The following is a 57,671-nucleotide window of genomic DNA, read 5'->3' as shown; positions in this document are numbered from 1 at the left end:
TTCGATTTTCGAATCCTGCTTTTGCCCGGGTGCTGGAACTGGTAGACAGGCATGGTTGAGGGCCATGTGTCCATTAGGGCGTGCGGGTTCGACTCCCGCCTCGGGCACTTTTTTATTCCGGTTTTTTTTACATTTCCTTTTTTTTCGCTCCTATTTCGGAGTCTTTTTTTTACTGAATTTTATTTTGTTTGATATTTAACTATACTCATTAAACATTTTAACATTTCGGTAATGCGGGTCAATGAGTTTATTCTGTAGTTTTGACTATATTGTTCAAAATATATGGAATTAATCAAACAAAGCTTCAGCATAAAAGACCTTGAGAATTTAAGCGGAATCAAGGCACACACCATACGAATTTGGGAAAAACGCTATAATATTCTCAACCCCGATCGTACCATTACCAATATTCGAAGCTATAACAGCGAGAATCTTCAAAAGCTACTGAACATAGCCTTTCTCAATGAACACGGCTACAAAATTTCCCGTATTTCTAAATTGAATGATGAGGAAATTCGAAAAATGGTGCGAAATATTACCGCCAGTGCAAGTTCTGAAAATCGGGCCCTGAACAACATGAAACTGGCGATGATCAATTTCAATGAAGAGCTCTTCAACAAAACCTATAATGAACTTCGTGAAAAGCTTAGTTTCAGGCAGGTTTTTCACCAGGTCTTTTTACCCTTTTTAGAAGAAATTGGATTGCTCTGGCAAACCGACACCATTAAACCCATACATGAACATTTCATTGTAGATCTCATTAAACAAAAAATTTACCTGAATCTTGCAGAAATAAAAAAGCAGAATTCGCCCCAACAGGGGAAACTTTTTGTGCTGTTCTTACCAGAAAATGAAATTCACGACATAGGGATTATTTACCTCTATTATGAATTGATCTATAATAAAAAGAATGCGATCTATCTGGGGCCAAGTCTTCCGCTTACCGATTTGGGCTATCTTTTAGAAAGACACGACGACATCTCATTTATCAGCTATTTTACTACTTCCCCTGCCAGCGTTTCAGAATTCGTTGAAGAATTTCAAAAACAGGTATGCGAAAAGAAAAATTATGAATTACAGCTGTTAGGTCATAAGATAAAGACTTTAGAGAATCCAGATTTCCCCGATTTTGTAAAGCTATACCAGGACCTTAACCAATTTATAAAAGAGCTTTAGCATGCAGAAGAAAATATCGATAATAGGTTCGGGCTTTGCTTCATTGGCATCGGCCTGTTATCTGGCTAAAGCGGGCTACGAGGTAGACATTTACGAGAAAAATGGAGAAATTGGCGGTAGGGCAAGACAATTAAAAAAAGAAGGCTTCACCTTCGATATTGGCCCCACCTGGTATTGGATGCCCGATGTCTTTGAACGCTTTTTTGGAGATTTCGGTAAAACTCCTTCAGATTATTACCATCTTGAAAAATTAAATCCGGCCTACAAGGTTTTCTTCGGAAAAGACGAAAGCATACGCATTGCCGATAACCTACAGGAAATCTACGCCGCCTTTGAGGCTGAAGAACCCGGGAGTTCAGCAAAACTTCAAAAATTTATAGCTGAAGCCAAAGACAATTACGACATAGCCATTAAAGATTTGGTATATAGACCCGGTCTCTCCCCTCTTGAACTGGTGACTCCGGCAACCATCAAGAAACTTGGAAGTTTTTTCAGCAGTATAGCTAAAGATGTGCGAAAGGAATTTAGCAATCCGAAATTGATTCAAATTCTGGAATTTCCGGTGCTTTTTCTGGGAGCAAAACCCTCAAAGACTCCGGCCTTTTATAATTTTATGAATTATGCCGATTTTGGTCTGGGAACCTGGCACCCCAAAGGAGGAATGCATAAAGTAGTAGTTGGGATGGAAAGCCTGGCGCTGTCTCTTGGCGTTAATATACACACCAGCACCCCGGTTGAACAAATTTATGTTGAAGATAATACGGCCATAGCTCTACAGATACACGGAAAAAAAATCTACAGCGATTATATTCTTAGCGGTGCCGACTATCACCATACCGAAAGCCTGCTACCCGAACGAAACCGGCAGTATTCTGAAGCTTATTGGGAAAGAAAGACCTTCGCGCCCTCCTCGCTTCTGTTTTACGTTGGTTTTGATAAAAAAATCGAAAACGTAAACCATCATACCCTATTTTTTGACACCGATTTCGAGGCCCACGCAAAAGCGATCTATGACGAAGCCGGCTGGCCTGAAGATCCTTTGTTTTATGCCAGTTTTCCTTCTATAACAGATGCTTCAGCCGCACCAGCAGGAAAAGAAGCCGGGATATTTCTTATTCCGCTGGCCCCGGGAGTAGAAGATTCCGAAGAAATTAGGGAAGAATATTTTCAAAAAATTATCACCCGCTTTGAAAGTCTCACAGGTCAGGAGGTGCAGCACGATATTCTTTTTAAAGAATCCTTCTGCGTGAATGATTTCATCAGGGATTATAATTCTTATAAAGGGAATGCCTATGGGCTGGCAAACACCCTTTTTCAGACCGCTTTTTTAAGGCCGGGTTTAAAAAGCAAAAAAGTTCATAAATTATATTTCACCGGGCAGCTTAGCGTGCCGGGACCCGGGGTACCCCCATCCCTGATTTCAGGTAAACTTGCCGCCGGTCTAATTCAGAAATCAAAAAATTAATATACCTATGAAATCTATTTTTGATCTTGTCTCGCATACCTGCAGCAAAGGAGTCACCCAGGCTTACAGTACCTCCTTTTCTACCGCGACTAAAATGCTGGCACCTTCTATTAGACAGGATATCTATAATATTTACGGCTTTGTGCGCCTGGCCGATGAAATTGTAGACAGTTTTCACGATTATGACAAAGAAAGTCTCTTTGATGACTTTGAAAAAGACATGTATAAGGCCATCGAGCAGCGAATAAGCCTTAACCCTATTCTTAATGCTTTCCAGGAAACCGTGCATAAGTATCAAATCGAGGCTGAGTTATACGAAGCCTTTATGAAAAGTATGCGACAGGACCTAAGCAAATCTGATTACCTGAGCATCGAGGAGTATAAAGAATATATTTACGGCAGTGCCGATGTTGTAGGATTAATGTGTTTAAAAGTCTTTGTAAAGGGTGATCAAAAAGCATATTTGAAATTAAAAAATTCGGCAATGAGTTTGGGCTCAGCTTTTCAGAAGGTAAACTTTTTGAGAGATCTGAAGGCCGATTTTGAAGATTTAAACCGAAGCTATTTTCCCAACACCAACCTGGCGAAACTTGACGAATCGGGAAAAACCAGAATAATTCAGGAGATTGAAGAAGATTTCAGAAAAGGCTTTGAAGGCATAAGCCAACTACCAATTGAAGCAAAATTTGGAGTGTATACGGCCTATGTGTATTACAAAAAGTTGCTGCATAAACTTAAACGCACCCCATCGATGGAAATACGTCACCGGCGCATTAGAGTTTCCGATTATCAAAAGGCCGGATTGCTGGCAAAATCGTATCTTTCGTGTAGATTAAATTTAATTTAATACCTTGGCTTTTATGGAGATTTTACGATGGATTCTGGTATTTCTGGGCACCTTTATCGCTATGGAAGGAATGGCCTGGTTTACTCATAAATACATAATGCACGGGCTTTTGTGGAAATTACACAAAGACCATCACCATAAAGATCACAGCAGCTGGTGGGAACGAAACGACCTGTTTTTTGTATTCTATGCCCTGGTAAGCATTGGGTTTTTCTTGTTGTGGCAATATGAAGGAGTATGGTTTGGGCTGCCGGTAGGACTTGGAATTCTGGCCTACGGAATCACCTACTTTACCGTTCACGATATTTTTATACACCAACGCTTTAAAATGTTTAGAAACGCGAACAATCGCTATGCTAAAGGAATTCGAAGAGCACATAAAATGCACCATAAACACCTGGGAAAAGATGATGGAGAATGCTTCGGAATGCTTTGGGTGCCGATGAAGTATTTTAAAAAATAATCCTGAAAAATCTGCGTTGAACTCCTATGCTTGGACCGAAATATTTTTATGTGATCATTGGCGGCGGACTTGCAGGTTTGCAACTGGCCCGGCAACTTAGCCGGGATATTTTTTTTAAAGGCAAAAAGATCGCCGTAATCGACAAAGATTTTGAGCCCCCCCGAAAGACCTGGTGTTTTTGGGAAAAAGGAGCCGGCCAATGGGATGAGCTGGTAAGCGCTTCCTGGAAAAAAGCCGAATTCATCACTGCCGAAATCAATCAAAGCCTGGAATTAGACCCCTATATTTATAAGAGAATTGAAGCTGAAAAATTTCAAAAGCAATTAAGAGAAGAAATTAGCCAGTCGGGAGATATTATTTTTATTGAAGATGAAATTGAGGAGATCGACCCCGTCACCATGAAAGCTCACGGTAAGCTGCGAAATTACACAGCCGCGCATTTCTTCGACAGCCGCCTGGACCCAATGTACCTCAACAACGAAAAACACAGCCTGGTTTTTCAGCATTTTAAGGGTTGGGAGATTGAAACCGCAAAACCTGCTTTTAATCCGGAAGTATTCACGATGATGGATTACCGCCTGCCCTATCCGAAGGCTACTGCTTTTACTTATATTTTGCCTTTTTCAGAAACCAGGGCTTTGGTCGAATACACTTTTTTCACCCCATTTTTAACTGAAGAAAAAACCTACGATCAAAAGCTCGGGGAATACTTGAAGGAAATTCTTAAAATAGAAGATTACAAAATAAGCAACACAGAAGCCGGCGTGATTCCGATGACAGATTATCCTTTTGAAAAAGCAAACACCCGCCAGGTCACTAAAATTGGCACCGGTGGCGGTTGGGTAAAAGCTTCTACCGGCTATTCATTTAAGAATACCGAGAAACGGGTTTCAAAGATCATCGAAAATCTAAAAAGCAGTAAAATGCCCGGAGAAGGCCTCATAAATAAAAAATTCAGGAAATACGATTCGATTTTCCTGGATGTTCTGGCCAGAAACAATCAAAAAGGAGAGGAAATTTTTACAAAATTCTACACAAAAAATTCACCCCAGGATATTTTCAGGTATCTTGATGAAGAAACTGAATTTTCAGAAGACTTAAAGATTATGTTTAGTCTCTACAGTTTCGATTTTATAAAATCTTTCTTCCGAAAAGGTTTTTAATTTTCTTCTATAATAAGCTTATCCAGTGTTGTTCTAAAAGAACGGCTATTCCAATCTGCAGCTCCAATTTTCTTGATTACGATTTCGCCATTTCTGTCTATAACATAAGTAGTGGGCAGGCTGTAACCTTCCAGGGGTTTGGGATCCTGGGACAACATTCGGTAGCTGGGAAGGTTAAGTTCTTTTTTATCCATAAATGCGGCAGTAGTTTTGTGGTCTTCTCCTGAAATAAAAAGAAATGTCACCCTATCCTGATAATCGTTATAAAGCTCCTGAAAGCTGGGCATTTCTGCAATACAGGGCGGGCACCAGGTAGCCCAGTAGTTAATGATAACCACTTCCCCTTCTGCTTCATTAAAATTATAGCGTTCACGATTTTTATCTTCAAGCACCCAGTCATAACTGGCTAGCTTTTCCCGGTTTTCCTCCCTGGTTTCTGAAGGACTAAAAGAAAAGGTTTTATTCAAAAATATTTGAATGGGCTTTCTGGTTTGCGGAATGATGAGCACCAGGATCAAAACAACAAAGATGATATTAGACCACTGGTTCTTAAATAGCTTTTTCATAAGTATGGGGTTCAGCAAAACTTGTACTGCAAAGATAAAACTAAGCCGCTAATAAGCAGAAACAGATTATAAAAAGAAAATCCCGCACAGGGCGGGATTTTCAGCAATTTTAAAATGTTTAACCTATGCTGCGTTTTGCTTTTTTATAAGGTTAAGCGCAGAACCATTTTTGTACCACTCAATTTGTGGCTGGTTATAAGTATGGTTTGCTTTGATAGTATCCTTGCTTCCGTCGGCGTGTACTACTTCAATAGTCAGAGGCGTATCGGGAGCAAAGTTTTCAAGATCTATAAAGTTGAAAGTATCATCTTCCTGGATTAGATCATAATCGCTTTCGTTGGCGAAGGTCAACCCAAGCATTCCCTGCTTTTTAAGGTTGGTTTCGTGAATACGGGCGAAAGATTTAACCAGTACTACTTTTACCCCGAGGTGACGCGGCTCCATAGCAGCGTGTTCTCTAGAAGAACCTTCCCCATAGTTATGGTCTCCCACAACAACGGTTGGAATTCCGGCTTTTTTGTATTCACGCTGTACATTTGGTACACCATCATACTCCCCGGTTAACTGATTCTTTACAAAATTTGTCTTTTTATTGAAAGCGTTAATGGCTCCAATAAGCATATTGTTGGAAATATTATCCAGGTGACCGCGGTAACGCAACCAGGGTCCTGCCATAGAAATATGGTCGGTGGTACATTTCCCAAAAGCCTTGATAAGCAATTTAGCTCCCATTAGGTTTTTCCCGTCCCAGGGTTCGAATGGGGTAAGCAACTGAAGTCTTTCGCTGTCTTCGGCAACCTTTACTTCAACATCGCTACCATCTTCCTTAGGCGCGATATATCCGGCATCTTCTACTGCGAAACCTTTGGTTGGAAGTTCAATTCCTGTTGGCTCTTCCAACATTACCTCTTCCCCGTCTTCGTTAAGAAGTTTATCGCGGGTTGGATCGAAATCCAGTCTTCCCGAAATTGCAATGGCGGCAACCATTTCTGGTGAACCTACAAAGGCGTGGGTGTTAGGGTTCCCATCGGCACGTTTGGAGAAGTTTCGGTTAAAGGAATGTACGATAGTGTTTTTCTCATCTCCTTTGCGATCGCTACGATCCCACTGGCCTATACAGGGCCCACAGGCATTGGTAAAGATAGTCGCATCCAAATCTTCAAAGATCTGCAATAAACCGTCTCTCTCGGCAGTATAGCGAATTTGCTCAGACCCGGGGTTAATTCCAAAATCAGATTTTGATTTGATCTTTTTATCTACAGCCTGTTTCGCGATAGAGGCTGCGCGGGTAAGATCTTCGTAAGAAGAGTTGGTACAGGAACCTATAAGTCCCCAGTCCACATTGATTGGCCAGTCATTTTCTTTGGCTTTTACGGCCATTTCAGAAATAGGAGTGGCAAGATCGGGAGTAAAAGGTCCGTTAAGGTGAGGTTTCAATTCAGATAGATTGATCTCGATTAGCTCATCGAAATACTGCTCTGGATTTGCATATACTTCCTCATCACCGGTTAGATGCTCTGCCACCTGTTTGGCAGCATCGGCAACATCGGCGCGGTTGGTAGCACGCAGGTAACGGTCCATAGACTCGTCGTAACCAAAAGTGGAAGTGGTCGCACCAACTTCAGCTCCCATATTACAAATGGTTCCTTTTCCGGTAGCCGACATAGAGCGGGCTCCTTCGCCAAAATATTCTATAATGGCACCGGTTCCTCCCTTTACGGTAAGAATTCCGGCAACCTTTAAGATCACATCTTTAGGAGCTGTCCACCCAGAAAGTTTTCCGGTTAACTTAACTCCAATAAGTTTGGGGAATTTAAGTTCCCAGGCCATTCCGGCCATAACATCTACGGCATCGGCACCGCCAACACCAATGGCGACCATTCCAAGTCCCCCGGCGTTCACAGTGTGGGAGTCGGTACCAATCATCATTCCACCGGGGAATGCATAATTTTCGAGTACCACCTGGTGAATAATCCCGGCACCGGGTTTCCAGAAACCAATTCCGTATTTATTTGACACCGATTCCAGAAAATCAAAAACCTCACTACTGCTTTTGTTAGCGGCCTGTAAATCTATAGCCGCACCCATTTTTGCCTGAATTAGGTGATCACAGTGCACGGTAGTAGGAACAGCCACTTTTTTCTTTCCGGCCTGCATAAACTGAAGCAGAGCCATTTGAGCGGTCGCATCCTGACAGGCAATCCTGTCGGGGGCAAATTCTACATAATCTTTACCGCGCTGAAAGGCAGTTTTTGGTTCCTCATCCCAGAGATGAGAATAAAGAATTTTTTCTGAAAGAGTTAAAGGCTTTCCAACCACTTCCCTGGCTTTTTCAATTCGCCCGGGCATTTGGCTGTACACCTTTTTGATCATATCAATATCGTATGCCATATTTGTGTGTTTAAGTTCTCAAAAAGTCTCACAAATTTACGGATTTCACCCGGAATTTAAAAATAAGAACCGATTATCAAAATTCGCTGCAGATAATTTTGTGATTCTCAATTTTACCGGGTTAAAATTCATTAAAAACTAATTAAAAGCTTAAAATTTACAAATTCAGCAATTTGAAATCTAATTTGCACCAGAAAATTATTTCAGAAGGAGAAATTTATAATTCGTCTTAATAAGAAATCCTGGTGTATAAAGCTATTTAAGACTTAGGGCGAATTAGGATCTAAATCGGTTATTGCGCAATTTGGTAAGTTGTTTTCTTCGGAACAAATAAACAACGGGAGTAAAAATTGGAAGAATAAACATTGAAAGGATCCAAAATGTTTTATTGAAAAGTTTTTGTTTGATCAAATCCGAAAGGATAATCAACCAAAATAAAAAGATAAGAATTCGGCTAATCCAGTTTATAATATCGGCCGGTTCGCCAGTTATTTTTAAAGCATCAAGTATAATTGCACTACCCATAAAAAGGTAAAACAATAAACTCACCAACAGCCGGTATTTTATAAAAAGATTTATCATTAAAAAAGTTTAGTGATAATGTCTTTTTCTGAAATTCCCTCGGCTTCGGCTTTATAGTTTTTAATAATTCTGTGCCTTAAAATTCCCACGGCCACGGCCTGCACGTCCTCGATATCGGGTGAAAATTTACCTTTTACCGCAGCTTTAGATTTGGCAGCCAGGATAAGGTTTTGCGAGGCTCTTGGACCTGCTCCCCAATCCAGGTAATTTTTCACTATTTCTGGAGCTTCAGGGGAATTTGGTCTGGTTTTACCCACCAGTTTTACGGCATATTCTACCACATTATCGGCCACCGGGATGCGGCGAATCAAATGCTGAATTTCGGTGATCTCTTCCGCGGTAAAAAGTGGCTGAATTTCTACCTCATCGTCGCCAGTGGTGCTTTTAACCACATCTACTTCTTCCTGAAAACTGGGATATTCCAGCAGGATGGAAAACATAAAGCGGTCTAACTGAGCTTCGGGTAATGGATAGGTTCCCTCCTGCTCGATGGGGTTTTGGGTCGCCAGTACAAAGTATGGCAAAGCCAGTTTATAATGATGCCCTGAAACCGTCACTGCCCTCTCCTGCATCGCCTCTAAAAGAGCTGCCTGGGTTTTTGGCGGGGTTCGGTTAATCTCATCGGCCAGAACAATATTGGCAAAAACGGGACCTTTAATAAATTTAAAATGCCGGTTTTCATCGAGAATTTCGGCTCCCAGGATGTCGCTGGGCATCAAATCTGGGGTGAATTGAATTCTTTTGAAATCCAGGCCCAGGGCCTGTGCAATGGTATTAACCATTAAAGTTTTTGCCAGTCCCGGCACCCCTATTAACAGAGAATGCCCCCCGGAAAATACGGAGAGCAATATTTGATCTATGACTCTTTCCTGCCCAACTATTAGCTTGGCAATTTCTTTCTTTAATGCCCCGTGCTTTTGCACCAGGTTTTCTACCAGAGCCACATCAGACATACATTCTAATTTTTTAACCAATTACTGCTGTATTCACAGCTTCTGTATTTACCATTTACCTTAACATAGGTTTCCTCAATCTTTTCCTTTTGCCATTTTTCGATGGCTTCCATCTGCTTATCCCTAAGTGCCAATTGCTTTATCTTCATATAATCTATCGCATAATCGGCAGTATGTTCAGGTATGCGTTTACTGGCGTAGATAATCTTATAAAAAGGTCTTCCGGTACGATCGCTATCGGTAATTACACGAGATATCTCACCTTCCTGTAGTTGCCCGATCTGCTGATATAATTTAGGGTCTATATTGGTAAGTTCAAAACGGGTATCACCGGTTTGTGGGTTGATTAACTTCCCGCCATCGGCTTTGGTTTCTTCTTCATCAGAAAATTCGCGGGCAGCTTCAGCAAAATCGAGCACGCCATCGTCTACTCGTTTCTTGATGCTATCAATTTTAGCTTTGGCTTCCTTTACAGAAGCATTGGTAACATCTGGAATAAGTAAGATGTGACGCAGGTCTACGGTATTTCCACGAATTCTGTCTATCTGAATGATATGATAACCAAATTCGGTTTCAAAAGGTTCGCTTATTTCTCCCTGCTGCAGGCTAAAAGCCACATCCTTGAATTCCTTTACAAAATTATCTTTTCTGGAAAGGCTTATTCTTCCACCGTCACTCGCACTCCCGGGATCCTGGGAATATAAAACGGCCTTGGTGGCGAAACTGGCCCCGTTATCTTCAACATCGGCTTTGAATTCACTCAATCTTTCGATTACTTTTTGCTTTTCGCTTTCAGGAATTTCGGGTTTGATTACAATTTGAGAAAGCTCAACTTCATCGCCAAATACGGGAAGTTCATCTTCTGGGATAGCTTCGAAATAGGCCCGAACCTCTTCAGGAGTAACCTCAACACTTTCGATGATTTTTTGCTGCATTCTGCTGGCCAGCTGGCGTTCTTTATTTACCGCGAATAATTCGCTTCTAAATTCTTCTACATTATCGCGGTTATAGAATTTAAGCACTTCTTCAATAGAACCTACCTGGCGCACCATTTCATTGATCTGCTGGTCGATATAATTATTGATTTCACCATCCATCACAATAATACTATCCTGGATAGCGTGGTGTGCATACAACTTGTTCTCCATTAAAGATCCTGCCAGTTGGCAGTCGCTAACATCGGCGGTAGACATACCCTGACTTTGCATATCCTTGTACATCATATCCACATCGCTGTCCAGGATAATAAAATCGCCAATTACAGCAGCAATTCCATCTACTTTTTGTCTTCCTGAAAATTCCTTTTCTCCGGTATTCATCGCCAGTTCTTCCTCTGGTTGAATCGAGGTGCTATCGGTTACGATTACTTCCTGAGCCTGGACTGCAGCAAAGCACATCGCAAAAATTGAAAACGTGAGACTTTTAATTATTGATTTCAAATTGTTTATTTTTAATTGCATCTTTCGTAATATCTTTTTCCAGTTCTTTTATAAGATTCTGTTTTCGCTTATTCAGCAGAATTTGTCTTATCGCAGGTCGCGCATATTCCAGCGGTGCCTGTTCACTTCGTTTTAAAGCGTCCTTTACGTAGACCAAATATACTGCTAATGAATCTTCCAGCTGAAAAAAACTGTTTTTATTCATTAGTTTCTGCCTGTCGTCTACACTAAGGGGGCCTACTTTATCGTAAACGGTTTTGGTCTTTACCCAAACCGAATCATTAAAAGAATAATTCACAAACTGAAAACTGATTTTCTCCAATTCGTTTCGATCTTCGGCATTAAAGCGCGAGAGTTTTCTTTTAATTTCGTCTATATTATTATTCTTTTTGAGCAAATTGATATAGCGCAATTTTACCAAATCTTCGCTAAGCTTAAAATTCTCGAGGTTTTCCTCGTAATATTGCTGCACTTCGCCTTCACCAAAACTCGTATCCAGCCGATCTGAAACCAGGGCTTCGGTATAGGCAGTAGTATATAACTCATTGCGGTAATTTTCTACCAGGTCGTTAAATTCCTTCTGCCGGGATTCGGGTAAATTGAGTTTAGCCTGATCTATAAGCAACTGCTGGGTAGCCCAGCGCGTAATATAATTAGAAACGATGAGCGCAGAATCTTCAGGACTGGTGTTTTCGTTAAGCAGCCCCATAATATCCTCTTCATAAAGGTAAGATTCGTTAACCCTTACCACCACCTTACGCTCTTCAGATTTTTCAAAATACTCACAGGCCGTAAAACTTAAGGCTGTAAGGAACATAAAAAAAATAGAGAGGATTCGTTTCAAATTCATATTTCGATAAGGCTTAACAAATTATATACCAATAGGCCAAGCCCAAAACATTTCAGCAAAAATAAGAATTCATTTAGGTTCTGCAAGCCAATAGGATAACGATTACAGCCCGGGATTCTTATATTTTCTACGGAAATTTTTTCCGTCGTATCTTTAATAAAAACACTCCATATGAGATATACCAGCGAAATTGAGATTATGCTTCCGCGAGAGGAAGTTATCCGCAAGTTTTCTGATCCCGAAAATCAAAAATACTGGCAAAAGGGTTTGCTGCTTCGGGAGCAGCTCACCGGAAGCCCGGGCGAGGAAGGGGCCCAATCCCTGCTTAAATTTAAAATGGGCAAAAGAGAAATTGAAATGATAGAAACCATTTTGACCAATAATCTTCCCCATGAATTTCACGCCAGGTATGAAGCCAAAGGAGTTGATAACCGACAGGAAAATTTCTTTGAAGAAACCCCGGCCAATACCACCAAATGGATTTCGCACAGCGAATTTCATTTCAGCGGATTTATGAAAATAATCGGGAAACTAATGCCGGGAGAATTCAAAAAACAATCCCGGCAATTTATGGAAGATTTTAAAGCCTTTGCTGAAGATGGTAAAAAAGTGACCTAAGTTTTTAGAAGATTAAAACTTGATTAATAAGCAGCTGCGTGTATATTTGCGAAAAATATAATTTTCATGAAAACATACATCAGTTTATTTTGTTTACTATTCATCGGGCTTGCCACACAGGCGCAGAGTAAAATTGGAACCATAGATGCCGATTATATCATCGCTCAAATGCCCGAAATGCAGGAGGTTGATGAAAACCTTAAAGCTTACGACACCCAACTACAGGAAGATTTGAAAGAAAACGTGGCTACTTATGAAACCAAAGTAGAAGATTACCGCGAAAACCGGGAAACCTACACCGAAGAAGAGTTGGCTCAAAAAGAACAGGAAATTATCGGTTTGGAAAATGACCTTAAAAATTTCAGACAAAGAGCCCAGGTGATGATGCAGATGCGCCGAAATGAACTTTCAAAACCACTTTACGAAAAAATTGATGTGGCTATGCAGCAGGTAATTTCTGAAGAAAACTTCACCCACGTATTTCACGCCGGGGGTAATAGCCTTGCCTTCGCCGCCGAATCTCACGATATTACCGTTAAGGTTTTAGCGAAACTTGGAATAGAACCACAAACCGCAGAATAATCTTAATATTGATTTTATAAAAATTAAGGCTGCCAAAATTGGCAGCCTTAATTTTTTACTCTCTAACAGAAAATAACTTACCTGCTATAATTTGGAGATTCTTTGGTAATCGTAACATCGTGCGGGTGACTTTCGTGAATTCCCGAGGCGGTTATTTTTACGAATCTTCCATTTTCCTTCAGGCTCTCTATATCTTTAGCACCACAGTAACCCATACCGGCTCTCAGCCCTCCGATAAACTGGTGAATGCTTTCTTCCAGATCTCCTTTGTACGGCACCCGGCCCACAATACCTTCAGGCACGAGTTTTTTAATATCATCTTCCACATCCTGGAAATAACGGTCTTTAGAACCTTTGTTCATAGCTTCCACGCTTCCCATCCCGCGATAGGATTTAAATTTTCTTCCTTCGTAAATAATGGTTTCTCCTGGAGATTCTTTAGTTCCGGCAAGTAGAGATCCAAGCATTACGGTATCGGCTCCTGCTGCGATGGCTTTAGGAATATCGCCGGTGTAACGAATTCCGCCATCGGCGATCACCGGTACCCCACTGCCTTTTATAGCAGCCGATACTTCCAGCACAGCCGAAAACTGAGGAAAACCAACTCCTGCAACAACTCTGGTAGTACAAATAGAACCAGGCCCAATTCCCACCTTAACGGCATCTGCACCGGCATCTACCAGATATTTGGCGGCTTCAGCAGTGGCTATATTTCCAACCACTACTTCCAGTTCAGGGAATTTTTTCTTTACTTCTTTTAAGATTTGAACCACGCCACGGGTATGCCCGTGAGCAGTATCTATAACCACGGCATCCACGCCTGCGTTTACAAGGGCTTCGGCTCTTTCTACTGCATCGGCAGTTACGCCTAAAGCTGCCGCTACCCGCAATCTTCCATATTTGTCTTTGTTGGCAATAGGTTTTTGAGATAATTTAGTGATATCTCTAAAAGTGATTAGCCCAACTAGTTTTTCATCTTTATTTACAACCGGCAGTTTTTCTATTTTATGGTTCTGAAGAATATCCTCGGCGTCTTCCAGCGAAGTACCTTCAGCAACAGTTACCAGATTTTCGGAAGTCATCACTTCAGAAATTGGTCGCTTTAAATTCTTTTCAAATCTAAGGTCACGGTTGGTTACGATACCCAAAAGTTTACCAGAATCATCCACGATTGGAATCCCGCCAATGCTGTGTTCTTTCATACTTTGCTTGGCATCGCTAACGGTGGCCGAGATGGGGAGCGTAACGGGATCTATGATCATTCCGCTTTCGGCTCGCTTCACTTTTCTAACCTTAAGCGCCTGCTGCTCGGTAGTCATATTTTTGTGTAGAACTCCAATTCCTCCTTCGCGGGCAATGGCAATTGCCATTCGGGATTCGGTAACCGTATCCATCGCAGCCGAAACTACAGGAACATTAATGCGAATATTGCGGGTGAATTGAGTAGAGATATCTACTTCTCGGGGTAATACTTCAGAATAAGCGGGAACAAGGAGTACGTCGTCGTAAGTGAGGCCTTCTCCAAGAATTTTGGATTCGTGTGCGGTCATAGCAATTAAGAATTTAATTGCGTGCAAATATACATTTTTTATACTAAATGACCTTGTAAAAGAAAATACTTATGGAAGAATTCTTTGGCTGAAAATCTGAGTCTTAGCCGGCAAACTCTAATACATCTTTAGAGTTAAAGCCAATCTTGATACGATCGGCTACTTCCCGGTCTTTGGTAAAGACAGAAATCTTATGCCCGTTATCAAGCTTTAATAAAAGTTGTGTACCTGTACCTAAAAAAGTCTTTTTTAGCACCCTGGCGTGAGTTACATACTCGCATTCTTCATTGATGCTCAGGTTTTCATTGCGAATCGCGTGGCTACATTTTGGATTCAACGGACAGGAAAATGCAGTTTGCAATTCGTTGTTTAGCTGAATGGTATTTCCAAAAAGCGATGCGACATAGATGGAGTTTGGCCGGGTATAGAGATTAGAGGCCAAATCTTTCTGAATCACTTTCCCGTGTTGCAGAATTAAAATTTCATCGGCTACAGAAAGGGCATCCTGGGTATCGTGGGTCACGAAAATTGCCGTTACCCCGGTTTTTTTGATGATTTCAAACACCTGGCTGCGAAGCTGTACTCTTAACATAGCGTCCAGATTGCTGAAAGGTTCATCTAAAATCAACAATTCAGGATTTGGAGCCAGGGCTCTTGCCAATGCGACTCTTTGCTGCTGCCCGCCAGACAGCTGATGAGGGTATCGCTCTCCCATTCCCGATAAGCCTACCAATTCCAACATCTCGAGCGCACGCTCCCGTTTATTTCTCATTTTGCTGATGCCGTACATCACATTTTTCAGCAAATTAAAATGAGGAAATAAAGCATATTCCTGAAATACCAAACCGATTTTTCGTTTTTCAGGAGGGACCAGGGTTTTGATGGAGGAGACTACTTTTCCATTTAAGGTGATGCTGCCTTCATCGGGCCGTTCGAGACCGGCAATAAGACGTACCAGGGTGGTTTTTCCGCTTCCGCTTTCGCCAACTATGGCACAAACATCTCCTTTCCCCAAAGTGAATGAAACCTTATGCAGGGCAAAACTTTTCGCCTTATCAAAACTTTTGGAAAGAGCATCAATCTTAAGCATCACTTTTTAATCAATAATCGGTTTAAAAATATCACCGGAATTGTGGCCGTGAAGATAATAAATAAAGAAGGAATTGCCGCCTCCATCACCATCTCATCACTGGCATATTCAAAAGCTTTCACGGCAAGGGTATTTACGTGATAAGGCTTGAGAATCAAGGTTAAGGGCAATTCTTTTAAAACATCGATAAAAACCAGGATTATAGCACTTAGAATTCCGGTTTTAATTAGGGGAAATTCAATCTTAAAAAAGGTCTTTAAATTTCCCACTCCCAGAAGCCGGGAAGAATCAGGAATACTACTACTCACTTTTAGGCTGGTAGATTCTATAGGGTTATAGGCCACGGCCAAAAATCTTACGGCATAAGCGTAGATCAGGGCGATTAAGGTCCCATTAATAAGCAGGCCTGTTTCCAGGTTAAAAAGGCTTTCCAGGATTTCTATCAACCATTTATCAAAAGCCAGGGTGGGAATCATTATCCCGATGGCTACCACTGCCCCGGGAATGGCGTAGCCAAGAATTCCCAGTTTTGAAAAACTCTTAATCCAGTTTATATTGTTCCACTTGGCAAAATAGATGAGCAAAGTGGCTAAAAATACAGTTACCATTGAGGTAACAAAGGCGATCCCAAAACTTTGCAGGGAAAGCAGGATGAAATCCAGGTTAAATACCTTAGATGCGGTAAGCCAGGCCCAGTAGAGCAGTTGAAAAACAGGGATAATAAAACCAACAAAAACCGGCACCAGCACCACCATTAAAATTAAAAAACTTTGAAGGGGACGGGGGGTATGACGATGAATAATTCTTGAACTTTTGGAAGAAGAAACCTGCACTTTTCTTCGTTGCCATTTTTCAAAAAGAATAAGCGCAAAGACAAAAAGGATTAAAATAGCCGAAAGATACACCGCGGTTTCAGGCTCTTCCAAAGCGAACCAGGCTCTGAAAATTCCGGTGGTGAAAGTATTAACTCCAAAGTACTGTGCCGCTCCATAATCATTAAGCACTTCCATAAGCACCAAAATGAGTCCGGCGATTATGGCCGGTCGGGCCAGCGGTAACATTAATTTGAAAAAACTTTTAAACTCCCCTACTCCCAACATTTTTGAGGCTTCGAGCAAGTTCCCTGCCTGATTTAAGAAAAAAGCCCGGGCGCTCACATAAACATAGGGAAAAAGAGAAATGCCCAACACAAAGGTAAGGCCCCATCTGTTCATTATATCGAACCTAAATGATTCCAGGTTAAGGCTCCTGAGGATTAGTTCCAGGCTTCCGCCGTAATCGAAAATACCTGCATAGGCATAAGCTACTATATAGGAAGGGATCGAAAGCGGTAAAATTAATAACCACTCCAATTGCCTGCGAAAAGGAAACTCGAAACGCGCCACCAACCAGGCCGAACTTATGCCGAGCAGCAGCACTAAAATTCCGCAGAAAACAACCAAAAACAGGCTATTTGCGATATAATCGAGCAAAAGGTAATCTACCAGATGCCCCCAGGTTTCTCCCGGGCCCGAAAATAATTTTACGGCAATAGAAATTACAGGAAGAGCAATAAAAAAGAGGATGGCCAATGTAAACATTGACCATCTGTTTGTATCTCTTCTAAGCCTATTAACCCGGGTTCTAAAAGAAGTTATTTTATTATTTCCAGCCTGCTTCATCAAAGCTAATTACCGCCTTCTTGTTGTTCTCACCAAGTTTGGCAAGTTCGAGTTCATCTTCTTTAAATTCTCCCCAGCTTTTCAATAATTCGGCGGGTTCCACTTTTTCATTTACAGGATATTCGTAGTTCGAATTTGCGAAAATCTTTTGCGCTTCTTCAGATAATAAAAACTCAATAAACTTAATCGCATTTTCTTTATTGGGAGCGTGCTTTGCCACGCCGGCACCGCTTACATTAATGTGGGTGCCACGGCCCTCCTGATTGGGAAAAAATAGCGCCACCTGCTCGCCGGCCTTTACCTCTTCTGGATCATCAGAGTTAAGCAATTTCCCGATATAATAAGTGTTCACAATGGCCAGATCGCCTTCTCCTGCAACCACGGCTTTTACCTGGTCACGGTCATTGCCTTTAGGCGCGCGGGCCATATTTCCAACTACTGCCTGAGCCCATTCTTTGGCTTTTTCCTCACCATTATGTACAATGATGGAAGCCATTAAAGATTGATTATAGATATTACCCGAAGATCTTACCAATAGTTTGTTTTTCCATTTGGGATTGGCCAGGTCTTCGTAAGTTGAAAGATCGGTTGAGTCTACCCTATCTTTGGCATACGCGATTACCCGGGCTCTTTTGGTGAGGGCAAACCAGTGATTATCGGCATCTCTTAAATGATCTGGTACAGTTTGCCCGATAAAGTCTGAATTCACCGACTGCAATAAATCCTGGTCTTTTGCCCGGTGCAATCTTCCCGCATCTACCGTGATCAAAACATCGGCAGGAGATTGTTTGCCTTCCATACTCATTTTCTGAATAAGTTCATCGGCGTTGGCATTGATCACATTAACCTTGATCCCGGTTTCCTCTTCAAATTTGCTGAAGAGTTCCTGGTCAGATTCATAATGTCTGTGAGTATATACGTTTACTTCTTTGCTTTGTTCCTGTGATTCCGATTTTTCATCGGAAGTATTCTTACAGGCCACCAATAAAATAGCTAATAATAAAAGGCTTGATAGTTTTTTCATATTTGGTAAAATTTGTCGCAAATATAATTATTTAGAACTGGTATAAATAAAAATTCCATTAATTTTTCCAGCAATTTCGGGGCTTGTGAAAATAAATCTCAAACTTTTTCGCTTTTAATTCACTGAATTTGAAAATGTTCCAAATTTTTATTTAAAATTGATCTAAATAAACTTGCTTGATCGAACAAACCAATATATTTTTGCGCCGCTATTTAAACTTAATCTAAATTAAATGAAAAAGCTTGGATTATTTTCCGCGGCGCTTTGCCTAACGGGTATGTTAACAGCACAGGAAAATACACCCCCCGCCCCAACTACACAAAACGACAGTATTGAGAGTTTAAAAGAGGTTGTAATCTCTGCAAGTGTATTGTTTGGAAGTAAATTTGAAGCCCGAAACCGCACCGGTTCTGCCTATTTTCTTTCCACCGAAGAATTGCAAAAACATAATTATATAGATCCGCTACGGGCCCTAAGCCAGGTGCCGGGAGTGAATTTCTACGAAGAAGATGGGTTTGGTCTACGTCCAAACATAAGTCTTAGGGGAACTTCACCCGAGCGCTCGTCAAAAATAACTTTGATGGAAGACGGAGTGTTGATCGCTCCCGCTCCCTATTCGGCTCCTGCCGCTTATTACTTCCCAAATGTGGCCCGTATGCAGGCCGTTGAAGTATTAAAAGGTAGCAGCCAGGTACAATACGGTCCCTTCACCACAGGGGGAGCCATCAATTTCATTTCTTCTGCCATTCCGCAGGATTTTTCAGCCGATTTAAGAGCTACTTATGGTAGTTTCAATACTTCAAATCTATATGCTAAAGTTGGAAATTCGCACACCAATTTCGGCTATATGGTAGAATATCAGAATCTGGCTTCAGACGGGTTTAAAAACCTGGACAATGGAGGCGATACCGGCTTCAAAAAAGATGACCTGGTGGCAAAATTCAGATTAAACACTGGTCCCGAAGCTAAATTAGACCAGGCGCTGGAATTCAAATTTCAGTATAGCGACGAAACATCAGATGAGACTTATTTGGGGCTAACCCAGGCCGATTTTGATCGCGATCCGTTTAGAAGGTATGCCGCATCTCAGGTAGACGTGATGGATGCCGAGCACCTGCAGCTAATGGCTACTCATACCCTGAGTTTTAACGATTATTCAAGAATTACCACCACTGCCTATCAGAATAATTTTAAAAGAAACTGGTATAAACTCGACAAGGTAAGAGGAGAAGAAGGTAATATTGGAATCGCCGATTTACTGGACAATCCTGCTAATTACCCCAATGCTTTTAGCATAGTAAGAGGCGGAATTTCTGAGGCCGATGCGCTTTCTGTAAAAAACAACAATCGCGAATATACCTCTCGTGGAATTCAAACCAAGTTCGATCACCACTGGGCCGGAGAAAATGTATTTCACGATATTGAAATAGGTTTACGTTATCATTTCGATGAAGAAGATCGTTTTCAATGGGTAGACGCTTACCAGATGAATGATGGCACGATGGCTCTAACCACTGCCGGAACTCCCGGTACCGATGCCAACCGTATTAGTGATGCCAGGGCTTTCGCCGCTCACGCGCTCTATAAATTAAAATACCAAAAATGGACTTTCACCCCGGGGGTTCGTTATGAAAACATCACTTTATCTCGTGCCGATTATGGCAAAGATGATGTAAACCGTACCGGGACCGAATTAAGCGAACGCGAAAACAAAATCGATGTTTTTATCCCCGGAATCGGGTTTAGCTACAAGGCCAATCGTGACTTCCAGGTGTTTGGTGGAGTACACAAAGGATTTTCTCCTCCCGGAAACAGCACCGGCGAACAGCCTGAAGAAAGCCTTAACATAGAAGCCGGATCCCGCTTTAATGTAGGAGGTCTGCACGCCGAAATTACCGGATTCTATAACGACTACAGCAATTTACTGGGAAGTGACCTGGCAGCTACCGGAGGTACCGGTTCCCTAGAGCAGTTCAATGCCGGGGAGGTTTTGGTAAAAGGAATTGAATTTCTTGCCAATTACGACCTGATGTATAACACCGGAAGCAGGCTTAGCCTACCCCTTAGTTTTGCCTATACCTATACCGATACCGAATTTAAAAGCAGCTTCGAAAGCGCTGTAGGAATTTGGGGCGTGGTAAGCGCGGGCGACGAAATGCCGTACATTCCAAATCATCAGTTCCACGCTTCTATTGGAATGGAATTAGGCAAATTTGAAGCCGACCTTAATGGGAGATATATGGGCGAGTTTAGAACTATGGCCGGAAGCGGAAGCATCGCAGCAGGTGAGCGCGTAGATTCTTACTTTGTGATGGACCTCGCCGCCAAATATCACCTCAACCAAAACCTGAGTTTCACTGCAAACGCCATCAATATTTTAGATAACGAATATGTAGTTTCCAGGGTACCCTCAGGGCTTAGACCCGGTCATCCTTTTGGAATTTATGCCGGGCTACAGGCGAGATTCTAAAAAAATTAAGTTCTTAGAAAGTTAAAAGAGGCTATCTAAAAAGGAAATAATTTGTCAAAGCGAGCGGAGTCGAGAATTAATTCTCTTCCAGGTAAAAGATTTCGACTGCGCTCAATCTGACAGAGTTATTTTTTAACCTTTTTAGACAGCCTCTTTTTTATTTAAATATTTCTGAAGTTTTTAATGATAAGCCCCGAATATTTTTGAAGCTTCATTATAAGCCGATTCAAAACTGGTCATTTTTATATTGGTATCGGCCTTTGCAGAATTAAAGTAGGAAAGCATTTTCTCGCTGGGCATATTTCCCGTGAGCTCATCTTTGGCCATCGGGCAGCCGCCAAAGCCCTGTATCGCGCCATCAAATCTTCGGCAACCTGCCTTATAGGCGGCATCGATCTTTTCGTGCCATTTGCTGGGGGTAGTATGTAAATGTGCGCCAAATTCTATATTGGGATACTGCGGAATAAGATTCGAAAAAAGATAATCGATGATTTCGGGCGTAGAACTTCCTATGGTATCTGAAAGCGATAAAATCTTCACTCCCATCGCTGAAAGTTTCTCGGTCCACTCCCCTACGATCTCCACATTCCAGGGATCACCGTAGGGATTTCCAAAACCCATAGAAAGATAAGCGACCACTTCTTTATTGCTGTTATTTGCGATTTCAAGAATTTCCTTTAAAATCTCAACCGATTCGGCGATGGTTTTGTGAGTATTCCGCATCTGGAAGTTTTCAGAAATACTAAAGGGATACCCCAGGTAATCGATGGCTTCAAATTTTGAAGCATCTTCTGCTCCCCGGGTATTCGCCACTATGGCCAGCAGTTTACTTTGGGTTTTACTTAAGTCGAGATTTGCCAACACCTGTGCAGTATCGGCCATTTGCGGGATGGCCTTTGGGGAAACGAAACTTCCGAAATCTATGGTGTCAAATCCGCAGCGCAATAAGGCCTGAATATACTGCGCTTTTTTTTCGGTAGGGATAAACTGGCGTATGCCTTGCATCGCATCCCTGGGACATTCAATAAGTTTCACTTTACCCATATCCCAAAGATAGTATTTTGGGAATTATTTAAAAATAAAGTTCGTTTGATTAGAAATTTTAATAATTCCGCAGTTTTAAGGGGTAAACTTAACCGACTTAAATAAGAATTAAAACAGCTATCCCCAGAAAGACAATAATCTGTAAATACTTTAAAACCACTCCAGAATTATTATGCTTTTTCAAATATTTGGAAATTTGTCCGGCTGCCAGACCCACACTGCCAAAAATCAGGATGGTTTGCAGCATAAATAAGGCGCCCAGAACATAAAATTGAAGAATAGTATTCCCTTCGGGATCCCAGAGAAATCCGGGAAAAAACGCCAGGAAAAAAATACTCACTTTGGGATTGAGCACATTCATTATAAAACCCTGACGATAGAGGGCAAATGGTTTTTTGCGAATCACCCCTTCAGCAGTAATGGCGATTTTGGCATCGCTTTGAAATACTTTCCAGGCCAGGAAAACCAAGTACAATGCTCCAAAAATTTTAATAAACAGAAAGAGATTTGGAGATTGACGAATCACAGCCGAAACCCCGAAGGCAACCAGGCTGGTATGTATGATGATCCCCGTGGCCAGGCCAAGAGTTACCGCCAAAGCCGGTTTTTTCCCATTGGCAATTCCCTGTACCAATACAAATATGATATCGGGACCCGGTGACAGGGTAAGCAAAATCGAAGCGGTTAAAAATGGGAGCAGCTGTTCGGGCATTAGAGGTTTTCTGCCAGGATTTTTTTATTTATTTCCTTTATCAAGCCCGGGCCTTCATAGATAAATCCGGTGTAAAGCTGCACCAGGCTGGCGCCGGCTTTTAATTTCTCCATGGCATCTTCGGCCGAGTGAATCCCGCCTACTCCTATAATTGGAAAAGCATTCCCGCTTTTTTCTGAAAGAAAACGAATCACTTCAGTAGATTTGTTTTTTAGAGGTTTTCCGCTAAGACCTCCCATTTCATCTTTATGATGGGATTGAAGTCCTTCCCGTGAAATCGTGGTATTGGTCGCAATCACTCCGGCGATACCCGTGGTTTGCACAATCTCGATAATATCCAGCAGTTGTGCCTCGGTAAGGTCGGGGGCGATTTTTAGCAAAATGGGCTTCTGTTTTGGTTTGGCTGAATTTAACTGCTGAAGTGAGTTCAACAATTCGGTAAGCGGTGCCTTATCCTGAAGCTCTCTAAGATTGGGCGTATTTGGAGAACTCACATTTACCACGAAATAATCTACATACTCATATAAAGCCTCAAAGCAAATTTTGTAATCCTCACCTGCTTTTTCGTTGGGAGTGACTTTATTTTTTCCAATGTTACCGCCAATCAGAACCCCGGGGTTGCTTTTAAGACGTTCTACCGCGGCTTGCACGCCTTCATTGTTAAAACCCATCCTGTTGATGATCGCCTGGTCTTCTTTAAGCCGGAATAATCGTTGCTTCTCATTTCCGGGCTGAGGCTTTGGAGTGAGGGTTCCTATTTCTACAAATCCGAAACCAAGGTTTGAAAGTTCTTTGTAAAGCTTAGCGTCTTTATCGAAACCTGCAGCCAGCCCCACCGGGTTTTTAAATTTCAAGCCAAAAACCTCCCGCTCCAACCTGGGATCCTCGACCTGATAATGCTTCCGAAGAAAATCTGAAACCGGTTTGCTTTTTGACATTTTCCGAAGCATTTTAAAGGTGAAATGATGAATGCTTTCGGGGTCGAATTTAAAGAGCAGGGGACGAATTAGGCTTTTATACATAGATCGAAGTTTGTGCAAAAATAAATGAAATCATAAAATGAGCCCGCTAATTCTTAAAAGGTTTTGAACCAGCAGGCCAGATGTTTATTTTTGATCGAAACTACTAACCAATGACCAATAAACAGCATATTATAGATCGCTTTATAAGCTATGTGAAAATAGACACTCAAAGCGATCCAAAAAGCAATTCTACTCCAAGCACCGAAAAACAATGGGATTTAGCCCGTAAACTGGCCGATGAACTTCGCGAGATGGGAATGGCCGAAGTAGACCTGGATAAAAACGCCTATGTGATGGCCACTCTTCCGGCAAATGTAGCGCACCAGGTGCCGGTGATTGGATTTATTTCTCATTTTGATACCTCGCCCGATTTTAGCGGCGCTAATGTAAATCCGCAAATCATTGAAAATTATGATGGGGGTGATATCGTATTGAATTCAGAAAAAAACATCATTCTCTCCCCCGATTATTTTACGGAATTATCCAACTATAAAGGGCAAACCCTCATCACTACCGATGGCACCACCCTGCTCGGGGCCGACGATAAAGCCGGAATTACTGAAATTATGACGGCGATGCAATTCTTGCTCGACAATCCCGATATTCCCCACGGAAAAATTAGAATTTGTTTCACCCCCGATGAAGAAATTGGCCGGGGCGCACATAAATTCGACGTTCAAAAATTTGGAGCCGAATGGGCCTATACGATGGATGGCAGCGAAATTGGCGAGTTGGAATATGAAAATTTCAACGCGGCCAGGGCTCTTGTTACAGTAAAAGGCAAAAGCGTACACCCGGGTTACGCCAAAGACAAAATGATAAATTCGATCTATATCGCCCAGGATTTTATCAACTCCCTGCCCCGCCTGGAAACACCCGAGCATACCGAAGACCGGCAGGGTTTTTTCCACCTTTCAAATATTAAAGGCGATGTGGAAGAAACCGTACTTGAGTATATCATCCGCGATCACGATAAAGATCATTTTGAAGCCCGCAAGGAGATGATGCGGGATCTAAGCAATGAGATTTGCGCACAATACGAGAGCGATTGCCTTCAAATAGAAATCACCGACCAGTATTTCAATATGAAAGAAAAAATAGAACCGGTGATGCATATTGTCGAGATCGCCAAAGAAGCGATGGAAAGTGTGGAAATATCGCCAATTCTAAAACCCATTAGAGGAGGCACCGATGGGGCCCAGCTTAGCTTTATGGGACTACCCTGCCCCAATATATTTGCCGGAGGTCATAATTTTCACGGAAAGTACGAGTATGTACCGGTAGAAAGTATGCAGAAAGCCGCCGAAGTTATAGTGAAAATTGCCGAACTTACTTCCCGGAAATATGAATAAGTCTATGTCTTAAATTTCAATTATATGCCGGTAAAATCTGTTGAAGAATATATCGCCACTCATCCCAGCTGGGAAAAGCAATTAAATGAACTAAGGGAGCTGTTATTACATACAGAACTCGAAGAAACCATAAAATGGGGTGCTCCGGTTTATTGTTTGGATGGGAAAAATGTAATTGGTCTGGCTGCTTTTAAAAATCACTGTGCCCTTTGGTTTTTCAACGGAGCATTACTAAATGATAGCGCCGGGCTTTTGTATAACGCCCAGGAAGACAAGACCAAAGCTTTACGGCAAATTCGCTTTGAAAAACAGCATGAAATTAAGCCGAAACGCTTGCAACCTTATATTGCTGAAGCAATCGAAAATCAGCGGGAAGGAAGAGAGATTAAAGCTGAGAGAAATAAAAAAACTATTCTTCCTATAGAATTGAAAGATGCCCTTGATAAAGACAAAAAACTTAAAAAGGCTTTTCATAGTTTAAGCCCCGGAAAACAACGGGAATATGCAGAGCACATAGCTTCAGCAAAAAGAGAAAATACTAGAATTTCCCGATTGGAAAAAGCAATCCCGAAGATCCTTAATGCCGAGGGACTGAACGATAAATATAAGTGCTAAGTTAGAAGGACGAGGTTAGAAGTACGAAGTTAGAAGTACGAGGTTAAAAGTTCGGAATTTGGGTTTTTGAGGCACAAATGGACTTTAATAAAAAAGCCACCCGATTCATTCAGGTGGCTTTTCAAATTATTTGGTTGAAGTGATTACTTGCTTTCCTTCACAGGTTCATTCAACTTTTTAGACATTTCCATAGAGATGGAAGACCTGTCGAAAGTTATTTTTCCTGCTCCGGTTTCGATAATCACTGCATTGTTTTTCTCGCTAAAGTCAACAATTTTGCCGTGCATTCCACTTTTGGTAACAATGCGGTCTCCGCGTTTTAATTCGGAAGCAAAATTCTTTTCCTGTTTAGCTCTTTTCATTTGCGGACGTATCATAAAAAAATACACCACTACAAACATTAAAATAATTGGGGCAACCTGAGTTAATTGATCCATCTACTCATTAAATGAGGTTAAAAATTTTCCAAAACGGGTTTGGATTTTATTTTCCGGAAGTCCGGTTTAGCTGGCGTTCTCGTCCTGAACGAAAGCTTTAATGCGGATTCTTTCTTTTCCGGCTTCGGTATTGGTGGTAACAGTTACGGTTTTGGTCACCTGTCCTTTCCCTGAACCATCAAATTTCACCAACATCTCTCCGGTTTCTCCCGGCTGGATTGGTTCTCTGGTAAATTCAGGAACAGTACATCCACAAGAACTGCTGGCATTGGTAATTACCAAAGGAGCATCTCCTGTGTTAGTGAAAGTAAAGGTGTGCTCTACAGCCTCTCCTTTAGCGATGTTTCCAAAATCGTGCTCTTCTTCAGCAAACTGGATTTTTGGATATACGGTAGCTTGTGCATCACGCTCGGCAGCTACTTCTACGTTTTCGGCTTTCACCTTGTCTGAGGCATTGTTGGTATCTTTACAAGATGTAAATAGCAGAGCCCCAACCGCTGCTATCATTAAAAGTCCTTTTTTCATTTTAGTGTTATTTAAATTAAAGTTTAAAATTAGTAAAAATTTCTACACTACATAAGGCCGCGTCCCATTTTATTTAGGCGCTTGTTGCTGCTGTATTCCTTCGAAAGTTTGTCTAAAACTCCATTGATGAAAATGCTGCTTTTTGGGGTGCTATACTCTTTAGCCAGCTCCAGGTATTCGTTAATGGTAACTTTTACAGGGATTGAAGGGAAATGCAAAAATTCACAAATCGCCATTTTCATCAGCACCATATCCACCTCGGCGATGCGGTCTTTATCCCAGTTTGGGGTTTTTCCCAGCATTTCTTCAGAAAGACTTTCATCATTTACATAGGTTTTTCTGAAAAGCTCCCGTGCAAACTCCTTGTCTTCTTCACTTTTATAGAGTTTGGTGAGTTTAAAAGGTTTATCGGGATTTTCCTTGATCTTCTGAAGCATTTTTACGATAGCCGTATTCACCAGCGGAAGATCGTCCAGCCAGGTAAGCTTTTTGTCTTCCAGGTAGTCATAGAGTTTATCGTTGGGGGCGATGATTTCCTTAAACATCTTCAGTACAAAGTCTTTATCTTCCTTAAAACTGGACTCCCGGGTTTCCATATAGTTTTCGTAGAGTTCAGAATTTTTAAGCTCCTCCCAAAGTATGCTTACATACTCATCGTCCATTTTCCAATGATTGATCTTGCGATCTTCCAAAGCCTCGCTTAGAGCCTCATTTTCATTTAAAATGCTAATAAGTTTGTTCTCTGTAAACTTGCGATTGGGATCTCTATCTTCGGAAGTTGGTAAATATTTTTGTTGTGATTTTTCTAAAAAAGTCTGGGCGTGCTCCCGAATCTCCATAATAAGACTAAGCTGAAGCAGGAAAAGATCATACATCTCATCCATACTCTTAAGGAGAAATTTCTCTTCGGTCACCAGGTTATCATTCTGGCTTTGGTTAAAAGCATAAAGCGATTGCATTACCTTAACCCGTATATGTCTTCTTGTCAACATAATTTAAAAGAACTTTTTTAGAATTAGAAAGGGCGAAAGAAATCGATTCTTTCGCCCTGCAAAAATATTAAACTTTTAAAACTGACTACTTCAAATTTTGTTTTTTTCTGTCGTCAATTCTTTGTTGAGCGATCTTAAGCGCGGCGAAATGAGTAGTGATATCATTTTTTTCGGCGCTTTGAAGAATCTCCAAAGTTGTATTGTAAATATTTTCTGTCTTTTTCATGATCTCCTCACGCCCGTATTTTTCCAATTCGGCATACACGTTAATGATTCCACCGGCATTGATCAAAAAGTCGGGAGCATAAACAATGCCCATCTCCCTTAAAATTTGACCGTGGGTTAGCTCATCACCTAATTGATTATTGGCTGCCCCGGCAATAATTTTGGCCTTAAACCGGTGAATTGTCTCATCATTGATGGTAGCTCCAAGGGCGCAGGGTGCATAGATATCTACATCGGCACTGTACACATCGGGATCGGTAAAAATCACCGCATTATATTTTTTGCTTACCGCTTCCAGACGATCTTCGCTTATATCACTAATATAAACCTTTGCCCCTTCTTTGGTTAAATAATCTACAAGGGTTTCACCTACGTGACCAATTCCCTGAACCAAAACGCTTTTCCCTTCCAGGTTATCGCTTCCGAATTTATATTTAGCTGAAGCCTTCATTCCCATATACACCCCATAGGCAGTGATAGGCGAAGGATTCCCGGAGCCTCCTTTAGATTCAGAAATACCGGTAACGTAAGGAGTTACCTCACGCACGGTATCCATATCTGAAGTTTCCATTCCAACATCTTCTGCAGTGATATATTTTCCGCCAAGAGAATGCACATATTCTCCGAATTTTTTCATCAATTCGGGGGTTTTGTCCTTTTTCGCATCTCCAATAATCACAGCTTTCCCACCTCCAAGGTTTAACCCGGTAATGGCAGATTTAAAGGTCATTCCGCGGGAAAGACGAAGCACGTCATTAACGGCTTCCCATTCGCTGCTGTAATTCCACATACGGGTTCCACCAAGGGCCGGGCCCAAAACGGTGTTATGAATCCCGATTATTGCTTTTAATCCTGTATCTTTGTCGTTGCAAAAAACCACCTGTTCATGATTGTCGAAAGATAGCTGCCCGAATACCGGAGCGGCTTTTTTAAGCTCTTTAGCGTTTAGAACGTCAACTTGCATAAGTGTTGTGTTTTTATAGAATTATGATTTTCAATTATTACGAAAATCGATAAGCAAAATTAGTGAATATTTTAAACAATAGCTTTTTTTAGCCGCTTAAAATATGATATCCATAAAATTAGAAGGATTTCCAGGGAATGAAACACTTAAAATCGCTCAATCAATTTTTTTATAAATATAGGTGGAAATTGCTAATTGGGCTTATTATTACCATTGCCGCCCGAATTTTCGCTATCATCTATGTACCGCTCATCGGCGATTCTACCAAGGCCATAGAACTTTACCTGGCCGGGGAGATTAGCTCGATAGGCGAAGTTCGCAGCCGCCTGCTCTGGAATATCGCAATGCTGGTTGGCGCCACCCTGGTCGCCGCATTTTTCACCTTTCTCATGCGGCAAACCTTTATCGTGGTTTCCCGCGATATTGAATTCGATTTAAAAAATGTAGTCTATAAACACTATCAGGAGCTTTCGCTTAATTTTTACAAAAAAAACCGCACCGGCGATTTGATGAACCGCATTAGCGAAGATGTTTCTAAAGTGCGAATGTACCTGGGCCCGGCTATAATGTATAGTGTGACCACCTTAACCTCCACCGTGGTGGTATTGGTATTTATGATCCAGGCGGCACCGGTTTTAACCCTGTATACCGTAGCTCCGCTTCCTCTTCTTTCCTATGCCATTTACAAGGTAAGTGTGGCTATTCACCAAAGAAGTACCGTGGTACAGCAATATCTTTCAAAACTCCACACCTTTACCCAGGAGAGTTTTAGCGGAATTGCAGTGATAAAATCCTACGGGCTTGAAGAACAATCTCATCGCAATTTCACCCAACTTTCAAATGACAACCGCGATAAAAATATAGACCTGGTAAAGGTGCAGGCTTTCTTTTTCCCTTTAATGATTTTACTTATTGGTATAAGCAATGTTTTAGTAATTTACATAGGAGGTCGCCAATATATAGACGGGCAAATAGACCTGGGAGTAATCGTTGAGTTTTTACTCTATGTAAATATGCTTACCTGGCCAATAGCTTCTATTGGCTGGGTTACTTCACTGGTACAACAGGCCGAGGCCTCGCAGGAGCGAATCAACGAATTTCTGGATGAAAAACCAGAAATTCTTAGCCATAGCCGTGAAAAAGAAAACATAGACGGAAAAATCGAGTTTAAAGATGTGACCTTCACTTACGACGATACCAATATCACCGCTCTTAAAAATGTTTCTTTTGAAATAAATAAAGGTGAAACCCTGGCGATTATCGGAAAAACCGGGGCGGGAAAATCTACGATTCTGGAACTTATTGGTCGTTTATACGATATTGAAAAAGGTGAAATTTTAATCGACGGAAGAGCTATCGATCAATTAAATCTTGAAGAATTAAGACGCAGCATTGGTTACGTGCCCCAGGATGCCTTTTTATTTAGCGACAGCATTCGAAATAACATCAAATTCGGGAAATCTGACGCCAGTGATGAGGAGATTTATGAAGCCGCTAAAAATGCTTCGGTACATAAAAACATTGTAGGCTTCAGCAAAGGCTATGATACTGTACTCGGGGAACGCGGCATTACCCTATCGGGAGGGCAGAAGCAAAGGGTTTCCATAGCCAGGGCTATAATTCATAATCCGAAAATTTTACTCTTTGACGACTGTCTTTCAGCTGTAGACACAGAGACTGAAGAAGAAATTTTGGGCAATCTCTTCAGAATTTCAAAAGATAAAACCACCATCATTGTAAGCCACAGGGTTTCTTCAGCAAAAAATGCCGATAAAATCATTATTCTCGAAGATGGAGAAATAGTTCAACAAGGCTCTCATAGCGAACTTATAGCACAAAAAGGCTATTATCGGGAACTGTATAATAAACAGTTAAATGAAAAAGAAATGTGAAAAATTTTTGTTAGATGTTAAAAATTTTTAGATTTTTGAGCTGAACAAACATAAACTACTAAAGATTCTATTTTATGAGTGACAATGGAATGATGGAGAAAGAAGAAATATTCTCTAAAGTATTACGGGCCGGCCGCAGAACTTATTTCTTTGATGTTAGAGCCACCCGCGCCAACGATTATTATCTTACAATCACAGAGAGTAAAAAATTTACCAACGACGACGGGTCTTTCTATTACAAGAAACACAAAATCTACCTTTACAAAGAAGATTTTGCCGGTTTCCAGGAGATCCTTAATGAAATGACCGATTTTATCGTGAATGAAAAAGGAGAAGAGGTAATTAGCGAGCGTCACCAAAAAGATTTTAAAAAGGAGTACGAAACCGCCGATGAAAGCCTGGAAAAAACTCCGGCTGCCGAAAAATTCACCGATGTTAGTTTCGACGATATCTAGAAAAATTACATTTTAAATCATAAAACCGTCCCGAGCAATTTGGACGGTTTTTTTATATTACCCTACCAAATCCCAAATTATGAGAATTTTATTTTTATTAGTGTTTTTATGTTGTGGCCTTAGCCTGCAGGCACAGGACAGTTTAAGCCTGGATTACTATCTTCCGGAAGGAACCACCTACAACCAGGAAATCCCAAGCCCGCAGGAGGTATTAGGTTATGTGCCGGGAGAATGGCACGTAAGTCACGACCAGCTTTTACTTTATATGCGTGAACTCGCCCGGGTATCACCAAGAATAAGTATGGAAAACCGGGGCAGTACCTATGAAGGCCGTCCTTTAATTTTGCTTACCATCACTTCAGAAGAAAATCATCAAAATCTCGAAAATATAAGAGAGGAGCACCTGGCGCTTACCCAATCGGGTTCAGAAAATATCGATATCGCAAATATGCCCATTGTGGTAAACCAGGGGTTTTCGATTCACGGAAATGAGCCCAGCGGGTCTAACGCCGCGCTTTTGGTCGCCTATCATTTAGCCGCCGCCCAGGGGGAGGATATCCAGGAATTGCTCGACAACAGCATTATCTTATTCGACCCTTCGTTTAATCCCGATGGCCTGCAGCGGTTTGCTTATTGGGCCAATACCAATAAAAGCAAAAATATCAATCCCGATCCGCAAGACCGCGAATATCGCGAGGTTTGGCCGGGAGGAAGAACCAATCACTACTGGTTTGATATGAATCGCGATTGGCTGCCGGTACAATTACCCGAGTCGCAGGCAAGATTGGAAACTTTTCACAAATGGTATCCCAATATTTTAACCGATCATCACGAGATGGGATCAAATTCCAGTTTCTTCTTCCAGCCAGGAATTCCTTCAAGAACCCATCCGCTCACCCCGCAAATCAATCAGGATCTTACCCGGGAGATCGGGACTTATCACGCTGCGGCCTTCGATGAACTGGGCTCCTTTTATTATACCGAAGAAAATTATGATGATTTTTACTACGGAAAAGGCTCTACCTTTCCCGATATTAACGGAAGCATAGGGATTCTCTTCGAGCAGGGAAGCTCCCGCGGTCACGCCCAGGAAACCGACAATGGCGTGCTCACATTTCCGTTCACCATTCGCAATCAATTTACCGCAGCTCTCTCTACCCTGGAGGCAGGAAAAAATATGCGGGTGAAATTGTTAAACTACCAGCGGGATTTTTATAAAAATGCGCGAAATTCAGCAAAAAACGGAGCCTGGATCTTCGGAAATTCCAGGGATGCCTCTTCGGCCTGGGAACTGGCCAAAATTCTAAAAAAGCATCAAATCGAAATTCATGAGCTAAAGGAAGATTTCGAAAAAAACGGGAGAAATTTCCGAAGAAATTCCGCTTACCTGGTGCCCAAAAATCAGAGACAACACCGATTAGTAGAGGCGATGTTTGAAAGGAGAACCGAGTTTCAGGATAGTTTATTTTATGACATCTCTGCCTGGACCTTTCCCCTGGCCTTCAATCTCGATTTTACTGAAGAAAGTAATATGCGAATGGCCGGCGATAAAATTGAAGAACTTGAAAAACCAGCCATCAAAAATCTGGAGAAAAGCAATTATGCCTATGTGATGCAATGGCACGACTTCTATGCGCCAAAAGCTCTTAATATGATTTTGCAAAAAGGATTACGGGCGAAAGTGGCGATGAAAAATTTTGGCAGCTCAACCAAAAATTATGACTACGGAAGTATTCTTATTCCCGTACAAAATCAGAGTTTAGATAAGCAAGAATTATTTGGTTTTCTGAAGGAGGTTTCAGAAGCATCCAATGTTCAAATAGACGCATTACAAACCGGGCTTACCACGGGAATTAACCTGGGCAGTAATGAGTTTAAAGCCCTGCAACCTGCAAAAGTCGCCATGTTGGTAGGTGATGGTATAAATCCGTACGACGCCGGAGAAATCTGGCATTTATTCGACCAGCGTTTCGAGATGAAACTTACCAAACTCGATCTGCGCAGTTTTTCACGAGCCGATCTTAACAGATATACCGACATCATCATCCCGGCCACCTGGGGCGGTTCTCTTGGAGAAGCCGAAGCCGATAAATTGAAAACCTGGGTAAACGCGGGTGGTAGCCTTATCGCTTACCGAAACACCGCCAAATGGCTGGACCGGCACAATTTTATGGATCTGGAATTTAAAGAACAGGAGTTAGTTGCCGAAGATATTAGCTTCGAAGACCGGGGCGATTTTACCGGCGCTCAGGGAATAGGCGGGGCGATTTTTGAAGCCAGGCTCGATCGATCTCATCCCATAGCTTTTGGCTACAAAGATGATAAACTCCCATTGTTCAGAAATACTACCTTATTTCTTGAAGCCGACAAACAGAGTTATAAAAATCCCATAACCTATACTGAAGATCCTCTGTTAAGCGGATACATCAGCAAACCCAACCTGGATTCTTTGGCCGGCACCGTGCCATTTAAACATAAAAAAATGGGTCGGGGTGATGTGATTTTGTTTACGGACAACACCAACTTTAGAGCTTTTTGGTTTGGCACCAAAAAATTGCTGATGAATGCGGTTTTCTTCGGGGAGCATATGTAGACTCAAAATGTGTTTTTAAATCATAATAGGGCTGTGAACCGTGGTTTACAGCCCTATTTTAATTTCAGATTAATAAGTTTTAATGCTTTTTTAAAATCCTCTTTTTAGGCAGCTTCTAACTTTGCAAACCCAAAAATTCAGGTTATGCGTTTTAGAGGTTTAATTTCACTATTTGCTTTAATCATCTTTCTGCCTCTTAAGGCACAGGAAATAAAATTTCTGGGGAATGCACATCAGGATGAGGCTATAATTCTCCAAAACGACACCCTAAGGCTGCCATTTCCTATCGCTACAGAAAAGCGCCTGTCTCTCGAGGATATAGAAATTAAAAAAGAAGGGAGATATCTCACCGGCTTACCCGAATTAAGCAGCGACCCTATACGGGGTTTTACCTTTGGCGCCAATGCTTGTTTATTCAACAATCTTACGAAAGACGATCCTTTCTTCTACTACACCCCCTACCGGGTTAGGTATGCGGTGGGTGCCAGGGTAGCTCAGAACGGAAGAATAGACGGTGAGTTTAACATCGATATTCCATTTGCATTTAACACTAAATGGCGGTTAAGAGGAGATATAATTTTTGCAAACGACCCGCACTGGCAGTATTTTGGATTGGGCGCTCAAACTTTAAACCCATTATCTTATATAGACAAGCAAACAGGCCAAAGGCTTACCAATGCACAATACGATGATTATGAGGAAAATTTGCAGCGCACGCGTTACGGAATGCCCCGAAGAGGGGAAGATCCCAATCAAATTTATACCGATTATCACTTCAATGAGATTGATTATTCCCAATTTCTGGTAGGCCTTGCTGCCGAAAGATCCTTTTATGAAGGGCGCCTGCGACTTATGTTTGGCCTGGAGTATTTAAAAATAAATATAGACACCTACGATTTTAATGAGGTTGAAGAAGCCATAGATACCGAAACCGGGCAACGAACTACAGCAATACAGGGGCGCACCCAATTAACCCAGGATTATTTATTATCTCAAAATAATCCGGCTAATTCCCATTGGGCCCGCCAGGGTATTGGAGGTTATCATGGAGGCCGAATCATTCTGGCCCAATCTGGGATTATGTGGGATACCCGCGATCTGGAACCCGATCCTTCCAGCGGAGTTTTCGCCGAGCTGGCTCAGGAAATTTCTGCTCCCTGGATGGGATCTGAATTCGATTTCACCAAACATTTGCTTCAGGGGATTTTTTATAAAAAACTGCTTCCGCAGCATCTAGGGAGAACCGTCTTAACAGGAAGATTTGCCCTGGGTTATATTCGTGGAAGCAATATTCCATTTACTGAAGTTATGGACCTTTGGGGTTCTTCGGAAGGGGGAGGAATCCCTGTTTTGGGAGGATCTCAAGCCCTTCGTGGTTTTAGAGAGTCACGATTTGGAGGAATGCTTACCGGGCTTACCAACTGGGAGATCAGAGCCCGGTTCTACCAAACCCGAATTCTAAACCAACACCTGGCCTTTTATGCAGTTCCGTTTTTTGATGCCGGTAGAGTTTGGGATAGCCTTGAAGAGATGAACCTTAAAAACTTTAAAACCAGTAGAGGGCTGGGAGCCAGAATTGCCTGGAACCAGGCTACAATTCTAAGATTCGATTACGCGAAATCTAATGAAGGCAACCAGTTCTTCTTTGTTTTGGGCCATACTTTCTAATTCCCGGGTTTTATAAATTAAAAATTGGCATATTCCGCTAATAAAATTAAATTTGTTCCACATTTGGCAATGATGTCTGCCTTGAACCGCCATAATTGGCTAATGACTTCTGCAAACGGGCTATAAGCCCTAATTTTTCTATTTAAGGCAGTATGAAGATCTCCAGATTATTCGATTATTTGAGCAGGTTGGAACAGATTCCGGCCCTGGTTTATCTATTTAAATGGTTCCTTATTTGTAGCCTTTTAGGCTTATTGGCAGGATCGGCTTCGGCTTTTTTCCTGGTAGCGCTGGAATGGGCCACCCAAACCAGGGAAAGCAATCTCTGGATTATCGCACTACTCCCATTCGGCGGATTAATTATAGGAATGTCTTATCATCTTTGGGGAAATTCTGTAGTAAAAGGAAACGACCTGCTACTGGAAGAATTTCATAGCCCCCGAAAAATTATACCCTTCAGAATGGCACCGCTGGTGTTGTTTGGTACGATTCTTACCCATCTCTTTGGCGGCTCGGCCGGGAGAGAGGGCACGGCAGTACAGGTAGGCGGCGCTATAGCCGACAGGATTACCCGAATTTTCAAATTAAAAACCAGGGATCGAAAAATCCTCCTCATCGCCGGGATAAGTGCAGGTTTTGCCTCGGTCTTCGGGACCCCCCTGGCAGGTGCTATTTTTGCTTTGGAAGTTTTGGTCCTGGGGCGAATTAGATTGGATGCCATCCTGCCCAGTTTTATGGCAGCGATTCTGGCCGACTATGTAGTAAAAATCTGGAACGTGTCGCACACGCACTACCAAATAGATCTGGTTCCGGAAATGAATCCGGCCAATCTCCTGTGGGCCCTGCTGGCAGGAATTCTATTTGGACTTGCAGCACGCCTGTTCTCTAAAAGCACCCATTTTTGGGGAAGGCTTTTCAGAAGTAAAATAAAATATCCGCCGCTGCGCCCCGTACTGGGTGGGGCCGTTATCGCTATCTTCGTTTTTAGTATGGGTACTACCAAATATATTGGGCTGGGAATCCCTACCATCGTAGAATCTTTTTCTGCAGAACTTCCCTCCTACGACTTCCTTTTAAAAATTTTATTTACATCCTTTACCTTAGGGGCCGGCTTTAAGGGCGGGGAAGTAACTCCCCTGTTTTTTATAGGAGCCACCCTGGGAAATGCCCTGTTCTGGATCTTCCCTTTACCACTGGGAATTCTCGCCGGAATGGGCTTTGTGGCTGTTTTCGCCGGAGCCACCAATACCCCAATCGCCTGTACTCTTATGGGCATCGAACTTTTTGGAATTGAAAGCGGGGTTTTTATCGCCCTGGCCTGTATCACCGCTTATTTGTTTTCTGGGCATTCAGGGATATATTCGTCTCAAATCATCGGAAGTCCGAAACATATTTTTTACGGAAAAGATAAAGGTTTAAGCCTATCAGAAGTAAAAAACAAACGACAAAATGGAGACTAGAAATTGACCTGCTTTGTTTGGTAATTAACCTACCCTAAGGCCGTTTTCCACTTTTATGCCGGGATGTAGCAAGACGATGTCGTTGTCATCTCCCATAGCTCCCAGCACGAGGCACTCACTCATAAAATTCGCAATTTGCTTCTTCGGAAAATTAACCACGGCCACCACCTGCCGTTGAAGCAGCTCTTCTTTAGCATAGCGTTTGGTGATTTGGGCCGATGTTTTTAACACCCCCAGTTTTTTGCCAAAATCGATATGCAACTGGTACGCAGGCTTGCGGGCTTCGGGAAAATCCTTTACCTCGATTATGGTACCTACACGCATTTCTACTTTTTGAAAATCTTCCCAACTTAAGGCCATCTCTTTTTTATGTTGAAAATAGTTAAAACTGAAAATCCAGACCAACAATTGTGTAAATTTAATCTCCTCCCCAAATTACAACTCCGCAACCTGCTTTAACATAGAAATTTATTATTTCAGGAAATAATATTCCTATGGGTTTAGTAGGATTTAATACTGAAATACAGGTAAATTTAGATTCAGAAACCGCTAAAACTATATAAAGATGAGTACACTTAAATTAGGGGATAAAGCCCCGAACTTCGACGCAGAAACTTCAGATGGAAAGATCAATTTTTACGATTACCTGGGCGATGGCTGGGGAGTTTTGTTCTCCCACCCGGCCGATTACACCCCGGTTTGCACCACCGAACTGGGCGCCGTGGCGAAATACAAGAACGAATTTGAAAAACGTAATGTTAAGGTGATGGCCCTTAGTGTCGATGGGCTGGAGTCCCATAAAGGTTGGATTGAAGACATCAACGACACTCAAAATACCAGAGTGAATTTTCCGATAATCGCCGATAAAGACCGCAAGGTTTCAGAGTTGTACGATATGATTCACCCTAATGCCGATGCAACAGCTACGGTGCGCTCGGTATATGTGATTGGTCCCGATAAGACCATTCGGTTAATGATTACCTATCCCGCCAGTACCGGCCGAAATTTTGAAGAATTGTTAAGGGTTATCGACAGCCTTCAACTCACAGAGTATAAAAAAGTGGCAACCCCGGCAAACTGGAAACAGGGAGAAGATGTGGTGATTAGCCCATCGGTTTCAGATGAAGATGCTGAAAAAATGTTTCCGAAGGGATTCAAAAAAATAAGGTCTTATTTAAGAATGACCCCACAGCCCGATTCGAAATAGGCTATAGAATTAAAGCTGCCTGAAAATGATAAAGTTGTAATCTTGAGCGCAGTCGAAAGCTATTATTAATTGACTCTAATTCTCGACTCCGCTCTAATTGACAATAAATAATTATTCAGTCCACCTGAAAAATTTCCTGGAAGTTGTCATCCTGAGCATAGTCGGGAATAAAGTCTATTTAATAAAAAACCCCACAGGAGAAAGATACCTGTGGGGTTTTACTATATAATTTTTTAGAAAAAAACTACTTAACTTCCATTAATTCCACATCAAATATCAAACTGGCATTCGGCGGAATTACACCTCCGGCGCCACGGTCACCATAACCCAGGTGAGATGGAATCACAAACCGGGCCTGATCACCAACTCTCAATAGCTGAATTCCTTCATCCCAGCCAGAAATTACGTGACCCATTCCAATAGGAAATTCGATAGGCTGATTTCTTTTGTAAGACGAATCGAAAACGGTCCCGTCGCTTAGCATTCCTTTATAATGTACCGCTACGGTTTTTCCTTTTTCGGCTTTAGCACCATCGCCTTTCTTTTCAATCTTATAATGCAGGCCGCTTTCGGTGGTTTCGAAACCCTGGGATAATTCTCCCAAAAGTTCTTCTTCGCGCTTTTTGGCTGCAGCTTCCCGCTCGGCCTTGGCACCATCAAATACTCTAAAAGACTCTACGGCATTGAAATTTTTCGCAGCCTCACCTTCTCTAATGATTTCCAGTTTTTCTATCTTATCGCCTTGTTTTATGGCATCTACCACATCCTGACCTTCAACCACACTGCCAAAAACCGTGTGTTTCCCGTCTAACCAGGGAGTTTCTACGTGAGTGATAAAAAACTGGCTCCCGTTGGTACCTGGACCTGCATTAGCCATAGAAAGTTTTCCCGGGGCGTCGTGTTTTAGATCGGGGTGAATTTCATCTTCAAACTGATATCCTGGGCCACCAACTCCGGTGCCCTGAGGGTCTCCCCCCTGAATCATAAAATCGGGGATCACCCGGTGAAATTTTAATCCGTCATAGTAAGCTTTTCCCTGCGGAAAAGCTTTGTTTTCAAGTTTTCCTTCAGCAAGACCTACAAAATTCCCTACTGTTCCCGGGGTTTTTTCAAATTCCAATTCGACAAGGATTTCACCCTTGCTGGTATGGAATTTTGCATATAATCCGTCGTTCATTTTCTTTAAATTTTATTGAGCGGCAAAGATACCATTTTCATTAATAAACCCTCTCCCCGTTAAGCCAGGTTTGTCTTACTTTCAGGTTGGGAATCTGGTTCTGGTCTATTTCCATAAGATCATCTTCGAGGATGATGAAATCGGCAAATTTTCCGGGTTCTATACTGCCTTTTTCGTCTTCTTCAAAATTCGAATAAGCCGCCCAGATCGTCATTCCCCTAAGGGTTTCCTCTCTGGAAAGCGCCTGATCTATCATAAATCCGCCTTCAGGATAATTTTCGGTATCCTGCCGGGCCACAGCAGCATAAAAAGTAAGAAACGGGCTCACCTCTTCTACCGGGAAATCGGTGCCCAGGGCAACTATTCCGGCCTGGTTCAGTAGTTTTTTAAACGCATAAGCGCCTTTGATGCGCTCTTCCCCCAATCTATCTTCAGCCCAGTACATATCGCTGGTGGCGTGGGTAGGCTGCACTGATGGAATAATATTTTTGCTGAAATATTTAAAATCTTCCTCCTCGATAACCTGCGAGTGTTCCACCCTCCAGCGGCGGTCCTCATCGTCTTTCAGCAAGCGGTCATAGGTTTCCAGCACCAAATAATTTGCAGAATCTCCTATCGCGTGGGTATTTAGCTGAAATTTAGAATTCGCTACCCGTTCAGCCGTTTGTTTAAAATCTTCAGGAGATGAAAGCAAAGCTCCGAAATGACCTGCACGATCGCTGTAAGGCTCTTTTAAGGCGGCACCCCTCGAACCCAGAGCTCCATCGCCATAGAATTTCACCGAACGAACATTTAACCTTTCGGTTTTAATGGGATCTTTATCCAGGTAATAATCCAGGTTTTCCTCAGTATTGCTCAGCATCGCGTAAATACGCATTTTAAGCTCACCTGCCTGCTGCAGGCTGTCGATAAGTTCAATAGTGGCCTTATCGATCCCGGCGTCATCTACGGTGGTTAAACCATAACTAAAACAGATTTCCTGAGCTTCTAAAAGCGCATTTATTTGTTCCTCTAAGGTGGGGGCAGGCTCGGCATCGGCGATTAGACCCATAGGATTATCGACTAAAATCCCGGTTAATTTTCCATCTTTTTGTTCAATATCACCTCCTTCAAAGGGAGTTGAGGTGGTGATCCCGGCGCGATCCAGCGCCGCCTGGTTGGCCAAAAGTGCGTGGCCGTCGATACGGGTAACTGCGATGGGGGTATCGGGAAAAAGAAGATCAAGGGTATCTTTCTTCGGAAATTCTTTCACCTCCCAGTCATTTTGATCCCATCCCCGGCCGGTGATGAAATCGGCGTTGCGTTCTTCCTGAAAATCTACAATGCGTTGTACTACCTCTTCAAAACTTTTAGTCCCTGTGAGATCTACTTTTTGCTGCTGAAGGCCCAGCCTGTAAAAGTGAGCGTGAGCATCGATGAACCCGGGATACACCGGTTTACCACCGGCATCGATGGTTTGTTTAGCTTTGTATTTATCCTCGAGGGCATCAGAAGTGCCTATATCTACAAATTTCCCGTCTTTCACTACAAAAGCTTCAGCTTTAGAAAAAGCATCGTCTACGGTATAGACTTTAGCATTGATCACCAGTAGGTCTACCTCTTCACGGGCGTTCTCGTTACAGGCAACAAGCAATAAACCCAGCAGGGCAAAAATGTATATTTTCTTCATAAAAATTTGATTTGGTATAAAAATAGAAAATGCGCCCGGAAAAGGCGCATTTTCAGCAGGATTTAAATTTTGTTTAGAACCAGGATGAAACCGCCTCGCTTATAGCGATACGGATATCGGGGTTGGCAGCAGCGGCCAGGGCCACCGATACAAAAAGTCCTAACATCGCATAAGCAAAATCCCTGAAAATCATTTTTCCGGCTTTTTTGCGGTGTTTCTTGCCTTTCTTGGTACGGGCAAGACTTATGGCTATTTCACGACCTCCGATAACCCCCAGGAAAACCCAGGTAGTACTCATTGGTACAGTACTTATAAAGAGTTTGTAGATAAGTAGAATCACATAGGTCAAATCTACCAGCGTAGCTGCCCGAATATCTGAAATTCGTGCTTTTTCGCTCACCACTTCCTGAATTCTATCTCCCCTTAGGTAAAAAAGCAGACCCAGCCCAAAGAAAATTGTAAGGGCAAACACTATAAATTCAAACAGACTTTGTTGTCTGGGAAGGAATACCGCGATATTGGCCCCATCCTGCATCACCCAAACGGCCCAAAGTGTACCACTAACCGTCCATTGCACTGCTGTCCAACCTGCGTGAGCCTTCCGACTTTTGAAGTACTTCTTGATCATATTATAAGAGAAATACCACACCAGGAAAGATAGGATAAAGGCCATAATATATCCGCTCCAGCTCTTCCAAACCACCGAGGTGATTCCCGAGGTATCGGCACTAAATACACTCAAAATAAGGAAGGTAGTAGACACCGGCATCTTCATTCTGGTAAGAATTAAAAGCACCAGTGGCGCTATGATTTGCCAGAAACTAAAACTCTCAGGATGAGGGTATTTGGAGGTACCATCGGGGCTTAAAAGACGCTGATAAGTAACATCTCCATCAAAATAAATCCAGCTGAAACTCACTACTCCCAGAAAAATGGTTCCCACGAACAGCCAAAGTATCCACCAGCGTTTCGCTTTGTTGGATTCGATGAAAGTACCCAGGGATTGGATACTATCGTTAGCAACCGTGGCGTAGGCGGCAAAGAAAAAGCCCAGCCACATCCCGGCCCGGCCATAGCCTGTAGCGATTCCGGCCAAAATTATACCTATAATTACAATGGCAAGGAAGGTTTTTTCCTTTACCAGAACATCCAGAATATTCAAATAGGGTTTACTCCGGTCTTCTCTTTTAAATTTCTTTCCCTTTGCCATGTAGTAGCTTAGATTTGGGTTTTTAGCGCTGCAATATTAATTACTTATAAGATTAAATTTAGGTTTTCTATGTTGTTTTATTGTTAAGTAATTATTTCTGGTTCAAAGTTCAAAATTTATGATTCAAGGTTTAAGGTTCAAGGTTCAAGGTTCAAGATTCAAAGTTCAAGATTCAAAGTTCAATGTTCAATGTTCAAAGTTCAGTTCAAGTTTATCTAAAGAACTGGTAAACCGGCAATGGAACGCTGAGAACGCAGATGTTGTTGATTTTCGCTGATAAAATAATCTGCGCAAAATCTTTAGAATCTGCGTTATCTGTGGTCTATTAATAAATTTAAGATTAAGGGTTCTAAGTTCAAGATTCAGGATTCAAAGTTCAGGGTTCAAAAAATATGGGTTATGAATTAAGCCTTATCACTTAACCCATAACCCATAATTCATAATTCATAACTCTGAACCTCTGCTAGAAATCGAATTTGTAGGTTGCGCCGGCGAGTACCTGTATGCCCTGCACCTGGAAGTTGGTCCATTGCTGGTAATTATTGTTGAGCAGGTTGCTGCCTTTGGCAAAAATCGAAAGTTGTTCATTAAAGCGGTAGCCTAGATGCGCATTTAAATCCAGGAAAGAATCAACAGTGATAACCTGAGGAGCTTCTATCATAGAATTGGTTATTTCTATGCTATGATCCAGGTCCTTTCGTTCTCCTACATAGAAAAAGTTGGCGCCTGCATACCATTTTTCGGTGATCTGGTAATCGGCATTAAGGCTGGCTTTCATTGTGGGCAGGTTCCAGGCTTCAGCCTGTTGGTCTGTGTTGTAATCTAAAAATTCGCCGTTAAGGCTCATTCTGAAATTACGGTTTACATCTACATTCAATTCAGCAAAAAAGGAAAGAGTTCTCACGTCATCGTAAACCAACCCAAAAGAATTTCCGTAGCCATAATTCTTTCCTGATGCAGGATAATAGGCATTGCGCTGAAATAAAGCTTTATTGAATTCAGACATATAACTTCCGCGGAAATTATAGCCAAAAAACTCCCCGAGCTTCCCCTTAGCACCCAGATAGCCATTGTATTCGCTATCGGTTGGCATAATTTCAACACCGGGAGCTAGATAGGGGTTTTCTGTAAAAAACTGATAATAGGTGTTTTGTTTTAAATCTCCCTCAAGCCCGGCATAAGCGGTGAAATAATCACCGGCAAGCCTGTAGCTGGCAGTGACCTGCGGATAAATATAAAAGCTGTTAGAAGAATTCTCGGCATCCAGGCTGTAAAACAGGCCTAATCCAAGATTTAAACTCAAATCATCACGCAAGATCAAAAGACTGGGGGCAATTCCAAAGTTCATAAAGGTATAATCTGAACCTCCGCCTAACAGGCTTTCTTCAAATTTCCCGTTTACGATATCGGCATAGAGGTTAGTCGTAATAAGTTCATCGGCGATATTCAGTTCAAAAATCGCATTGGCGTTAAAATGATTTTCGGCTGAAGAATACGAATCTCCCGAATGCCTGAACCTGGCCTTTGCAGTATCGAAGAAGCTGTCATAAAGATCAAGTTCTCCCCCGGCATAGACCGAAAAATAGTTTTGCTGTGGATCTAGCTGGTAATAAAATTCTTCAGGCTGCGACAGCTCTTCAGGAAGGCCATACCAGTTAAACAGGCGATGTTCCCCTCCTACTTCAGTTTTCCAGCTAAGGTTTCTATTTCTGGAATTATAGCTCAGGTTTAGTTCTGAATCATAGAATTTATCATCCAGAATCAACCCGTCTATTCCCCCCTGGGAAGAATTATGGGTAAGAAAAATTCCGAAGTTATCGGTGCGATTAACTTCCAGGTTGCTGTAGAATTCAGCCAAAACATTGGTATAATTTCCAAAACCAAGGGTGGCATAATTGTCAAAAACGCGTTCCGGTCTTCTTCGTTCTACAGTACTGGCCTGGCCTTTGGCCGGCGTAAAAGTAGAAGCCACGGGCACCGAGAAAATTCGATACTGCACCGGTTTCTTGGTTTCGCCCAAGGAATCGCCTCTGGTTGGCATTTCTCTCAATTTATTGGCATCGCCAACCTCGGGGGTGTACGGCTTTATAACGGTTACGGTTTCACTGCCTATGGGATCCTGGGCAAAAAGAGTTCCGCCGGTAAGGAGCATTCCAAATACCAGGCATCTTTTTATTGAAACTATTCGCATAGATAAGTTAGATTAAGTTTTTAGTTATTTGTTTCTACCGATGAGTTGGTACGGGCTTCTCTGGTCTTGATTCGGGATAGCTCGGCTTTGGCCTCATTAACGATCTCGGGGTAATTGCTGAAATTCTCAATCACTTTTTCCAAAACAAAGGTTGCCTGGTAGGCATCTCCCAGTTTGTCAAAGTTTTTCCCCATCAATACAAGGCCTTTCCCGCCCCATTTTTTATATCCTGAAAAATCTTTTGCCAGCACCTGCACTGCGGCATTTGAGGCTTCGTAATTTCCATCCTTATTTTTAAAATAGGCATCATAATAAAGAGCTTCGGCTGCAAGCTCACCTGAAGCCGTTTTCTGCACCTCGGCATAAGCCGCTTTGGCCTTGTTCTCATTACCAGATTTCATCGCCGAACGGGCTACGATCACCCTGGCATCATTGCGGGCGCGTTCATCGGCCTGCGAATTGGCTATCACCTTTTCGGCATAAGCTGCGGCCTGGGTAGGATTATTACTTTCGTCATATACCTTCATCAAATTAGACTGGGCGAAAATCCTGTTTTCTTCGGAAGCTGCCTCCTTTTCCAATCGCTCTAAAAGCGGACGGGCTTCCTGGTATCTCGATTTCTCAAGATATAACTGGGAAAGTCTTGCCAGTGATTGCTCGGTGAATTCATTTTTAGGCCTTTCGGTTACAAACCTGTAATGCTTTTCTGAAGCATCCTTGCGGTTTTCTCTCCAGTACAATTGCGCCAGGTAATAATTGGCGTTTATTGAATGAATTCCATTAGGGAAACTCTGAAGATATTTCTCGAATCCGCTAATGGCCTGCGCCGAGTTGTTATTGAAATATTGATTTTCAGCCGATTGGTAGGTGGTATTATCCAAATCTGCATCACTCACCTCAACAAAGTCGATTCCACGAACCCAGCTGGCGTATTCATCGGTGCGACCCAGGTCTATATAGACCATTCGGGCAGTAGAAACCGCCTGCATCGCCTCGGGAGTCCCGGGGTGATCGGCCACTACTTTCTTAAGTCTTTCCAGCGCCTGACTTCCCTGATCGTTGTTATAATAGATCAATCCCTGTCGCAGCATAGCTTTGGGCGCAAAACTGCTTTGCGGTACATCTCTAATCAAGCGGTTATAGGCTTCAATAGCACGGGAAGTATTATTCATCGCCACATAAGTATTACCTAACTCATAAAGTGCATCATCCCTGTAAGATGAACGTGGGTAAGCACTTACGAATCTGTTCAATTCTTCCAGTTTACTTTCATTCCTGTCTACAAAGCCATAACTAATAGCCTTTTGGAAGGCTGCATAATCGCTGGTAGAACCATTCATCGCAATAGCTTTATCGTAGGCTTCCATAGCCGGCCAGTACTGGCTGCTAACAAAATAGCTATCTCCCAGGCGCAAAAGAGCATCGGCTCGCCGCACTGAATTTTTAGAATTATCGGCAGTATACTTTTTGAAATAATCTATAGCGCGGGCATATTCTTTTTTCTTGAAATATGCATATCCCAGGTTATAGTCGAGATTTTCCATTTCGGGAGTGCCTCTGGCGGGGGCCATTCCGGCAAATTCTCTGTAACCTACAATTGCATTATCAAGGCTGTTGATATTAAATTCGCTTTCGGCTTTCCAGAAGGTCGCCCGGGCATTGATTTGTGGATCGCGCGGCTCTTTTAAAGCCTTGTCGAACATTTCGATGGCCTTGTGATAATCGCCGAGTTCATAAAGGTCCAACCCGTAGAAATAGGCCACTTTTTGATAGGCCTGCTTGTCGGCGAAATTGCGGTTGTTTTCCAGCAAATTCATCGCCTCCTCATAGTTTTTAGTGGTGATAAAGGAGTCTATGAGTAAATTCTGAACCTCATCGCGAGCGGGAGAATCTGGATAGGTTTCCAGGTAAGTCATCAAAACACGGGAGGGGCTTTCGTAAGAGTTTCCTATCTCATAGCTTAGTTTTGCGTAATTCAGAAAAGCATCCTGTTTGATCTCGTTATTATAATCCATCTCGCTGGCGTTTTTAAACGCATTAAGGGCCTGCTGTTTCTGATCAAGATTCAAATAAGACTGGGCTAAATGATAATAGGCGTTTTGAGCCACTTCATTTTTCCCGTCTATAATTTTATTGAATTCTGAAATCGCCTTCTGAAAATCTCCCTGCTTATAATAGGCATAGCCAATCTGGTAGTAATCGGTATTGTTCCATTTCCCTCTTTCTCCCCGGTATTCCTGAAGATATGGAATCGCCTCCTCGTACTGGCCCAGGTTAAAATAACTCTCTCCAATAATTTTATTCAGCTGAGATTGCTCCAGGCGGGTAGAGCGGTTAAGCTGCTGTTTGGCTAGTTTGATAGCCTCTTCAAAATTCCCGAGTTTAAAGTTCATATCGGCCTGGAAATAGGAAAGGTCTTCAGAATATCGGGAATTGTCGCTAACTTCTTCAAAAAGTTCATTGGCCTCTTCGTAATCGTCGCCTTCATAAGCCATATAACCCAGGTAATATTTGGCCTGTGCCCCATATTCCTGAGAGTTTCTCACTCTTTCAAGATAGGTACGCGCCTGGTCGAACTGGTTAGCTCTAAAAAAAGCATAACCATTATTGAAATAATAGCGCTCCCGGTCTGCGCGGCTCATCGCGTTTTCATCAACGCGATCGTACCAACGCCGGGCCAGGGCATATTTTCCTGTTTCGAAATAATAATCGGCCACATCGAGATAGGCCGAATTGGTTTTGGTGCTGGTAGGATAGCGGGTTACAAAACGCTCCATAAGCCTGTCGGCCCCGGGCTGGTTGAGCCTTACCGCAGCATTGGCGATATAATAAGCACAATCGGCTTCGATTTTTTCATCGTTAGTACTGTCTTTTACCTCATCAAAAAGATTCTGGGCGGCCAGGAACTGTTTATTGTTATATAATTCCATCGCCCGGTTAAATTTTGCGAGCTCATTGGTATGTGCAGCCGACTGCTGCGCGAAGCTGTGGAAATTTAAAAGTATAACTCCTAAAAAAAATAAGGCAGGCTTCAAATTCATAGATCGGGTTTTTAAATGTGATTCAAATATAATTTAAACCTTGCTTTAATAACGTGGCTTTAACGGGTTAATTATACACAAGATTAAAATTGAAAATTTTCTTCAGCAAAAAAATAATTAGACTAAAGTTCCTGCCAACCGCGTTAACTCAGAAAATGGATTGTTCAATAAACTTGTAGCCCATATTTGACCATCATAAATTTGTTCTTACTTTTACCCATAAATCATAAATTATGTCCCAACCCGTACTGGAACTTAAAAACGCGGCCATTTACCAGCGCGAAAGCCTAATCTTATCTGAAGTTGATGTCACCGTAAACAAAGGTGATTTTGTATATCTTATAGGAAAAACCGGGACCGGGAAAAGTAGTTTTATGAAAACCCTTTATGGCGACCTCCCGCTTACCGAGGGCGAGGGCCATATCGTAGATTTTAATTTGCGAACACTTAAAGAAAGAGATATTCCTTACCTGAGGCGAAAACTCGGGGTGGTATTCCAGGATTTTAAATTACTTACCGACCGGAATATAAAAGACAACCTGCTTTTTGTATTGAAAGCCACAGGATGGAAAGATCAAAAAGCGATGGATCATAAGATCAATGAAGTTTTGGACAAGGTTGGAATGAAGACCAAAGATTTTAAATTCCCTTATCAGCTTTCTGGTGGCGAGCAGCAAAGGGTGGCTATCGCCCGTGCCCTGCTTAACGACCCTGAACTTATCCTGGCCGATGAACCTACCGGAAACCTGGATCCTCAAACTTCGGTAGAGGTGATGGAAGTGCTTCAGGAAATAAGCAAAAACGGGAATACAATTTTAATGGCTACTCACGATTATGCCTTGCTTTTAAAATACCCATCGAAAACCCTTAAATGCGATGGACAGCGGGTTTTTGAGGTGGTTCAAAAAAGCGTGTAGAAACTTTAATTTTTATCTTCCAGCAAAGGCACGAAACGAAATTCACCAAATTCGGTTTTGTCGAATTCCCGGTTCGATTTTCGAATAAATAGCGTCATTACCTGTACCTCATCTCCTACGGGAATGACCATACGTCCTCCAGGTTTTAATTGCGCCAGTAAATCTTTTGGCACATAAGGTGCTCCTGCAGTTACTATGATTTTATCGAAAGGAGCATATTCGGGCAGGCCTTTATACCCGTCACCAAAACTCAAATGTTTTGGCCGGTAACCAAGTTTGGTAAGAAAACTTTTAGTCTTTTTATAGAGTTCGCGCTGGCGTTCTATACTATACACCCTGGCACCAAGTTCACAGAGTACAGCAGTTTGATAACCGCTACCAGTTCCAATTTCCAGAACCGCATCACCTTTCTCAATTTCCAGTTTTTCGGTTTGGAAGGCTACGGTATAGGGTTGGGAGATAGTTTGATCGGCGGCGATGGGAAAGGCCTTATCCTGGTAGGCGTGATCCTCAAAACTGCTGTCCATGAACAAATGCCGCGGAATTTTACCAATGGCATCCAGCACTTTTTTATCCTGAATTCCTTTTCTCTGAATGGTTTTTACCAGCTGTTGCCTTTTACCTTTATGTCTAAAATTATCCTGAAACACCTCGACGCGATTTAAATGCAAAAATACTCAATCTTCCCCTTAGCATCCAAGCCGGGGAAGCCCCGAATATTCCGCAGCATTATAAAGTATTTACAATCAAAATGCTATTTTTGTGAAAAATGCAAAAATATGTTGAAAGTCGGGGTGCTTGGTGCAGGACACTTAGGAAAAATACATTTAAAATTACTCAACGAATCTTCCAAATATGAATTAACCGGGTTTTACGACCCCAATACTTCAAATGCCGAAAAAGTAAATGGCGATTTTGGCTATAAAAGTTATGGCAGCTTAGACGATTTGATTTCTGAAGTAGATGTGGTAGATATAGTAACTCCTACCCTTTCGCATTTCGAAGTCGCCAAAAAAGCAATTAAGGCGGGAAAGCATGTTTTTATTGAAAAACCCATCACCAACACCGTTGAGGAGGCTTTAGAATTGATAGAACTGGCCCAAGCCAACGGCGTTAAAGGCCAGGTGGGTCACGTGGAACGCTTCAACCCCGCTTTTAAAGCGGTGGCCTCCCGCTTTGATAACCCGATGTTTATAGAAGCGCATCGCCTGGCTGAATTCAATCCCCGCGGAACCGATGTTCCCGTGGTCCTGGATTTGATGATTCACGATATAGACGCTGTTTTAAGCGTGGTTAATTCTGAAGTTAAAAGCGTTTCTTCAAGCGGGATTTCGGTTATTAGCGAAACTCCCGATATTGCCAATGCCCGCATCGTGTTTGAAAATGGCTGTGTGGCCAATCTAACCGCCAGCCGCATTTCGCTGAAGAATATGCGCAAATCCAGATTCTTTCAACGCGACGCCTATATCTCGGTAGATTATCTGGAGAAAAAATGCGAAGTCGTAAAGATGAAAGACGCCCCCGAAAAACCTTCAGATTTTGCTATGATTCTACAAAACGCCGAAGGTTTGAAAAAACAGATCTATTTCGACAATCCGCTGGTATCACCAAACAACGCCATATTAGAAGAGTTGGAGAGTTTTGCTTCAGCCATACACAACAATACCGAACCTGTGGTGAGCCTGGAAGCAGGCACCAAAGCCCTGGAAGTGGCCAAACAGGTAATCGCAAATTTTAACAACTAAAAAACCACATATAAAATGAAAAATATCGCAGTAATTGGAGCAGGAACTATGGGCAACGGGATTGCCCACACCTTTGCCCAATTTGGATACGAGGTAAACCTTATAGACATTTCAGAAGAAAGCCTTGAAAAAGGTCTAAAAACTATCGCGACCAATCTTGACCGTATGGTGGCCAAGGAAAAAATTAGCGAAGCCGATAAGGAAACTACCCTTAACAACATACATAAATTTACCGACCTGCAAACAGGAGTAAAAGAGGTCGATCTGGTAGTAGAAGCTGCTACCGAAAATGAAGCCTTGAAGCTGAAAATTTTTAAGCAGCTCGATGAATTTTGTGGAAAAAAAGTAATTCTGGCCTCTAACACCTCATCGATTTCAATCACCCAAATCGCTTCAGTAGTTTCAAATCCTGAAAGGGTGATTGGTATGCACTTTATGAACCCCGTACCGCTGATGAAACTGGTAGAAATCATTCGTGGGTACAATACCAGCAACGAGGTAACCAAAAGCATCATGGAACTTTCAGAAAACCTGAATAAGGTTCCGGTAGAGGTGAACGATTACCCGGGCTTTGTGGCCAACCGTATTTTAATGCCTATGATCAACGAGGCGATTGAAACGCTTTACAATGGCGTGGCCGGGGTTTATGAAATCGACACAGTGATGAAACTGGGAATGGCCCACCCGATGGGACCTTTGCAGTTAGCCGATTTTATTGGGCTGGACGTTTGCCATTCGATCCTGGAGGTGATGTATGATGGCTTTAAAAACCCAAAATACGCTCCCTGTCCCTTGCTTACCAATATGGTGAAAGCCGGGAAACTGGGAGTTAAATCGGGAGAAGGTTTTTATGATTATTCAGAAAGCAAGAAAGCTGAAAAGGTTTCAGCTCAATTTCAATCTTAAGTAGAATATTTGGCTAAGATCATTCCATTTAGAGCGGTACGCCCGGTAAGGGCCAAGGCGGGATTGGTAGCTTCCCGCCCCTACGAAGATTACAGCACTGCCGAGCTTACCGCTCAGCTTGAATTTAACCCGTATTCATTTCTGCATATCATCAATCCGGGTTATAAATTTCAGCATAAAATAAACGGGCCCCAGCGATTTGAACTGGTGAAAAACCGCTACCTGGAATTCAGGGAAGAACATACTTTTATTCGTGATGAGAAGCCCTGCTATTATGTGTATCGCATCAAAACCCGCTTTAATGAATGCTGCGGAATCATCGCCGCCGCCAGTGCCGGCGATTATGAACAAGGGGTCATTAAAAAACATGAAGACACCATCACCCCCCGGGAAGAACTTTTTAAAGAGTATCTTAAAGTTGTGGGATTTAATACAGAACCGGTTTTGCTCACTTACCCCGACAATCCCGAGTTAAACAGGATACTTCAGGATATTATGCAAACCCGGGCCGAATATGAATTCGCTACCTCAAACCGCGAAATTCATTATTTGTGGAAGATTTGCGAGGAAACTCAAATCGAAAAAATCCAGGAGATTTTTGGCCAGATGCCCAGCCTTTATATAGCCGATGGGCATCACCGTTGTTCTTCTTCCTATTTGCTGGCTAAAGAGTCAAAAGATGAAAATGCGCAGCATACCGGCGAGGAGCCCTATAATTTTTTTATGAGCTACCTTATTTCTGAAAGCAATTTAAAAATTCACGAATTCAGCCGGCTGGTGACCGACCTTAATGGTCACAGCAAAGAAGAATTTTTGATTCTTCTCGATGAATGGTTCAGGATTGAAAACCGCGGAATGGAAGTTTACAAACCATCCAAAAAACATCATTTTAATATGTACCTGGATGGGGAGTTTTATTCCCTCTACCTGCGAAAAACCAATTATGAATTTACCGATTCTTTAAGTAAATTAGACCCTTACATACTCTACCAAAAAGTGCTAAAGCCCATACTGGGCATCGAAGATCTTAGGAATGACAGGCGCATTTCCTATATTCACGGGAAGAACGATCTAATAGAATTAAAAACCCGTATCGACCAGGGTGAATTCGCCGTGGGATTTGGAATGTTGCCTTTGAGTATAGAAGAGATAAAGCAAACCGCCGATGAGAATCTCACTATGCCCCCAAAAAGCACTTATATCGAACCGAAACTAAGAAGCGGGTTAACGATTTATGAATTTTAGACTATGAATATTGCTGAAAATATTAGAAAATATAAAGCCGAATTACCTGAAAACGTAAAGCTGGTTGCTATTTCCAAGACCAAACCCAATGAAGATATCCTTGAAGCCTACCGCGCCGGGCAGCGGATATTTGGGGAGAATAAAATTCAGGAAATGACCGAGAAGCAGGAGCAGCTACCCAAAGATATCGAATGGCATATGGTAGGCCACGTGCAGCGCAACAAGGTAAAGTATATGGCGCCATTTGTGAGCCTTATACACGCGGTAGATAGCTTAAAATTACTGAAGGAAATCAACAAACAGGCGAAAAAGAACGAGCGGGAGATACGATGTTTGCTTCAGATAAAAATTGCCGAGGAAGATTCAAAATTCGGGATTTCGAAAGAAGAAGCCCGGGAAATCCTGGCTTCTGAAGCTTATGCAAAAATGGAAAATGTGAAGATCATTGGCCTTATGGGAATGGCTACTTTTACCGAAGATGAGGCACAGGTGCGTAAGGAATTCAGTTTTTTAAAGACTGTATTCGATGAGTTTAAGAAAGACTACCCCGCACTCACCGAACTTTCTATGGGAATGAGTGGAGATTACCAGATTGCCGTAGACTGCGGAAGCAGCATGGTAAGAATTGGCAGCAGTATCTTTGGCGAAAGAAACTACAATTGAAAAAATTGAGCAGAAAGAGTTTGAAATTTTATCATTTTTAGGGGGCCTATGTATGCAATTTTAGACATAGAGACCACCGGCGGAAAGTATAATGAGGAAGGGATCACCGAGATCGCCATCTACAAATACGATGGCCACCAGATAATAGACCAGTTTATTAGCCTGGTTAACCCAGAGCAGCCCATCCAGCCATTTGTGGTTGGTTTAACCGGCATCAATAACGAGATGCTAAGAAATGCACCCAAATTTTACGAGGTGGCCCAACGCGTGGTAGAAATCACGGAAAACTGCATCCTGGTAGCCCATAATGCAAAATTCGATTACAGGATTTTGCGAACCGAATTCAGCCGGCTGGGATTCGAATTTGAAAGAAAATCCCTGTGTACCGTAGAATTATCAAAAAAACTTATCCCCGATATGCCTTCCTACAGCCTGGGGAAACTGGTAAAATCTTTGGGAATTCCGCTTAGCAGCAGGCACCGTGCCAGCGGCGACGCCCAGGCAACTGTAAAGCTGTTTAAGATGCTTTTGGATAAAGACCTGGACAAGGAAATTTTAAAAGATTCGGTAAGGCTGGAGCCCAAACGCAGCCTCGACACCCGGCTCATCTATATCCTGGAAGGTCTGCCTTCGTCTACCGGGATCTATTATTTTCACAATGAAGACGGAGATATTATTTACATCGGGAAAAGCCGGAATATCAAAAAAAGGGTGAATCAGCATTTTACGAACGATCATCCAAAATCCAGGCAAATTCAATTAGAAACCAATTCGGTCACCTATGAGCCCACCGGAAATGAACTAATCGCCTTACTTAGGGAAAATGCCGAGATCAAAAAAAACAAACCTAAATATAACCGGGCCTTAAAAAAGGATATTTTTAAGTACGCCCTGTACGAGTTTACCGATGATAAAGGTTATATCAATTTAAAAATAGGCAAAGCTTCCCGAAACAAGCACAGCATTACGACTTTCACCAATTTAAGTGCGGCCCGAAACGCGGTAGAAAACTGGATAGAACAATATAAACTTTGCCGAAAATTTACCAGCCTGGAATCGGGTGAGGGGCCCTGTTTTAATTATACTATAAAATCCTGTTTGGGAGCCTGTGTTGGAGAAGAAACTGCTGAAGATTACAATTTACGGGTAAGAGAGCTTATTCAAAAATATTCCTATAAAAATCAGAATTTACTGGTGATTGGCCAGGGCCGGGAAGTAGATGAAAAAAGTGCCCTGTTGGTAGAAGATGGTGCTTTTAGAGGCGTAGGTTATTTCAATTTGAATCACCAGATCAACAACCTTGAAATTGTTCGCTCTATCATCACCCCAATGAACAACGACCGGGATGCCCAGCACATTATTCAAAGCTATTTGAGGCGGAATAATAAATTAAAAATAGTAGAGCTACCCTCGGAATCCCGAAAATCTGATTAAAAGCGGGAAAATTCTCCCTCGATTCCAGAAAATACTTAAATTTGAGGAAATCCTAAGCTAATCCAGCCCTTGGAATACGAAAAAGAAAAACCAACCCCCAGGTGGAAATCCAAACTCCATGAGGTCATCTATGAGGCAGACACCCCGGCAGGTAAATTTTTTGATATCGCCCTGCTCGTTGTCATTCTGCTAAGTATCATCCTGGTTATGCTCGAAAGTGTGGGCTACCTGCACGATAAATACTTTTGGATCTTTTATATTGCAGAATGGATCATCACCGTGATTTTTACTATAGAATATATACTTCGAATCATAGCCATAAACCGGCCTTCCAAATATATTTTTAGTTTTTACGGGATCATCGACCTGCTATCTACAATCCCCACCTATATCGCTGTTATTTTTGGCGGCTTTAATTTCCTGTTTGCCGTAAGAGCCATTCGACTGTTAAGGGTATTCCGAATACTTAAGATTACCAGATATATAGGCGAGTCTGAGAAACTGGCCCGGGCACTTAGGCATAGCCGGGCAAAGATTTTTGTATTCCTTTTTGCAGTACTTATTATCTGTATTATTATGGGGACGGTGATGTATTTGATTGAAGGTCCCGAAAACGGTTATACCAGTATACCCATTAGCATTTATTGGTGTATAGTTACTTTAACCACTGTTGGGTTTGGAGATATTCACCCGGTTACTCCCCTGGGAAGGTTCATAGCCTCCTTTATCATGATCGTGGGTTATGGAATAATCGCAGTGCCTACGGGAATAGTGACCGCCGAAATGACCAGAGGCCAAAGCAAACCCCAAACCAATACCCAGGCCTGCCCTCATTGCAATGAGACCAAACATTTGGATAAGGCTGAATTTTGCCATAACTGTGGAAAAAAACTCAATGGCTGAAAAAACTCTCATTAGTGTAGTTGGCCCCACCGCCATTGGAAAAACCTCGCTGGCTATTAAGCTCGCCCTACATTTTGATACTGAAATCATCTCGGCCGACTCCCGGCAGTTTTACAGGGAAATGAGCATTGGGACCGCGGTGCCTTCTGAAGAAGAATTGGCGACAGCCCAGCATCATTTTATTCAGCATATTTCGATAGAAGATGATTACAGCGTGGGAGATTTCGAGCGCGAAACCCTTATTAAACTTAGCCGGCTTTTTGCTGAAAAAGATGTGGTGGTTATGGCAGGCGGCAGCGGACTCTACATTAAAAGCATCACCGAGGGCCTGGACGATTTTCCTGCCGTTGCTCCTGAAGTGCGCGAAGAACTCAACAACATTTTCCAAATCCAGGGAATAGAGTCCCTCCAGGAATTGCTGGAAAAACTCGATCCTGAATATTATAAAAAAGTAGATCGGGAGAATCCGCACCGGCTTATCAGGGCGCTTGAAATTTGTGTGGGTACTGGGAAGACCTATAGCTCCTTTCTAAAACAGGCCAAAAAAAGCCGAAATTTCAAAGTAGTATCTGTAGGCCTGGAAGCCGAAAGAAAAATCATTTATGATCGTATCAACACCCGGGTAGATTTGATGATGGATGAAGGTCTTTTGGATGAAGTAAAGTCGCTGGAAGACAAAAAACAGCTCAACGCTTTAAATACGGTGGGCTACAAGGAACTTTTCGCCTTTTTAGAAGGAAAACACTCCCTGGAAACCGCTGTTTCAGAAATCAAGAAAAACACCCGCCGATTCGCAAAACGGCAGCTTACCTGGTTCAGAAAAGATAAAAGCATACTTTGGTTCGATTATACCAGGCCCACTGAGGAAATTATTCAAAAAATCGAGGAGCAGTTAGATTAATTGCGAAGTATCAACTTTTTAATCAGCACCCTTCTGCTGGTAAAAATGTGCAGGATATAGACCGCATCCTGCAAGCCATTTAGCTGCATTCGGTAATCGCTTCGGTTTGTGAATTCCTTTTCCTTAATATAACGCCCGCGGGTATCAAAAACTACGATCCGTTCCAGCAACATATCTTCAGGAGTAAAAATTTCAATTTCTCCTGAAGTAGGATTAGGGCTTATAAAAGTTTCGTCCACGAACTCGCCGGGCTTTCTGCAAATTCCGGGGCTGGCGTTCACAAAAACTATGGTATTGGTGCTGCGCATGTTTCCGCTGACATCGGTGGCAGTAAGCAGGACTGAATTTTGCCCTAAATCTTCACAACTAAAACTGGTTCTGTTTAAACTAAGGCTTACATCTCCACAATTATCATAGGAGCCGGCATCGAGCTCTTCCGCAGAAATTTCAGCAAAACCATCTTCATCCAGGCTTATGCTAATGATATTCACCTCCAGGACGGGCGGAGTAGTATCTTCTACAATAATTTTTATTTCACAATCCCCGCTGCTTTGTCCGCTCCAGCTTAATTCTATTGAATTTTCTCCCAAATCACTACAGTCGAAACCCAGTTTCGAGGCTGAAAGGTTTAGCCCCGAGGCATCGCCGGTGTAGAGATCTTCCAGGGCCAGACTCACATTTCCTGAGGCATCTAAAGAAACCACAATTTCCTCCCGGCATTGAAAATCGCTGCTTGTGGAGATTACATTGATGGTTACCGTAGCGATATTGGAGTTGGTGATCCCGTCATTGGCCATATAGGTAAAAGAATCGGTGCCCGTAAATCCGCTGGCAGGAGAGTAGGTAAAAGAACCGTCGGGATTCAGATCGAGCGTGCCATTGGAGACGTCGTTCATCAACAACGCCGTAAGCGGGTCATCGTTGGGATCGCTGTCATTTTGTAAAATCCCGTTGGCTGCCTGGACTACGAGGGTGGTGTTTTGTTCGGTTTCGTATTCATCGTCCCGCGCCACCGGGGCGTCATTACCCGGCACTACCTGGTTCACCACGATGCTTACACTGGCCAGATTTGAGAAATCCTCCCCGTCGAAAGCCACATAGGTAAAAGTATCGGTGCCAAAAAAGCCGGCATCGGGGGTGTAGGTAAAGGAACCATCGGGGTTAAGATTCAAGGTTCCATTTTCAGGGGCATCTCTTAGCTCGGCGATTAAAGCATCGCCGTCTTCATCTTCATCGTTGGCTAAAACTCCGTTGGCCTCATTTACATTCAAATTTTCATCCTGTGGAACTGAATATGAATCATCTTTAGCAACAGGAGCGGTGTTGGTTGGCCCGGGATCGTTTTCACGGGTTATAGTGACGAAAAAACTGCAAAAACTTTCATTATCTGAAGCATCAATCACCCTGTATCGCACCTCGGTTGGACCTACCGGAAATACTTCTCCTGAAGCAAAACCGGCGAAGAGTTCGAGTTGCGGGGAACTATCACAATTATCGGAAATCACCGGGTCGCTATAAGTGACTATGGCTGAATTTTCATCGGCTGGAATAACTAATTCTATATCATTGGGGCATTCTATGGAAGGAGCAGTAGCATCTACAAGAGCTACTGAAAA

The 57,671-nt window shown here is 42.3% G+C and carries 48 protein-coding genes, 1 tRNA gene and 1 riboswitch (1 of these 50 only partly in view); of the genes, 25 read left to right on the top strand and 24 right to left on the bottom strand.

The features are described from left to right. The first annotated feature begins 23 nt into the window (after positions 1 to 23). The 6 genes from ACW6QP_RS11585 (at position 24) to ACW6QP_RS11560 (ending at position 5,114) form a co-directional block, all read left to right on the top strand. Positions 24 to 107, top strand: a tRNA-Leu gene (locus ACW6QP_RS11585). A 175-nt stretch (positions 108 to 282) separates the two neighbouring features. Next, positions 283 to 1,176, top strand: a complete 894-nt coding sequence (locus ACW6QP_RS11580) for a MerR family transcriptional regulator (protein WP_457911035.1) — start codon at positions 283 to 285, stop codon at positions 1,174 to 1,176. A gap of 1 nt (position 1,177) precedes the next feature. Beyond that, positions 1,178 to 2,641 (top strand): phytoene desaturase family protein, encoded by a 1,464-nt coding sequence (locus tag ACW6QP_RS11575; RefSeq protein WP_457911034.1) that lies wholly within the window; start codon positions 1,178 to 1,180, stop codon positions 2,639 to 2,641. 7 nt (positions 2,642 to 2,648) lie between these two features. Beyond that, entirely contained in the window at positions 2,649 to 3,488 is an 840-nt protein-coding gene (locus ACW6QP_RS11570; RefSeq protein ID WP_457911033.1) for a phytoene/squalene synthase family protein, read from the top strand. Positions 3,489 to 3,501: 13 nt separating this feature from the next. Next, complete coding sequence (locus ACW6QP_RS11565; RefSeq protein ID WP_457911032.1) at positions 3,502 to 3,951, top strand: sterol desaturase family protein; 450 nt, start codon at positions 3,502 to 3,504, stop codon at positions 3,949 to 3,951. Between the two features lie 26 nt (positions 3,952 to 3,977). Further along, positions 3,978 to 5,114, top strand: coding sequence for a lycopene cyclase family protein (locus ACW6QP_RS11560; RefSeq protein ID WP_457911031.1), 1,137 nt, complete (start codon positions 3,978 to 3,980; stop codon positions 5,112 to 5,114). On the opposite strand, the gene ACW6QP_RS11555 is transcribed toward ACW6QP_RS11560, so the two are convergent. The 5 genes from ACW6QP_RS11555 to ACW6QP_RS11535 form a co-directional block, all read right to left on the bottom strand. Then, on the bottom strand, positions 5,111 to 5,680 hold the full coding sequence (locus ACW6QP_RS11555) for a TlpA family protein disulfide reductase (RefSeq protein WP_457911030.1): 570 nt from the start codon (positions 5,678 to 5,680) through the stop codon (positions 5,111 to 5,113). The genes ACW6QP_RS11560 and ACW6QP_RS11555 overlap by 4 nt on opposite strands. A 123-nt stretch (positions 5,681 to 5,803) precedes the next feature. Then, positions 5,804 to 8,071: an aconitate hydratase gene (locus ACW6QP_RS11550; RefSeq protein ID WP_457911029.1), complete on the bottom strand. Its 2,268-nt coding sequence runs from the start codon at positions 8,069 to 8,071 to the stop codon at positions 5,804 to 5,806. 581 nt (positions 8,072 to 8,652) lie between these two features. Further along, entirely contained in the window at positions 8,653 to 9,606 is a 954-nt protein-coding gene (locus tag ACW6QP_RS11545; RefSeq protein WP_457911028.1) for an AAA family ATPase, read from the bottom strand. A 5-nt stretch (positions 9,607 to 9,611) separates the two neighbouring features. Next, the gene (locus tag ACW6QP_RS11540) at positions 9,612 to 11,066 is read right to left on the bottom strand and encodes a peptidylprolyl isomerase (protein WP_457911027.1); all 1,455 of its coding nucleotides are present in this window, start codon (positions 11,064 to 11,066) and stop codon (positions 9,612 to 9,614) included. Beyond that, positions 11,029 to 11,895 (bottom strand): peptidyl-prolyl cis-trans isomerase, encoded by an 867-nt coding sequence (locus tag ACW6QP_RS11535; RefSeq protein WP_457911026.1) that lies wholly within the window; start codon positions 11,893 to 11,895, stop codon positions 11,029 to 11,031. The genes ACW6QP_RS11540 and ACW6QP_RS11535 overlap by 38 nt, the downstream gene beginning before the upstream one ends. A 171-nt stretch (positions 11,896 to 12,066) precedes the next feature. On the opposite strand from ACW6QP_RS11535, the gene ACW6QP_RS11530 reads away from it, so the two are divergent. Continuing rightward, the gene (locus tag ACW6QP_RS11530) at positions 12,067 to 12,513 is read left to right on the top strand and encodes an SRPBCC family protein (RefSeq protein WP_457911025.1); all 447 of its coding nucleotides are present in this window, start codon (positions 12,067 to 12,069) and stop codon (positions 12,511 to 12,513) included. A gap of 66 nt (positions 12,514 to 12,579) precedes the next feature. Continuing rightward, positions 12,580 to 13,095 carry an OmpH family outer membrane protein gene (locus ACW6QP_RS11525; protein WP_457911024.1) on the top strand — a complete coding sequence of 172 codons (516 nt, stop codon included), beginning with the start codon at positions 12,580 to 12,582 and terminating at the stop codon, positions 13,093 to 13,095. Between the two features lie 77 nt (positions 13,096 to 13,172). Here the strand turns inward: ACW6QP_RS11525 and guaB are convergent, their stop codons facing one another. From guaB to ACW6QP_RS11505, 4 genes are all read right to left on the bottom strand, one after another. Continuing rightward, on the bottom strand, positions 13,173 to 14,645 hold the full coding sequence (guaB, locus tag ACW6QP_RS11520; RefSeq protein ID WP_457911023.1) for an IMP dehydrogenase: 1,473 nt from the start codon (positions 14,643 to 14,645) through the stop codon (positions 13,173 to 13,175). 103 nt (positions 14,646 to 14,748) lie between these two features. Further along, on the bottom strand, positions 14,749 to 15,735 hold the full coding sequence (locus tag ACW6QP_RS11515) for an ABC transporter ATP-binding protein (RefSeq protein WP_457911053.1): 987 nt from the start codon (positions 15,733 to 15,735) through the stop codon (positions 14,749 to 14,751). Then, on the bottom strand, positions 15,735 to 17,315 hold the full coding sequence (locus tag ACW6QP_RS11510) for an ABC transporter permease (protein ID WP_457911022.1): 1,581 nt from the start codon (positions 17,313 to 17,315) through the stop codon (positions 15,735 to 15,737). Before ACW6QP_RS11510 ends, ACW6QP_RS11515 begins: the two co-directional genes overlap by 1 nt. Before the next feature lie 61 nt (positions 17,316 to 17,376). Then, a complete protein-coding gene (locus ACW6QP_RS11505; RefSeq protein WP_457911021.1) occupies positions 17,377 to 18,420 on the bottom strand; it encodes a Fe(3+) ABC transporter substrate-binding protein in 1,044 nt (347 codons plus the stop codon). 232 nt (positions 18,421 to 18,652) lie between these two features. Between ACW6QP_RS11505 and ACW6QP_RS11500 the strand changes: the two genes are divergently transcribed. Continuing rightward, positions 18,653 to 20,890: a TonB-dependent receptor family protein gene (locus ACW6QP_RS11500; protein ID WP_457911020.1), complete on the top strand. Its 2,238-nt coding sequence runs from the start codon at positions 18,653 to 18,655 to the stop codon at positions 20,888 to 20,890. A 180-nt stretch (positions 20,891 to 21,070) separates the two neighbouring features. On the opposite strand, the gene ACW6QP_RS11495 is transcribed toward ACW6QP_RS11500, so the two are convergent. The 3 genes from ACW6QP_RS11495 to ACW6QP_RS11485 all read right to left on the bottom strand — a co-directional run bounded on the left by ACW6QP_RS11495 (position 21,071) and on the right by ACW6QP_RS11485 (position 23,668). Next, on the bottom strand, positions 21,071 to 21,934 hold the full coding sequence (locus ACW6QP_RS11495) for a hydroxymethylglutaryl-CoA lyase (RefSeq protein ID WP_457911019.1): 864 nt from the start codon (positions 21,932 to 21,934) through the stop codon (positions 21,071 to 21,073). Between the two features lie 97 nt (positions 21,935 to 22,031). Continuing rightward, entirely contained in the window at positions 22,032 to 22,646 is a 615-nt protein-coding gene (locus ACW6QP_RS11490) for a LysE family translocator (RefSeq protein ID WP_457911018.1), read from the bottom strand. Then, a complete protein-coding gene (locus tag ACW6QP_RS11485; RefSeq protein WP_457911017.1) occupies positions 22,646 to 23,668 on the bottom strand; it encodes a quinone-dependent dihydroorotate dehydrogenase in 1,023 nt (340 codons plus the stop codon). Before ACW6QP_RS11485 ends, ACW6QP_RS11490 begins: the two co-directional genes overlap by 1 nt. A 110-nt stretch (positions 23,669 to 23,778) precedes the next feature. Here ACW6QP_RS11485 and pepT point away from each other — a divergent pair, with 110 nt between their 5' ends. Both pepT and ACW6QP_RS11475 read left to right on the top strand, forming a co-directional pair. After that, a complete protein-coding gene (gene pepT, locus ACW6QP_RS11480) occupies positions 23,779 to 25,020 on the top strand; it encodes a peptidase T (protein ID WP_457911016.1) in 1,242 nt (413 codons plus the stop codon). A 24-nt stretch (positions 25,021 to 25,044) separates the two neighbouring features. Continuing rightward, a complete protein-coding gene (locus ACW6QP_RS11475) occupies positions 25,045 to 25,635 on the top strand; it encodes a YdeI/OmpD-associated family protein (RefSeq protein ID WP_457911015.1) in 591 nt (196 codons plus the stop codon). A 143-nt stretch (positions 25,636 to 25,778) separates the two neighbouring features. On the opposite strand, the gene yajC is transcribed toward ACW6QP_RS11475, so the two are convergent. From yajC to ACW6QP_RS11455, 4 genes are all read right to left on the bottom strand, one after another. Beyond that, on the bottom strand, positions 25,779 to 26,072 hold the full coding sequence (yajC, locus tag ACW6QP_RS11470) for a preprotein translocase subunit YajC (RefSeq protein WP_457911014.1): 294 nt from the start codon (positions 26,070 to 26,072) through the stop codon (positions 25,779 to 25,781). A gap of 66 nt (positions 26,073 to 26,138) precedes the next feature. Further along, the gene (locus tag ACW6QP_RS11465; RefSeq protein WP_457911013.1) at positions 26,139 to 26,597 is read right to left on the bottom strand and encodes a DUF1573 domain-containing protein; all 459 of its coding nucleotides are present in this window, start codon (positions 26,595 to 26,597) and stop codon (positions 26,139 to 26,141) included. Between the two features lie 47 nt (positions 26,598 to 26,644). Beyond that, positions 26,645 to 27,589: a transcription antitermination factor NusB gene (gene nusB, locus ACW6QP_RS11460; RefSeq protein WP_457911012.1), complete on the bottom strand. Its 945-nt coding sequence runs from the start codon at positions 27,587 to 27,589 to the stop codon at positions 26,645 to 26,647. Positions 27,590 to 27,674: 85 nt separating this feature from the next. Next, positions 27,675 to 28,778: a Glu/Leu/Phe/Val family dehydrogenase gene (locus ACW6QP_RS11455; RefSeq protein WP_457911011.1), complete on the bottom strand. Its 1,104-nt coding sequence runs from the start codon at positions 28,776 to 28,778 to the stop codon at positions 27,675 to 27,677. Between the two features lie 137 nt (positions 28,779 to 28,915). On the opposite strand from ACW6QP_RS11455, the gene ACW6QP_RS11450 reads away from it, so the two are divergent. From ACW6QP_RS11450 to ACW6QP_RS11430, 5 genes are all read left to right on the top strand, one after another. Beyond that, the gene (locus tag ACW6QP_RS11450; protein WP_457911010.1) at positions 28,916 to 30,670 is read left to right on the top strand and encodes an ABC transporter ATP-binding protein; all 1,755 of its coding nucleotides are present in this window, start codon (positions 28,916 to 28,918) and stop codon (positions 30,668 to 30,670) included. Positions 30,671 to 30,744: 74 nt separating this feature from the next. After that, entirely contained in the window at positions 30,745 to 31,125 is a 381-nt protein-coding gene (locus tag ACW6QP_RS11445) for a PUR family DNA/RNA-binding protein (protein WP_457911009.1), read from the top strand. Between the two features lie 79 nt (positions 31,126 to 31,204). Continuing rightward, positions 31,205 to 33,718: a M14 family metallopeptidase gene (locus ACW6QP_RS11440; RefSeq protein ID WP_457911008.1), complete on the top strand. Its 2,514-nt coding sequence runs from the start codon at positions 31,205 to 31,207 to the stop codon at positions 33,716 to 33,718. Positions 33,719 to 33,862: 144 nt separating this feature from the next. Then, positions 33,863 to 35,386 (top strand): Omp85 family outer membrane protein, encoded by a 1,524-nt coding sequence (gene omp85 / locus ACW6QP_RS11435; RefSeq protein ID WP_457911007.1) that lies wholly within the window; start codon positions 33,863 to 33,865, stop codon positions 35,384 to 35,386. A gap of 56 nt (positions 35,387 to 35,442) precedes the next feature. Further along, positions 35,443 to 35,505, top strand: a riboswitch (Fluoride riboswitch). A gap of 33 nt (positions 35,506 to 35,538) precedes the next feature. Then, a complete protein-coding gene (locus ACW6QP_RS11430; protein WP_457911006.1) occupies positions 35,539 to 36,846 on the top strand; it encodes a voltage-gated chloride channel family protein in 1,308 nt (435 codons plus the stop codon). Between the two features lie 24 nt (positions 36,847 to 36,870). On the opposite strand, the gene ACW6QP_RS11425 is transcribed toward ACW6QP_RS11430, so the two are convergent. Then, complete coding sequence (locus tag ACW6QP_RS11425) at positions 36,871 to 37,206, bottom strand: tRNA-binding protein (RefSeq protein WP_457911005.1); 336 nt, start codon at positions 37,204 to 37,206, stop codon at positions 36,871 to 36,873. A gap of 205 nt (positions 37,207 to 37,411) precedes the next feature. Between ACW6QP_RS11425 and ACW6QP_RS11420 the strand changes: the two genes are divergently transcribed. Next, entirely contained in the window at positions 37,412 to 38,053 is a 642-nt protein-coding gene (locus tag ACW6QP_RS11420) for a peroxiredoxin (protein ID WP_457911004.1), read from the top strand. A gap of 244 nt (positions 38,054 to 38,297) precedes the next feature. Here ACW6QP_RS11420 and ACW6QP_RS11415 read toward each other — a convergent pair whose 3' ends face one another. The 5 genes from ACW6QP_RS11415 to ACW6QP_RS11395 all read right to left on the bottom strand — a co-directional run bounded on the left by ACW6QP_RS11415 (position 38,298) and on the right by ACW6QP_RS11395 (position 47,341). Next, positions 38,298 to 39,230, bottom strand: coding sequence for a peptidylprolyl isomerase (locus tag ACW6QP_RS11415; RefSeq protein ID WP_457911003.1), 933 nt, complete (start codon positions 39,228 to 39,230; stop codon positions 38,298 to 38,300). A gap of 40 nt (positions 39,231 to 39,270) precedes the next feature. Next, positions 39,271 to 40,899, bottom strand: coding sequence for an amidohydrolase (locus ACW6QP_RS11410; protein WP_457911002.1), 1,629 nt, complete (start codon positions 40,897 to 40,899; stop codon positions 39,271 to 39,273). Positions 40,900 to 40,972: 73 nt separating this feature from the next. Beyond that, positions 40,973 to 42,109 carry a hypothetical protein gene (locus tag ACW6QP_RS11405; protein WP_457911001.1) on the bottom strand — a complete coding sequence of 379 codons (1,137 nt, stop codon included), beginning with the start codon at positions 42,107 to 42,109 and terminating at the stop codon, positions 40,973 to 40,975. 463 nt (positions 42,110 to 42,572) lie between these two features. Beyond that, positions 42,573 to 44,300, bottom strand: a complete 1,728-nt coding sequence (locus ACW6QP_RS11400) for a TonB-dependent receptor (RefSeq protein WP_457911000.1) — start codon at positions 44,298 to 44,300, stop codon at positions 42,573 to 42,575. A 20-nt stretch (positions 44,301 to 44,320) separates the two neighbouring features. After that, on the bottom strand, positions 44,321 to 47,341 hold the full coding sequence (locus tag ACW6QP_RS11395; RefSeq protein ID WP_457910999.1) for a tetratricopeptide repeat protein: 3,021 nt from the start codon (positions 47,339 to 47,341) through the stop codon (positions 44,321 to 44,323). 233 nt (positions 47,342 to 47,574) lie between these two features. Here ACW6QP_RS11395 and ACW6QP_RS11390 point away from each other — a divergent pair, with 233 nt between their 5' ends. Next, positions 47,575 to 48,258: a cell division ATP-binding protein FtsE gene (locus tag ACW6QP_RS11390; RefSeq protein WP_457910998.1), complete on the top strand. Its 684-nt coding sequence runs from the start codon at positions 47,575 to 47,577 to the stop codon at positions 48,256 to 48,258. 5 nt (positions 48,259 to 48,263) lie between these two features. Here ACW6QP_RS11390 and ACW6QP_RS11385 read toward each other — a convergent pair whose 3' ends face one another. Then, positions 48,264 to 48,908, bottom strand: a complete 645-nt coding sequence (locus tag ACW6QP_RS11385; RefSeq protein ID WP_457910997.1) for a protein-L-isoaspartate(D-aspartate) O-methyltransferase — start codon at positions 48,906 to 48,908, stop codon at positions 48,264 to 48,266. 129 nt (positions 48,909 to 49,037) lie between these two features. On the opposite strand from ACW6QP_RS11385, the gene ACW6QP_RS11380 reads away from it, so the two are divergent. From ACW6QP_RS11380 to miaA, 7 genes are read left to right on the top strand one after another with little or no spacing between them, the layout of a single operon-like run. After that, positions 49,038 to 50,003, top strand: a complete 966-nt coding sequence (locus ACW6QP_RS11380) for a Gfo/Idh/MocA family protein (protein ID WP_457910996.1) — start codon at positions 49,038 to 49,040, stop codon at positions 50,001 to 50,003. 15 nt (positions 50,004 to 50,018) lie between these two features. Further along, positions 50,019 to 50,909: a 3-hydroxyacyl-CoA dehydrogenase family protein gene (locus ACW6QP_RS11375; RefSeq protein ID WP_457910995.1), complete on the top strand. Its 891-nt coding sequence runs from the start codon at positions 50,019 to 50,021 to the stop codon at positions 50,907 to 50,909. 9 nt (positions 50,910 to 50,918) lie between these two features. After that, positions 50,919 to 52,154 (top strand): DUF1015 domain-containing protein, encoded by a 1,236-nt coding sequence (locus ACW6QP_RS11370; protein WP_457910994.1) that lies wholly within the window; start codon positions 50,919 to 50,921, stop codon positions 52,152 to 52,154. Between the two features lie 3 nt (positions 52,155 to 52,157). Further along, a complete protein-coding gene (locus ACW6QP_RS11365; protein ID WP_457910993.1) occupies positions 52,158 to 52,817 on the top strand; it encodes a YggS family pyridoxal phosphate-dependent enzyme in 660 nt (219 codons plus the stop codon). Between the two features lie 48 nt (positions 52,818 to 52,865). Further along, on the top strand, positions 52,866 to 54,251 hold the full coding sequence (locus tag ACW6QP_RS11360) for an exonuclease domain-containing protein (RefSeq protein WP_457910992.1): 1,386 nt from the start codon (positions 52,866 to 52,868) through the stop codon (positions 54,249 to 54,251). A 60-nt stretch (positions 54,252 to 54,311) separates the two neighbouring features. Further along, positions 54,312 to 55,154: an ion transporter gene (locus tag ACW6QP_RS11355; protein WP_457911052.1), complete on the top strand. Its 843-nt coding sequence runs from the start codon at positions 54,312 to 54,314 to the stop codon at positions 55,152 to 55,154. After that, positions 55,147 to 56,055, top strand: a complete 909-nt coding sequence (miaA, locus tag ACW6QP_RS11350) for a tRNA (adenosine(37)-N6)-dimethylallyltransferase MiaA (protein ID WP_457910991.1) — start codon at positions 55,147 to 55,149, stop codon at positions 56,053 to 56,055. Before ACW6QP_RS11355 ends, miaA begins: the two co-directional genes overlap by 8 nt. On the opposite strand, the gene ACW6QP_RS11345 is transcribed toward miaA, so the two are convergent. Beyond that, positions 56,052 to 57,671 carry the 3' end of an Ig-like domain-containing protein gene (locus tag ACW6QP_RS11345; RefSeq protein WP_457910990.1) on the bottom strand. 2,664 nt of this gene lie beyond the right edge of the window, so only the last 1,620 of its 4,284 coding nucleotides appear in the window; its start codon lies beyond the right edge, outside the window; the stop codon is at positions 56,052 to 56,054. The two genes, miaA and ACW6QP_RS11345, sit on opposite strands and share 4 nt — an antisense overlap.

The organism is Salegentibacter haimaensis (genome assembly GCF_054121495.1).
The sequence above is the reverse complement of the archived record's forward strand: the minus strand, read 5'-3'. Positions and strand labels throughout refer to the sequence as shown.

Bases quoted from the DNA above. Each gene is read 5' to 3' on its own strand.
- nusB (WP_457911012.1), bottom strand. From the start codon at position 27,589: ATGTTGACAAGAAGACATATACGGGTTAAGGTAATGCAATCGCTTTAT.
- ACW6QP_RS11495 (WP_457911019.1), bottom strand. From the start codon at position 21,934: ATGGGTAAAGTGAAACTTATTGAATGTCCCAGGGATGCGATGCAAGGC.
- ACW6QP_RS11510 (WP_457911022.1), bottom strand. From the start codon at position 17,315: ATGTTTACATTGGCCATCCTCTTTTTTATTGCTCTTCCTGTAATTTCT.
- ACW6QP_RS11455 (WP_457911011.1), bottom strand. From the start codon at position 28,778: ATGCAAGTTGACGTTCTAAACGCTAAAGAGCTTAAAAAAGCCGCTCCG.
- guaB (WP_457911023.1), bottom strand. From the start codon at position 14,645: ATGACCGCACACGAATCCAAAATTCTTGGAGAAGGCCTCACTTACGAC.
- ACW6QP_RS11415 (WP_457911003.1), bottom strand. From the start codon at position 39,230: ATGAACGACGGATTATATGCAAAATTCCATACCAGCAAGGGTGAAATC.
- ACW6QP_RS11565 (WP_457911032.1), top strand. From the start codon at position 3,502: ATGGAGATTTTACGATGGATTCTGGTATTTCTGGGCACCTTTATCGCT.
- ACW6QP_RS11450 (WP_457911010.1), top strand. From the start codon at position 28,916: ATGAAACACTTAAAATCGCTCAATCAATTTTTTTATAAATATAGGTGG.
- ACW6QP_RS11380 (WP_457910996.1), top strand. From the start codon at position 49,038: ATGTTGAAAGTCGGGGTGCTTGGTGCAGGACACTTAGGAAAAATACAT.
- yajC (WP_457911014.1), bottom strand. From the start codon at position 26,072: ATGGATCAATTAACTCAGGTTGCCCCAATTATTTTAATGTTTGTAGTG.
- ACW6QP_RS11575 (WP_457911034.1), top strand. From the start codon at position 1,178: ATGCAGAAGAAAATATCGATAATAGGTTCGGGCTTTGCTTCATTGGCA.
- ACW6QP_RS11550 (WP_457911029.1), bottom strand. From the start codon at position 8,071: ATGGCATACGATATTGATATGATCAAAAAGGTGTACAGCCAAATGCCC.
- ACW6QP_RS11440 (WP_457911008.1), top strand. From the start codon at position 31,205: ATGAGAATTTTATTTTTATTAGTGTTTTTATGTTGTGGCCTTAGCCTG.
- ACW6QP_RS11465 (WP_457911013.1), bottom strand. From the start codon at position 26,597: ATGAAAAAAGGACTTTTAATGATAGCAGCGGTTGGGGCTCTGCTATTT.
- ACW6QP_RS11395 (WP_457910999.1), bottom strand. From the start codon at position 47,341: ATGAATTTGAAGCCTGCCTTATTTTTTTTAGGAGTTATACTTTTAAAT.
- ACW6QP_RS11570 (WP_457911033.1), top strand. From the start codon at position 2,649: ATGAAATCTATTTTTGATCTTGTCTCGCATACCTGCAGCAAAGGAGTC.
- ACW6QP_RS11485 (WP_457911017.1), bottom strand. From the start codon at position 23,668: ATGTATAAAAGCCTAATTCGTCCCCTGCTCTTTAAATTCGACCCCGAA.
- ACW6QP_RS11525 (WP_457911024.1), top strand. From the start codon at position 12,580: ATGAAAACATACATCAGTTTATTTTGTTTACTATTCATCGGGCTTGCC.
- ACW6QP_RS11530 (WP_457911025.1), top strand. From the start codon at position 12,067: ATGAGATATACCAGCGAAATTGAGATTATGCTTCCGCGAGAGGAAGTT.
- ACW6QP_RS11500 (WP_457911020.1), top strand. From the start codon at position 18,653: ATGAAAAAGCTTGGATTATTTTCCGCGGCGCTTTGCCTAACGGGTATG.
- ACW6QP_RS11375 (WP_457910995.1), top strand. From the start codon at position 50,019: ATGAAAAATATCGCAGTAATTGGAGCAGGAACTATGGGCAACGGGATT.
- ACW6QP_RS11490 (WP_457911018.1), bottom strand. From the start codon at position 22,646: ATGCCCGAACAGCTGCTCCCATTTTTAACCGCTTCGATTTTGCTTACC.
- ACW6QP_RS11410 (WP_457911002.1), bottom strand. From the start codon at position 40,899: ATGAAGAAAATATACATTTTTGCCCTGCTGGGTTTATTGCTTGTTGCC.
- ACW6QP_RS11405 (WP_457911001.1), bottom strand. From the start codon at position 42,109: ATGGCAAAGGGAAAGAAATTTAAAAGAGAAGACCGGAGTAAACCCTAT.
- ACW6QP_RS11445 (WP_457911009.1), top strand. From the start codon at position 30,745: ATGAGTGACAATGGAATGATGGAGAAAGAAGAAATATTCTCTAAAGTA.
- ACW6QP_RS11540 (WP_457911027.1), bottom strand. From the start codon at position 11,066: ATGCAATTAAAAATAAACAATTTGAAATCAATAATTAAAAGTCTCACG.
- ACW6QP_RS11560 (WP_457911031.1), top strand. From the start codon at position 3,978: ATGCTTGGACCGAAATATTTTTATGTGATCATTGGCGGCGGACTTGCA.
- ACW6QP_RS11430 (WP_457911006.1), top strand. From the start codon at position 35,539: ATGAAGATCTCCAGATTATTCGATTATTTGAGCAGGTTGGAACAGATT.
- ACW6QP_RS11545 (WP_457911028.1), bottom strand. From the start codon at position 9,606: ATGTCTGATGTGGCTCTGGTAGAAAACCTGGTGCAAAAGCACGGGGCA.
- ACW6QP_RS11390 (WP_457910998.1), top strand. From the start codon at position 47,575: ATGTCCCAACCCGTACTGGAACTTAAAAACGCGGCCATTTACCAGCGC.
- ACW6QP_RS11555 (WP_457911030.1), bottom strand. From the start codon at position 5,680: ATGAAAAAGCTATTTAAGAACCAGTGGTCTAATATCATCTTTGTTGTT.
- ACW6QP_RS11360 (WP_457910992.1), top strand. From the start codon at position 52,866: ATGTATGCAATTTTAGACATAGAGACCACCGGCGGAAAGTATAATGAG.
- ACW6QP_RS11580 (WP_457911035.1), top strand. From the start codon at position 283: ATGGAATTAATCAAACAAAGCTTCAGCATAAAAGACCTTGAGAATTTA.
- pepT (WP_457911016.1), top strand. From the start codon at position 23,779: ATGACCAATAAACAGCATATTATAGATCGCTTTATAAGCTATGTGAAA.
- omp85 (WP_457911007.1), top strand. From the start codon at position 33,863: ATGCGTTTTAGAGGTTTAATTTCACTATTTGCTTTAATCATCTTTCTG.
- ACW6QP_RS11475 (WP_457911015.1), top strand. From the start codon at position 25,045: ATGCCGGTAAAATCTGTTGAAGAATATATCGCCACTCATCCCAGCTGG.
- ACW6QP_RS11535 (WP_457911026.1), bottom strand. From the start codon at position 11,895: ATGAATTTGAAACGAATCCTCTCTATTTTTTTTATGTTCCTTACAGCC.
- ACW6QP_RS11505 (WP_457911021.1), bottom strand. From the start codon at position 18,420: ATGAAAAAACTATCAAGCCTTTTATTATTAGCTATTTTATTGGTGGCC.
- miaA (WP_457910991.1), top strand. From the start codon at position 55,147: ATGGCTGAAAAAACTCTCATTAGTGTAGTTGGCCCCACCGCCATTGGA.
- ACW6QP_RS11420 (WP_457911004.1), top strand. From the start codon at position 37,412: ATGAGTACACTTAAATTAGGGGATAAAGCCCCGAACTTCGACGCAGAA.
- ACW6QP_RS11515 (WP_457911053.1), bottom strand. From the start codon at position 15,735: ATGCTTAAGATTGATGCTCTTTCCAAAAGTTTTGATAAGGCGAAAAGT.
- ACW6QP_RS11425 (WP_457911005.1), bottom strand. From the start codon at position 37,206: ATGGCCTTAAGTTGGGAAGATTTTCAAAAAGTAGAAATGCGTGTAGGT.
- ACW6QP_RS11400 (WP_457911000.1), bottom strand. From the start codon at position 44,300: ATGCGAATAGTTTCAATAAAAAGATGCCTGGTATTTGGAATGCTCCTT.
- ACW6QP_RS11365 (WP_457910993.1), top strand. From the start codon at position 52,158: ATGAATATTGCTGAAAATATTAGAAAATATAAAGCCGAATTACCTGAA.